At 70.6% G+C, this 56197-nt stretch carries 51 protein-coding genes; 27 read left to right on the forward strand and 24 right to left on the reverse strand.

Annotated elements, in window-relative coordinates:
• Window positions 1-137: quinol:electron acceptor oxidoreductase subunit ActD (locus MOX02_RS32030; RefSeq protein WP_244948430.1), on the reverse strand; the 137-nt coding region annotated here is incomplete at its 3' end.
• Between the two features lie 1076 nt (window positions 138-1213).
• Between MOX02_RS32030 and MOX02_RS05100 the strand changes: the two genes are divergently transcribed.
• From MOX02_RS05100 to MOX02_RS05110, 3 genes are all read left to right on the forward strand, one after another.
• Complete coding sequence (locus MOX02_RS05100; RefSeq protein ID WP_147024727.1) at window positions 1214-3784, forward strand: ABC transporter ATP-binding protein/permease; 2571 nt, start codon at window positions 1214-1216, stop codon at window positions 3782-3784.
• 153 nt (window positions 3785-3937) lie between these two features.
• Window positions 3938-5161, forward strand: a complete 1224-nt coding sequence (locus tag MOX02_RS05105; protein ID WP_147024728.1) for a L,D-transpeptidase family protein — start codon at window positions 3938-3940, stop codon at window positions 5159-5161.
• 206 nt (window positions 5162-5367) lie between these two features.
• A complete protein-coding gene (locus tag MOX02_RS05110) occupies window positions 5368-6270 on the forward strand; it encodes an MBL fold metallo-hydrolase (RefSeq protein ID WP_147024783.1) in 903 nt (300 codons plus the stop codon).
• A gap of 19 nt (window positions 6271-6289) precedes the next feature.
• Here MOX02_RS05110 and MOX02_RS05115 read toward each other — a convergent pair whose 3' ends face one another.
• From MOX02_RS05115 to MOX02_RS05130, 4 genes are all read right to left on the reverse strand, one after another.
• Window positions 6290-7768, reverse strand: a complete 1479-nt coding sequence (locus MOX02_RS05115; RefSeq protein WP_147024729.1) for an amino acid permease — start codon at window positions 7766-7768, stop codon at window positions 6290-6292.
• 139 nt (window positions 7769-7907) lie between these two features.
• Window positions 7908-8618: a TenA family protein gene (locus MOX02_RS05120; protein WP_147024730.1), complete on the reverse strand. Its 711-nt coding sequence runs from the start codon at window positions 8616-8618 to the stop codon at window positions 7908-7910.
• Between the two features lie 10 nt (window positions 8619-8628).
• Window positions 8629-9303, reverse strand: a complete 675-nt coding sequence (locus MOX02_RS05125; RefSeq protein WP_147024731.1) for a response regulator transcription factor — start codon at window positions 9301-9303, stop codon at window positions 8629-8631.
• Window positions 9300-10742 (reverse strand): ATP-binding protein, encoded by a 1443-nt coding sequence (locus tag MOX02_RS05130; protein WP_373866716.1) that lies wholly within the window; start codon window positions 10740-10742, stop codon window positions 9300-9302. The genes MOX02_RS05125 and MOX02_RS05130 overlap by 4 nt, the downstream gene beginning before the upstream one ends.
• A gap of 153 nt (window positions 10743-10895) precedes the next feature.
• On the opposite strand from MOX02_RS05130, the gene MOX02_RS05135 reads away from it, so the two are divergent.
• The 6 genes from MOX02_RS05135 (at window position 10896) to MOX02_RS05160 (ending at window position 15849) form a co-directional block, all read left to right on the forward strand.
• Window positions 10896-11861 (forward strand): DUF6925 family protein, encoded by a 966-nt coding sequence (locus MOX02_RS05135; RefSeq protein ID WP_174804880.1) that lies wholly within the window; start codon window positions 10896-10898, stop codon window positions 11859-11861.
• 223 nt (window positions 11862-12084) lie between these two features.
• A complete protein-coding gene (locus MOX02_RS05140) occupies window positions 12085-12990 on the forward strand; it encodes a hypothetical protein (RefSeq protein WP_147024732.1) in 906 nt (301 codons plus the stop codon).
• A gap of 219 nt (window positions 12991-13209) precedes the next feature.
• The gene (locus MOX02_RS05145) at window positions 13210-14094 is read left to right on the forward strand and encodes a class I SAM-dependent methyltransferase (RefSeq protein WP_147024733.1); all 885 of its coding nucleotides are present in this window, start codon (window positions 13210-13212) and stop codon (window positions 14092-14094) included.
• Between the two features lie 164 nt (window positions 14095-14258).
• Window positions 14259-14468, forward strand: coding sequence for a hypothetical protein (locus tag MOX02_RS05150; protein ID WP_373866717.1), 210 nt, complete (start codon window positions 14259-14261; stop codon window positions 14466-14468).
• A 255-nt stretch (window positions 14469-14723) separates the two neighbouring features.
• Window positions 14724-15398 carry a hypothetical protein gene (locus MOX02_RS32035; RefSeq protein ID WP_238179420.1) on the forward strand — a complete coding sequence of 225 codons (675 nt, stop codon included), beginning with the start codon at window positions 14724-14726 and terminating at the stop codon, window positions 15396-15398.
• A 196-nt stretch (window positions 15399-15594) separates the two neighbouring features.
• Window positions 15595-15849: a hypothetical protein gene (locus tag MOX02_RS05160; RefSeq protein WP_147024735.1), complete on the forward strand. Its 255-nt coding sequence runs from the start codon at window positions 15595-15597 to the stop codon at window positions 15847-15849.
• A 187-nt stretch (window positions 15850-16036) separates the two neighbouring features.
• Here the strand turns inward: MOX02_RS05160 and MOX02_RS05165 are convergent, their stop codons facing one another.
• A complete protein-coding gene (locus MOX02_RS05165; RefSeq protein WP_147024736.1) occupies window positions 16037-17605 on the reverse strand; it encodes an amidase family protein in 1569 nt (522 codons plus the stop codon).
• A 208-nt stretch (window positions 17606-17813) separates the two neighbouring features.
• On the opposite strand from MOX02_RS05165, the gene MOX02_RS05170 reads away from it, so the two are divergent.
• The 4 genes from MOX02_RS05170 to MOX02_RS05185 are packed head-to-tail and all read left to right on the forward strand — an operon-like array spanning window position 17814 to window position 21526.
• Window positions 17814-18305 (forward strand): MarR family winged helix-turn-helix transcriptional regulator, encoded by a 492-nt coding sequence (locus MOX02_RS05170; RefSeq protein WP_147024737.1) that lies wholly within the window; start codon window positions 17814-17816, stop codon window positions 18303-18305.
• Complete coding sequence (locus MOX02_RS05175; protein ID WP_147024738.1) at window positions 18302-20347, forward strand: FUSC family protein; 2046 nt, start codon at window positions 18302-18304, stop codon at window positions 20345-20347. The genes MOX02_RS05170 and MOX02_RS05175 overlap by 4 nt, the downstream gene beginning before the upstream one ends.
• Window positions 20344-20553 carry a DUF1656 domain-containing protein gene (locus tag MOX02_RS05180; RefSeq protein WP_147024739.1) on the forward strand — a complete coding sequence of 70 codons (210 nt, stop codon included), beginning with the start codon at window positions 20344-20346 and terminating at the stop codon, window positions 20551-20553. The genes MOX02_RS05175 and MOX02_RS05180 overlap by 4 nt, the downstream gene beginning before the upstream one ends.
• Window positions 20554-20584: 31 nt before the next feature.
• Entirely contained in the window at window positions 20585-21526 is a 942-nt protein-coding gene (locus MOX02_RS05185) for an efflux RND transporter periplasmic adaptor subunit (protein ID WP_147024740.1), read from the forward strand.
• A gap of 216 nt (window positions 21527-21742) precedes the next feature.
• Here MOX02_RS05185 and MOX02_RS05190 read toward each other — a convergent pair whose 3' ends face one another.
• On the reverse strand, window positions 21743-22267 hold the full coding sequence (locus MOX02_RS05190; RefSeq protein WP_147024741.1) for a YciE/YciF ferroxidase family protein: 525 nt from the start codon (window positions 22265-22267) through the stop codon (window positions 21743-21745).
• Window positions 22268-22540: 273 nt separating this feature from the next.
• On the opposite strand from MOX02_RS05190, the gene MOX02_RS05195 reads away from it, so the two are divergent.
• A complete protein-coding gene (locus MOX02_RS05195) occupies window positions 22541-22735 on the forward strand; it encodes a hypothetical protein (RefSeq protein ID WP_147024742.1) in 195 nt (64 codons plus the stop codon).
• Window positions 22736-22790: 55 nt separating this feature from the next.
• Window positions 22791-25523: an ATP-binding protein gene (locus tag MOX02_RS05200; protein ID WP_238179422.1), complete on the forward strand. Its 2733-nt coding sequence runs from the start codon at window positions 22791-22793 to the stop codon at window positions 25521-25523.
• A gap of 27 nt (window positions 25524-25550) precedes the next feature.
• Here MOX02_RS05200 and MOX02_RS05205 read toward each other — a convergent pair whose 3' ends face one another.
• Window positions 25551-26255, reverse strand: a complete 705-nt coding sequence (locus MOX02_RS05205) for a TadE/TadG family type IV pilus assembly protein (protein ID WP_238179424.1) — start codon at window positions 26253-26255, stop codon at window positions 25551-25553.
• A 366-nt stretch (window positions 26256-26621) separates the two neighbouring features.
• On the opposite strand from MOX02_RS05205, the gene MOX02_RS05210 reads away from it, so the two are divergent.
• The 4 genes from MOX02_RS05210 (at window position 26622) to MOX02_RS05225 (ending at window position 30821) form a co-directional block, all read left to right on the forward strand.
• Window positions 26622-27668 carry an HD domain-containing phosphohydrolase gene (locus MOX02_RS05210; RefSeq protein WP_147024744.1) on the forward strand — a complete coding sequence of 349 codons (1047 nt, stop codon included), beginning with the start codon at window positions 26622-26624 and terminating at the stop codon, window positions 27666-27668.
• Between the two features lie 256 nt (window positions 27669-27924).
• A complete protein-coding gene (locus MOX02_RS05215) occupies window positions 27925-29238 on the forward strand; it encodes a Tad domain-containing protein (RefSeq protein WP_373866719.1) in 1314 nt (437 codons plus the stop codon).
• A gap of 9 nt (window positions 29239-29247) precedes the next feature.
• Window positions 29248-29835 carry a TadE/TadG family type IV pilus assembly protein gene (locus MOX02_RS05220; protein WP_147024745.1) on the forward strand — a complete coding sequence of 196 codons (588 nt, stop codon included), beginning with the start codon at window positions 29248-29250 and terminating at the stop codon, window positions 29833-29835.
• A gap of 113 nt (window positions 29836-29948) precedes the next feature.
• Window positions 29949-30821 (forward strand): alpha/beta fold hydrolase, encoded by an 873-nt coding sequence (locus MOX02_RS05225; RefSeq protein WP_147024746.1) that lies wholly within the window; start codon window positions 29949-29951, stop codon window positions 30819-30821.
• A 6-nt stretch (window positions 30822-30827) separates the two neighbouring features.
• Here MOX02_RS05225 and MOX02_RS05230 read toward each other — a convergent pair whose 3' ends face one another.
• The 6 genes from MOX02_RS05230 to MOX02_RS05255 form a co-directional block, all read right to left on the reverse strand.
• The gene (locus MOX02_RS05230) at window positions 30828-31127 is read right to left on the reverse strand and encodes a hypothetical protein (RefSeq protein ID WP_147024747.1); all 300 of its coding nucleotides are present in this window, start codon (window positions 31125-31127) and stop codon (window positions 30828-30830) included.
• Window positions 31128-31221: 94 nt separating this feature from the next.
• Complete coding sequence (cyoD, locus tag MOX02_RS05235; protein WP_147024748.1) at window positions 31222-31662, reverse strand: cytochrome o ubiquinol oxidase subunit IV; 441 nt, start codon at window positions 31660-31662, stop codon at window positions 31222-31224.
• On the reverse strand, window positions 31659-32285 hold the full coding sequence (gene cyoC / locus MOX02_RS05240) for a cytochrome o ubiquinol oxidase subunit III (protein WP_147024749.1): 627 nt from the start codon (window positions 32283-32285) through the stop codon (window positions 31659-31661). The genes cyoD and cyoC overlap by 4 nt, the downstream gene beginning before the upstream one ends.
• Before the next feature lie 4 nt (window positions 32286-32289).
• A complete protein-coding gene (cyoB, locus tag MOX02_RS05245) occupies window positions 32290-34293 on the reverse strand; it encodes a cytochrome o ubiquinol oxidase subunit I (protein ID WP_147024750.1) in 2004 nt (667 codons plus the stop codon).
• A 17-nt stretch (window positions 34294-34310) separates the two neighbouring features.
• Window positions 34311-35441, reverse strand: coding sequence for a ubiquinol oxidase subunit II (gene cyoA / locus MOX02_RS05250; protein WP_147024787.1), 1131 nt, complete (start codon window positions 35439-35441; stop codon window positions 34311-34313).
• A gap of 188 nt (window positions 35442-35629) precedes the next feature.
• The gene (locus tag MOX02_RS05255; protein ID WP_147024751.1) at window positions 35630-36973 is read right to left on the reverse strand and encodes an MFS transporter; all 1344 of its coding nucleotides are present in this window, start codon (window positions 36971-36973) and stop codon (window positions 35630-35632) included.
• A gap of 553 nt (window positions 36974-37526) precedes the next feature.
• Here MOX02_RS05255 and MOX02_RS05260 point away from each other — a divergent pair.
• A complete protein-coding gene (locus MOX02_RS05260) occupies window positions 37527-39119 on the forward strand; it encodes an ABC-F family ATP-binding cassette domain-containing protein (RefSeq protein ID WP_147024752.1) in 1593 nt (530 codons plus the stop codon).
• A 55-nt stretch (window positions 39120-39174) separates the two neighbouring features.
• Here MOX02_RS05260 and MOX02_RS05265 read toward each other — a convergent pair whose 3' ends face one another.
• Window positions 39175-39927, reverse strand: a complete 753-nt coding sequence (locus tag MOX02_RS05265) for a GntR family transcriptional regulator (RefSeq protein WP_147024753.1) — start codon at window positions 39925-39927, stop codon at window positions 39175-39177.
• A gap of 167 nt (window positions 39928-40094) precedes the next feature.
• Between MOX02_RS05265 and MOX02_RS05270 the strand changes: the two genes are divergently transcribed.
• From MOX02_RS05270 to panB, 6 genes are all read left to right on the forward strand, one after another.
• Entirely contained in the window at window positions 40095-41510 is a 1416-nt protein-coding gene (locus MOX02_RS05270; protein ID WP_147024754.1) for an MFS transporter, read from the forward strand.
• A gap of 117 nt (window positions 41511-41627) precedes the next feature.
• Window positions 41628-42419, forward strand: a complete 792-nt coding sequence (locus MOX02_RS05275; RefSeq protein WP_147024755.1) for a sterol desaturase family protein — start codon at window positions 41628-41630, stop codon at window positions 42417-42419.
• A gap of 62 nt (window positions 42420-42481) precedes the next feature.
• Window positions 42482-42871 (forward strand): hypothetical protein, encoded by a 390-nt coding sequence (locus MOX02_RS05280; RefSeq protein ID WP_147024756.1) that lies wholly within the window; start codon window positions 42482-42484, stop codon window positions 42869-42871.
• 27 nt (window positions 42872-42898) lie between these two features.
• On the forward strand, window positions 42899-43117 hold the full coding sequence (locus MOX02_RS05285; protein WP_147024757.1) for a hypothetical protein: 219 nt from the start codon (window positions 42899-42901) through the stop codon (window positions 43115-43117).
• Entirely contained in the window at window positions 43114-43410 is a 297-nt protein-coding gene (locus MOX02_RS05290; RefSeq protein ID WP_147024758.1) for a DUF6166 domain-containing protein, read from the forward strand. Before MOX02_RS05285 ends, MOX02_RS05290 begins: the two co-directional genes overlap by 4 nt.
• A 32-nt stretch (window positions 43411-43442) precedes the next feature.
• Complete coding sequence (panB, locus tag MOX02_RS05295) at window positions 43443-44342, forward strand: 3-methyl-2-oxobutanoate hydroxymethyltransferase (RefSeq protein ID WP_147024759.1); 900 nt, start codon at window positions 43443-43445, stop codon at window positions 44340-44342.
• A gap of 44 nt (window positions 44343-44386) precedes the next feature.
• Here panB and MOX02_RS05300 read toward each other — a convergent pair whose 3' ends face one another.
• On the reverse strand, window positions 44387-44875 hold the full coding sequence (locus MOX02_RS05300; protein ID WP_147024760.1) for an Lrp/AsnC family transcriptional regulator: 489 nt from the start codon (window positions 44873-44875) through the stop codon (window positions 44387-44389).
• Between the two features lie 74 nt (window positions 44876-44949).
• Here MOX02_RS05300 and MOX02_RS05305 point away from each other — a divergent pair, with 74 nt between their 5' ends.
• Window positions 44950-45939 carry a DMT family transporter gene (locus MOX02_RS05305; RefSeq protein WP_147024761.1) on the forward strand — a complete coding sequence of 330 codons (990 nt, stop codon included), beginning with the start codon at window positions 44950-44952 and terminating at the stop codon, window positions 45937-45939.
• A 63-nt stretch (window positions 45940-46002) separates the two neighbouring features.
• Here MOX02_RS05305 and MOX02_RS05310 read toward each other — a convergent pair whose 3' ends face one another.
• From MOX02_RS05310 to MOX02_RS05345, 8 genes are all read right to left on the reverse strand, one after another.
• On the reverse strand, window positions 46003-47619 hold the full coding sequence (locus MOX02_RS05310) for an FAD-dependent oxidoreductase (RefSeq protein WP_147024762.1): 1617 nt from the start codon (window positions 47617-47619) through the stop codon (window positions 46003-46005).
• A 140-nt stretch (window positions 47620-47759) separates the two neighbouring features.
• Entirely contained in the window at window positions 47760-48164 is a 405-nt protein-coding gene (locus MOX02_RS05315; protein ID WP_147024788.1) for a DUF302 domain-containing protein, read from the reverse strand.
• A 192-nt stretch (window positions 48165-48356) separates the two neighbouring features.
• Window positions 48357-48809 (reverse strand): hypothetical protein, encoded by a 453-nt coding sequence (locus MOX02_RS05320; protein WP_147024763.1) that lies wholly within the window; start codon window positions 48807-48809, stop codon window positions 48357-48359.
• 120 nt (window positions 48810-48929) lie between these two features.
• A complete protein-coding gene (locus MOX02_RS05325) occupies window positions 48930-50288 on the reverse strand; it encodes an HlyD family type I secretion periplasmic adaptor subunit (protein ID WP_373866718.1) in 1359 nt (452 codons plus the stop codon).
• Window positions 50289-50372: 84 nt separating this feature from the next.
• Window positions 50373-51362 (reverse strand): M23 family metallopeptidase, encoded by a 990-nt coding sequence (locus tag MOX02_RS05330; protein ID WP_147024764.1) that lies wholly within the window; start codon window positions 51360-51362, stop codon window positions 50373-50375.
• Window positions 51363-51451: 89 nt separating this feature from the next.
• Window positions 51452-51667: a hypothetical protein gene (locus tag MOX02_RS05335; protein WP_147024765.1), complete on the reverse strand. Its 216-nt coding sequence runs from the start codon at window positions 51665-51667 to the stop codon at window positions 51452-51454.
• Between the two features lie 229 nt (window positions 51668-51896).
• Window positions 51897-53660 (reverse strand): type I secretion system permease/ATPase, encoded by a 1764-nt coding sequence (locus MOX02_RS05340; RefSeq protein WP_147024766.1) that lies wholly within the window; start codon window positions 53658-53660, stop codon window positions 51897-51899.
• A gap of 421 nt (window positions 53661-54081) precedes the next feature.
• Window positions 54082-55014 carry a calcium-binding protein gene (locus MOX02_RS05345; RefSeq protein ID WP_147024767.1) on the reverse strand — a complete coding sequence of 311 codons (933 nt, stop codon included), beginning with the start codon at window positions 55012-55014 and terminating at the stop codon, window positions 54082-54084.
• Window positions 55015-56197 lie beyond the last annotated feature (1183 nt).

The following is a 56197-nucleotide window of genomic DNA, read 5'->3' on the forward strand; positions in this document are numbered from 1 at the left end:
GGGCGCCCGCCGATGAGGACGGTGTAGTCGAAGGCCGTGGCGTAGATGCACAGGGCCAGGAACCCGCCGACGCCCAGCAGCGCGCCGAGGATCGCGTAGGGCCGGATCGTGCGGTTGGCGATGCGCAGCGCCCGCACCGTCTCTGGAATGGGGATCGGCCCGTGCGCGGGGCTTCGGCGATTCCTGCAGCCAGCCGAGATCGGCGTGCGTGCCGTCCCCGATCGTGGGGTGCGGGCGGAACACGGCCTCGATGCCGTGATCGCCGACCATCACAGGTGCGGGTGCGGGGTGTTTCGCGGCCGCCGACGCGCTCTCGGGAGGCAGCGCGGTGTCGGCGAGGAACCCCGCCCGGAGGGCGTCCGCGAAGCGCTCCTCGAAGGCGGAAGGCTCCTCGCCCTCGCCGCGCCAGTGGTCGCGCAGCAGGCTCCGACCGTCGCCCGGATCGCCCCGTTCGTGTGCTCCGACTATCTCGGTCGCGGTGCGACCATCGTAGAGCGGCGCGATCACGGGCTGGATCAGCCCGACCGTCTGGTCGCGGGAGCGGGCGTCGCTCCAGGATTCGAGCGGGTGGGCCAGCGGCAGGTGCCAGTCGGCGTAGACGCCGGTCATGTTCCAGACCTGATCGGACGTGCGGAGGTACTTCTCCGGGTTGCGGTGGCAATCGAGGCAGAAGCGCATCTCGAACGCGTTCGCCCGGTAGGTCATCTGCATGGCGGTGATCTCGCCGTGGCAGGTCGAGCAGCCGATCCGCTTCGTCACCTGGACCGCGTGATTGTAACAGACGTATTGCGGCAGGCGGTTCAGCCGCACAGCGCACGATGCCGGCCGCCAGGATCGGCAGGCCCGCGATGCAGGCGATGCCGGTCAACAGGGCGAGGCGGTAGAGAGCGTCGGTGCCAGGCGAGAAGAGCTGGCTCATCGCCCGGCGATCCCGGCCGGCGGAACGCGAGATGGGTCGGCGTAGGAGGCGTACCGCTAGCCGTGTCCGTCCGCTGGAACGAGGGAACCCGAACGAGGCATCGCCTCACGCGTCTCAGTGGCAGGAACCGTGCCGCTGGGTGGAGACGGCGCAGGCGCGGCACGATCAACGGCGCGGGGCGCTCGCGCTCACCTGACGGGATCGTGACCGTCTCTCGGGTGCGCGGCCGCGCTTTGCGAGCGGGCGGGCGCACCGTAAGACCGCCCTGGACCCGAGCTCGAGCCCCGGACGGCGATGGAACGCGATCCGATCCTCTTCGCGTGGCGCGCGGCGCCGCGCCGCCACGCCGCCGCGGTCGGGCTTGCGCTCGGCATCGGCGGGCCGCTGGCGGCGCTCGCCCTGCTCTGCCTGCGCGATCTCGTCGATACGCTCGGCCGCGACACGGCGTCGACGCTCCCTTACCTCCGCCTGAGGCTGCCGGGCGTCGATGGCGGCCTTGTGCTGGCGGAGGGCTGGCCGCTGACGCCGGTGGGGCTCGAACTCGCCGCCTTCCTCACGCTGGCCGGCACCGCACTGGCGCTCGCCGGGCTCGGCTGGATCATCGCTCGGCTGTGCTTCTCCGCCGAGGCGCGGGCCGCCTGGCAGCTTCGCCGCGCGGCGACCGACGCCATCCTGCACGCGCCGCTCGGCGCCCGCGACGAGGCGCGCGGCCTCGCGCATCTCGTCGGGGCGCTGCTCGGCCGGATCGACGGGCTTCTCGCGGTCGGGGTCCTGGTCCCGGCGCTGACCGCCGGTGCGGTCGTGATGTCGGCGCTCGCAGCACTCCTCGCGGCGCCCCGCCTCCTGCCGGTGGCGGTCGTCGGTCTCCTCGCCTCCGGCCTCGCCGGCGCCCTGATCCTGCGCACCGGCCGGGCCCGGGCCGAGCTGAGGCGCAGCGTCAGCGGCCTCGCCGAGCGTGCGCTCGTGGATCTCGTGCGGCGCCTGCCGGCGGTCCGCTCCCACGGCGCCGCCGCGCAGGAGCGCGTGCGCCTGCGGGCGAAGGCGCTCGCCAGCCGCGGCGCCCTCGGGCGAGCCGAGGCGCGCCTCGCCTACGCGCGGGCCCCGGCCGTCGCGCTCGCCGTTCTGCTGCCGGCACTCGCTCTCGGCGCGGCACTCTGGCGGGGCGCAGCGACCCCGGGGGCGCCGCCCGCGGACGTCGTCACCGCCGGCTCACTCGCGGCGGCGGGCGGCGCCTTCGCTCTCGCCGCCCTGCTCGTCGCCGTGACGCTGCGGCTCTGGGTCCTCCGGGCGGAGGTCGCGCCGTCCTTCCGCGAGATTTCCCGGGCGCTGAGCGACCTCGAGCGGCGGCGCCCGCGCGGAAGCGCGCACGCGCTCCCGGTGCCGGAGGCCGGGCCGCTGGCGCTCGCCGGCGTGAGTGCCTACGAGCCCGGCTCCGGTGAGCGCCTCGTCGGCGCCGATCTCGTCCTGCCGATGCCGGCCCACGCGGCTATCACGGGCGGGCGCGGCAGCGGCGCGCGGGTGCTCGCGGGCGTCCTCTCGGGCCAGATCGAGCCGACCTCAGGCTCGGCGACCTTCGCCGGACTCGACCTGCGCAGCTTCGATCCGGCCGAGCGCGCCCGGCGCATCGCCTACGCGGCGGGCGAGGCCATCCTGATCGAGGGGACGCTGCGCCAGAACATCCTCTACGGCGTCGATCCGGCCGCGGTGATCCAGGAACCCGTCTTCGTGGAGACGCTCCGGATCACCGGGCTCGACAGCTTCGTCTACGCGCGCGGTCTCGTCGGCCGGATCGACCCGGATGCCGACCCCGAGCTCGCCGGCGCCGTCGTCGCGGCGCGCCAGGCCGTGCGAGCGGCCCTCGCCGCCGACAATGCCGAGCGCCTCGTCGAGCCCTTCGATCCCGAGCGCTATAATCATCAGGCCACGGTCGGCGAGAACATCCTGTTCGGAGAAGCGGTCGGCACGGCCTTTGCCGCGTCCAATCTCGGGCGTCACCCCTATCTGAGGGCGGTGCTGGAAGCGGAGGACCTCACGCGTCCTCTCGTCGAGATCGGGCTGCAGGTCGCCCGCAGCACAGTCGAGATCTTCGCCGACCTGCCGAACGACCACCCGCTCTTCGACGCGTTCTCGCTGTTTCCCGCCGCCGAGCGGGCCTATTTCGAGGATCTGGTCGCCCGGCAATCCGAAGCCAGCGGCTGGCGCCGCGGGCCTGCCGGGCAGCGCGACCGGGAGCGCCTGATCGGCCTGTCCCTGCGCTACAGCGAGACGCGCCACCGCTTCGGGCTGATCGATGCGGCCTTCGAGGAACGACTCGTCGCAGCCCGCCGCTCCTTCTCGGCGATGCTGCCCATGCATCTCAAGGGACAGGTCGAGTTCTACGATCCGGCCCGCGTGAACGCGGCGGCGAGCCTGGAGGAGAACCTGCTGTTCGGCCGGATCGCCTACGGCGAGGCCGGGGCCGAGGCGCGGGTGCGCGCCGTGGTCCGGCGGGTCCTGGCCGACGAGGACCTGGAACGCTCGGTGTACCGGCTCGGGCTGGAGAGCAGCGTCGAACCGGGGCTCGTGGGTGCCGGCAGCAGCCTCGGAGAGGGTGCGATCGGCCCGCGCGAGCGCGTCGCCATCGATCTCGCCCGCTGCCTCATCCGCGACCCGGACATCCTCGTCGTCGCGATCCTCCTCGACGAGCGCAAGCCCGAGGATTTCCGCGAGCGGCTCGCCCGCCTGAGGGCGGCGCGCGCCGGCCGCGGCCTCATCGTGTGTCTGCCCGACGCGGCCGATCTCGGCGCGCTGCCGCCCTTCCACGCCGTGGCGAGCGTCGCCCGCAACACCGTCGTGGCTGCGGACGAGGAGCGGGTTCCGGCCTGAGCGGGAGCTGGCGCCGGTTTCCCTGCCGCCGCAGTCCGTTAGGACAGGGTGCCAGCCTCAACGGCGCCGCAATGCGCCGCCAGGATCCCGAATCGTGCGGGCCTCGTGCCGCACCGGCGGGCCGTCCGGCACCGTCGCATTTCCAGGCCGCCCATGCTTCCTGCCACAGCCGGACAGCTTTTCCGCGTCGTCGGCCTCCTCGCGCTCGGCGCTTGGCTGCAGCACGGCGCCGCGGAGGCGCAGAACGCCAAGGCGGAAGCGCCGATCCCGGCCGCGACGCTCGCCCTGATGGCAGCCAAGGGCAGCATGGCGTCCGCGCCCGTCCTGTTTCGCGCCTTCAAGAAGGAATCGGAGATCGAGGTCTGGAAGAAGACCGCGGGCGGCCGCTTCGTGCACATCAAGACCTTCCCGATCTGCCGCTGGTCCGGCCAGCTCGGCCCGAAGCGGAAGACCGGCGACCGGCAGACTCCGGAGGGGTTCTACACGGTGGCCAAGAGCCAGATGAACCCGAACTCGCGCTACTATCTCTCCTTCGACGTCGGCTACCCGAACGCCTTCGACAAGGCGCACGGCGGCACTGGCTCGGCCGTGATGGTCCACGGCGTCTGCTCGTCGATGGGCTGCTTCGCCATGACCGATCAGGTCGTAGGCGAGATCTACGCGATCGCCCGCGACGCGCTCGCCGGCGGTCAGGGGGCCTTCCAGTTCCAGTCCTTCCCGTTCCGCATGAGCGCTGCGAACATGGCGCGCCACCGCACGGACCCGAACATCGCCTTCTGGCGCCAGCTCAAGGAGGGCTCGGACCGCTTCGAGGCGACGGGCGAGGAATTGCAGGTGAGCGTCCAGGGTGGGCGCTACGCCTTCGCGCCTTCGAAGGATCCGGCGAAGGAGAACACGGTCGCGATCCGCCGCGCCGCGGAGGAGGCGCGGATCGCCGCTCTCGTCGAAGATGGCGCGGCCGCGGTGCGCACCACCTACTCGGACGGCGGCCAGAACCCGTTCTGGGCCGCGCTCGCCCAGAAGGGCGTCTCCCTCGGCGAAGTCAGCCGGCCGGAGGCGCTGGCCTACGCGGGGCAGGAGGTCGTCGTCATCCCCGCGCGGCGTCCGCCGCCGCCCGTCCCCGAGACGGTATGGGCCGCCTGGATCGCACCCGGGAGCGGGCTGTCCTTCGATCCGGTCTCCGCCCGCTTCGTCGCCGCATACGAGCGGATGCCGGACCGCTTCGCGCCGGCCGCGGCGAGCTACGCAGAGACGCTTCCGAGGCTGGTCCGCGTCGCTCTCGACGCCCCAGCGACCGATCGGAACGCCCTGCCGGCCGGGCTCTGGGCGCTCGCCGGCGACCCGTCCGCCCACGCGGGCCGCGTGGCGCAGCGCTGAGACGGGGTGGGGAGAACCGGAATGCATGACCCGCGGAGTGTGCGCGCACGCACATCGGTAACGCGCGCCGGTCACCACCTCACAGAGCGTGGAGAGCGCGAAGCATCTCCTGCCTGCCGGCTGAGCCGAGCAGGCGCATTGACGCCGTCGCGCCGAAAGGTTCCTGATCGCGTGGGATCAGGACAGTTGGTAAAACGACCCCGATGATGATGTCGAAACGTCCTGCCCCGGAAAGCGGCCTGTCGCTGCGTTTCTGGGGCGTCCGCGGCTCAACTCCCGTCAGCGGACCCGATTACGTCGAGTTCGGCGGCAGTACGCCGTGCCTGGAGGTCCGCTGCGGCGAGCGCCTGTTCCTGATCGATGCGGGGTCGGGCCTCTACAATTGCGGCCAGTTCCACCGGGAGACGATGCCGAAGACGGTCGACCTCCTGTTCAGCCACCTTCACCTCGATCACACCGGCGGTCTCCCCTTCTTCAAGCCCGCGGTGTTCGACCCCGAGCGGACCGTCCACACCTACTGCGGCAATCTCGACGGCGCTTCCGCAGAGGAGGCGCTCGGCCGTCTCTTCGCGCCGCCGCTCTTCCCGGTTACACTGGACGTGCTTCCCTGCACGATTCAGCACCACGGCTTCAGGGCCGGCGAGACGCTGACGTTCCCGGACGGGATGCAGGTGGACACCATCCTCCTGAACCATCCTCAGGGCTCGGTGGGCTACCGCTTCGAGCACGGCGGCAAGCGCCTCTGCGTGATCAGCGACATCGAGCACAGCGATCCCTGGCCCGACCCGAAACTCCGGGACTTCGTCGCCGACGCCGACCTGATGGTCTACGACGGCATGTTCACGGACTGCGAGTACCCGACCTGTCGCGGCTGGGGTCACTCGACCTGGCAGAAGGGTGTCGAGCTCGCCCGCGCCGCCGGCGTGAAAGCCCTCGGGATCATCCACCTCCATCCCTGCCACTCCGACGATCGCCTGAGAGCCGTCGAGGCCGAGATGCAGGCGGAGATGCCCACCGCCTTCATCGCCCGCGAGCGGCAGGTGGTGCAGGTGGGGGCGCCCGCCCGCAAGATCCGCAGCAAGGGTCTCGCGCTCGCGGCGATCGCATGAGCGCGAGAGGCGCTCCGCCTCAGCGTCTCGCCTGGCTCTCCTCGCGCCCGATGCGGCTGTTGCGGCGGCTCCAGGCGAAGTAGATCACGAGGCCGATGCCGAGCCAGACGAGGAGGCGGATCCAGGTCTCGCCGTCGAGCGACACCATCATCGCCCCGCAGCTCAGGATGCCCAGGATTGGCACCAGCGGCACCAGCGGCGTGCGGTACTCGCGCTTCGCGTCCGGCTGCGTGCGCCGCAGGATGATCACCCCGAGGCAGACGAGCACGAAGGCCAGCAGCGTGCCGATGCTCGTCATGTGCCCGAGCTGGCTGATCGGCAGAAACCCGCCGAGTGCGCCGGTGAAGACCATGAAGAACAGGTTCGAGCGGTAGGGCGTCTTCCACTGAGGGTGGATGCGGGAGAAGAGGCCCGGCAGCAGCCGGTCCTGCGACATGGTGTAGAAGACGCGGCTCTGGCCGAGCAGCAGCACGAGGATCACGGTAGAGAAGCCGGCGATGATGCCGAGGGTCACGAGGTTCTTGAGCCAGGGGAACGGCGTCTGCGCGATGGCCGTGTTCACCGGAGCCGCGTCGCCCCGCATCGCATCGTAGTGGACGAGGCCCGTCAGCACGCCCGCGAACAGGATGTAGATGACCGTGCAGATCGCGAGCGAGCCGAGAATGCCGATCATCATGTTCCGCTGCGGGTTCTTGGCCTCCTGGGCGGCCGTGGAGACGGCGTCGAAGCCGATATAGGCGAAGAACACGACGCCGGCCGCGCGCATGATGCCGCTCCAGCCGTACTCGCCGAAGGTGCCGGTGTTCTCGGGGATGAACGGCACGTAGTTGGCGGGCTTGATGTAGAACAGGCCGACGCCGATCACCGCCGCCACCACGGCGAGCTTGATCATCACCACCGCCGCGTTCACCCGCGCCGACTCCCGGATTCCGACCATCAGCAGGTAGGAGCAGGCGCAGATGATGACGATCGCCGGCAGGTTGACGAGGCCATGCGCCGTGGTCCCGTCGGCGAGCTGGTAGGTCTCGAAGGGCGAGTGGACGAGGTTGCCGGGCAGGTCGATGCCGAACTCGTGCAGGAAGCGCACGACGTATTTCGACCAGCTCACGGAGACGGTCGCGGCTCCCACCGCATACTCGAGCACGAGATCCCAGCCGATGATCCAGGCGACGAACTCGCCCATCGTGGCGTAGGCGTAAGTGTAGGCCGAGCCTGCGACGGGGATCATCCCGGCAAGCTCGCTGTAGCACATGCCGGCGAAGGCGCAGCCGATCGCCGCGATGGCGAAGGAGATCACCACCGCCGGCCCCGCATGCTCGGCCGCCGCGATGCCGGTCAGCGAGAACAGGCCCGCCCCGATCACCGCGCCGATCCCGAGCCCGATCAGGCTCCAGGGTCCGAGGGTGCGCTGCAGCTTGTGCTCGCCGGCCTCCGCGTCCGCGTTGAGGCGCTCCAGGGATTTCGTCCGCAGGAGGTCGCTCGTCAGGCCCGCCGTCATCGCTGTCAGCTCCTTGCTGGAAGAAGGGCGCAAGCCCCCGTGCCGTCGTGCGGCAGCCCCCGTCAAGCTAGCAGAGCGCGGCCGACCGACCAGCCTGCGGACGGGTGAACGCGAGGAATTCGTGCCTGGCCGGCAAGGATCAGACGGGCCAGACCGCCTCGCGATAGGCGCCGTCCCAGAACATCCACTCGAGGCGGGTCGCGTGCGCGAAGGCCCGGTGCATGCGCGCCAGCAGCGCGGGCGCCGCGAAGGCGGCGGCCTCGTCCGTCGCCGCGATCATCTCCGCGACGGCGCGGGCGAAGTCCTCGCCCGCGTAGGTGTCGATCCAGGCCTGGTACGGGTTGCCGGTTGCCGCCCGCGCGTGGATGTCGCGCCCGACCTCGGCGTAGATCCAGAAGCAGGGCAGGAGCGCCGCGAGCACCACCTCGTAGGGCTCGGCGTAGGCCGTCGCCAAGAGGTAGCTCACGTAGTGATCGCAGGCGGGCGATAGCGGCGTGGCGGCAAAGGTCGCGGCGTCGATCCCGTAGGCGCGGAAGAAGCCGCCGTGCAGCGCCCGCTCGACCACGATGGCGGTCTCGGCCGCGCGCGCGAACTGCACCATCCTGTCCGGGTCGGGAGCCTTCGCGGCGGCGATGCTGAGCGCGCGCCCGAAGCCGATGAGGTAGTGCGCGTCCTGCACCATGTAGTGCCGGAAGCGCTCCGGGCCGAGGCTTCCGGCGGCGAGCTCGGCGTTAAACGGCATGGCGCGGATCACCTCGTAGAGATCCGCGTTCCGGGCCCAGGCCTGCGTCGAGAAGTGCGCCGCCTCGTCTCGATCCACGCTCGGTCCTCCGGACTCGCCCGTCAGCATCGAACGGTGGTCATCCCTGCCGCTGTGCCTGCGTCACCGCCACGTGGATGAGCTCCGCCAGCGTGCGGACGCCCAGCTTCTGGCGCATCTGCGAGCAGGCGTTGGTGATGGTCTTGTAGCTGACGGACAGATCCGTCGCGATGGCGCCGTAGGACTTGCCTTGGGCGAGCCGGGCCAGGATCTGCTGCTCGCGCGGCGTGAGCTGGGATTCAGGCGTCCGCCGCGCGTCGGTGCGCAGCATCGCGACCTCGGTGGCGAGGCGGCGGTCGAGGTAGACCTCGCCGACGCGAACCCGCTCGAAGGCGTCGTAGAGCTCGGCCGAGGCGTGGTCCTTCAGCACGTAGCCGAGGGCGCCGGCCTCGAGGGCGCGCGCGACGATCACCGGATCGTTGTGCATGCTGAAGACGAGGATGCGCGTTTTCGGCTCGACCGCCTTCATGCGGCGGATGAGACCGAGCCCGGCGAGGCCGCTTCCCTGGAAGGTCAGGTCGCAGATCACGACGGGCGGGCGCAGGCGGTGAAACAGGCGGTAACCCGCCACGACGCTGGTCGCCTCCGCCACGGTCTCGATGCCGGCGTCCTCCAGAACCCGGCGGCACCCCTGCAGGACGATCGGGTGGTCGTCGATCACCAGGACCGGAAGGCGGGTGGTGACGGCGGTGGTGTTGGACGAGATCGCGTTCATGGCGGCACGCTGGCCCCTGCTTCTTCACCCCGCTCGGCGTCCGCGGGGATGGTGATCCGGACAACAGTGCCCGGTGCGGCGTTGTCAAGTTCGAAAGTCCCGCCGAGCGCCTCGACGCGCTCGCGCATCCCCGACAGTCCGAGCCCGACCCGATGGTCCGGCTGCAGGCCGAGCCCATCATCGGTCACGTGCACCACGATCATCTGGTCGTGCGTCTCGCGCGCGATCGCGGTGACCTGCGCCGCCTGTCCGTGGCGGACGGCGTTCGTCATGCTCTCCTGAATGCAGCGGAAGAGGGTGAGGTCGACGAGATCGCCGTAGCCGCGCGCAAGATCCTCGAACTGCCCGGCGAAGGTCGTCGCGGGATGGCGGCGCGCGAAATCGCGGACGAGGAGGTTCAGGCATTCGGCGAGCGGGACCTCGCCGAGGGCGTGGGGCCGCAACCTGTTGAGAAGGTCGCGATTCAGGGTCTGAACCTGCCCGACGATCATGCTGATGTCGGCAGCGCGCGCGGCGAGCTTGTCGCGGTCGGGCGTCGCCTGACCCTGCGCGATGCGGCCGACCGAGGCCGCGTTGGCTTCGAGCGCGAACAGGCAGGGCCCGAACTCGTCGTGGAGTTCGAGCGCGGTGCGGCGACGCTCGTCGTCCTGCGCAGTCAGAAGCTGGCGGTTGAGGCGCCCGTTGGCGGCGCGCACCTCGGTCAGCGCCTCGGCGACGCCGTTGAAGCGCTCGGCGATGATGGCGAGCTCGCGGGAATCCGGCGGCTCGAGGCGGGCCGTGTAGTCGTGGTGCTCGAGTTGCGTCAGGCCGTCCGCGAGGTTCCCGAGCGGCGCCAGCACCCGTCCCAGCGCGAGGTAGAGGGCGATGAGCATCGCGGCGTTGATGCAGAAGGTCGAGACGGAGAGCGCCACGGCGTAGCCCCAGACCTCGTCGATCTCGTCGAGCGGCTCGGTCACGATCCGGGCCGTGCCGATCTGCCGCCCGGCGGCGACGATTGGCAGCACGTGCTCCTGGATCGGCGGCGCGATCATCCGGGAGAACCATGTGGGAGCCACGTGCTTGTCCGAGCGGAGCCGCGTGAGCGCGACGCCGACTTTGCGGCCCGTCTCGTCGAACAGGGAGACCCGGACGTGCCGTAGTGCCTGAAAGCGCAGATCGAGGGTCTGGAGGAGCCTGTCCGCCGGTGTATCCTCTGCGAGTCGGATCGTGTCGGCCACCAGGAGCTCGACCGTGGCGAGCGAGGCGCGCGTCTCCACAGTCACGGCCGAGCGGGCGTTCAGCACGATCACCCCGCACGAGACGACCGCAGCGATGACGTCGATCATCAGGACGACGGCGATGAGCCGGGCGCGCGTCGGCAGTCCTGCCCAGAAGGCGAGGCGATGCGGTCGGGAAGAGGATATCGTCGGAGCCGTGCCGGCGGTGTCGGTCATCGTCATGGAGCAGGGCGCCTGCGCCCAGACCTTCAGAATCGCAAACGGTGCCGCCGAAGTCCACGCGCCTGGAGCAGGGGTCCACAGCCGGTGCCGCGCCGCTCGCGCTTGTGAAACACGCCGTGCGCGGCTAGCTCGGAGCGTGTTGGACGCAGCGTCATGCACGGGACGAACGCGATCGCCGATCTCCTGCGCGCCGGTCTTGCGGATGCGGACACGGCCTGGAGCCTCGGCACGTTCGGAGCGGCGGCGGTGTTCCGGCGCTCAAGGGACGAGAGCGCCACTCCTCTCGAGGACGGGCGCCTCGGCGTCGTGACGCCGCGGGGCGGCGTCGGCCTGAAGCTGCCCGATGCGACCACAGCTTTCGCCTACGAGACCGCGCTCGGCGAGAACTGGAGCCACGCCGTCGCACTCTGCCTCCCGTGCGGTTTCGAGAATGGCGAGATCCGTCCGGCCGTGACAGAGCTGGGACCCGACGATGAAGCGCTCCGTTCGACGGACCGGGACGGGATCCTGTTCGACCTCGGCTTCGGTCTCAGATCCTGCGCGCCGTGCCTGCGGACGCGCGACCCCGGTGCGCTCGCGACCCTGCGCGGAGCGTGCGGCACTCCCGGCCTCGATCCGCAGGATCCCCGCCTCGCGGCGATCCCGCCCGGCGCGCTCACCCTGGTCTTCACCGGACCGCTTGGCCGGATCGAGGTTGCGGGCGATGCGGGCGCCGGCGGGCCGCGGGCTCACGTGGTGGCGAGCGTCCTGCGGCTCGGCCGCAGCCACGCGGCGACGGCGCCGATCCCGGCCGGGTTCGTCCCGCACGCCTACATGCAGCCTCCGCATCCCTGCAAGGACGCGGCGAACGCGCCGACCGAATTCGACGTCGCCCGCCACGACGCCTTCCAGACGCTGCTGGCGCGCTGGGGAGACCCTGAACTCTTCGCCCTCAAGAAGCACTGCCTCGGGCGTGGCGAGCGGCCGCACCGGATGCCGGATCGATGGACGCGCAGCGTCGAGAAGGTCGCCCGCCTGCAGTCCGACAAGCTGCGAGCGAGTTTTCCACAGCCTTCAGGTCTCGCCGAGGATCACGACGGAGCACTTCCAGTCGTGTCCGGAAACGAAGCCTTAAGTTGATCACGGTTAATCCGGGGCTTCGAACACTCGTCATCGCGATGACTGAGGAAGCGCGGGCGGACATCTTTGCGCCGTATTGTCCCGCTCATCTCGTCCACCAAGGCTGTTACCGCGTGCTGTTCGACCTGCGCCGGAGAAGCCGACGGCGCGGCAGCGCGCCGGGATCGGTCAGGGGGAGCGCCGGTCCATAACCGTGCGTCGCGTTAGGAAGAGACCCCGCCCGATGATGAACGTCTCAATCGATCCGTCGGAAGCCCGGACCGCAGCAGTCTCGGGCGATGCAGAGCCGAGTCGGCAGGCGGCGACCACGTCGCGCCCCGCGCTCGGCGGCAAGCTGCGCATCGTCCTGCTCGGCGGTCTGGCGCTCGGCGGCGTTGCCGCCTTCTCGTCCGCCTCCATGTCGTTCCTCGGCGGTCTCGCCGGTCCGCCGCCGAAGCCGATCGCGATCAACCGCTCGGCGGCCGATTGGCCCGACCTGCGCGACGGCGTGCCGGCCCTCGCTACCGGAAGCGTCGCCCGTGAAGCCGCCGTCGTGACACAACCTGCGGAAACCCCGGCCTTGCCCCTGCCGGAGCCCGTCGCGCCGTTGCGGGCGGCGCTCGACGCGCAGGCGCAACCCTCCGAAATCGCAGCGCCGGCGCCGCAACCCGTTCCTGCCCGGCCGGCCGCCGAGAAGGTCCCGGCCAAGCGCGCGCCGATGATCGAGAACGTCGCGACGGTCGCGCCGGCCCGCGAGGCCGTGGTGGTGAGCGCGGTCAAGACCGCCCACGCGCTGAGCCCCGCCCGGTCTCAGACCGTGAAGGCCCGCACCGCTGACGTCGCGTTCGCGGCACTGCCGCCCGAGCCGGCGAAGGAGACCGCGAAGGAAGCGGCCAAGGAAGCTTTCAAGGACGCGCCGAAGGAGGCCGCGAAGCCGCGGTCGAAGACCGCCGCAGCCAAGCCCCCCGCCGCGAGGAAGACCGAAGTGGCCTCGGCCGAGCCGGCGCCCACGGCGGCAGCCGCCGACGAACCCGAGACGACCGAGGTGTTCGGCCTCAAGGTGCCCTCGCTCGCCCCGGCGGGCCGCAAGCTCCGCGAGAGTGTCGAGGCCCTCGGCGAGGCCGTGAAGGGGCTGCCGGAGAAGTTCTGAGGCGAGGAGCCGCGTCCCGGACGCCCGGAGCGCGGCGCCTGCGGGCGGAGGGTGGTGCGTTCCGCCGGCAAGGTTGCGACCGCACGGGGCTCGGCGCACGCTTCGGGTCTCTGACGTGGCCGGATATCATGGTGCTTCGGACGGCGGACCGGATGTCGCGAACGCGACCCGGTCGAGGGGCGGTCGCCGGCTCCGAACCTGACCTGTCAGGAGGCGGCCATGACCAGCACTACGGCTCCGACACCTCAACCCGCGTCCACACAGCCGGCCGGCAGCGCCGGCGGCCCGCAGAGTTCGACCGTCCCGCAGCCGGATTTCAAGGCGATCAAGGAGCGCCAGCGTGCGACCTGGTCGTCGGGCGACTACGCGGTCGTCGGCACGACCCTGCAGATCGTCGGCGAGCGCCTGTGCGAGGCCGTCGATCTGCGGTTCGACGAGAGGGTGCTCGACGTGGCGGCCGGCAACGGCAACGCCTCCCTGGCGGCCGCCCGCCGCGGAGCCGACGTGACGGCGACCGATTATGTCGGCGCGCTGCTGGAGCGGGCCGGGGAGCGCGCGGCCGCGGACCGTCTCAGCATTCGACTGCAGGAAGCCGACGCGGAGGCCCTGCCGTTCGAGGACGGCAGCTTCGACGTCGTCCTGTCGACCTTCGGCGTGATGTTCACGCCGAATCAGGAGGCCGCCGCGCGAGAGATGCTGCGCGTCTGCCGCACCGGCGGGCGGATCGGGTTGGCCAACTGGACGCCCGACGGCTTCATCGGCCAGCTCTTCCGGCTGATCGGCCGCCATGTGCCGCCGCCGCCGGGTCTGCGCTCGCCCGCGCTGTGGGGCACGCCGGAGCGGCTCGACGAGCTGTTCGCGGGCCACGAAGTCGCCGCGACATCGCAAGTATTCAGCTTCCGCTATAGGTCGCCGGAGCACTGGCTCGACGTCTTCCGGACCTTCTACGGCCCCACGAACCGGGCATTCGCGGCGCTCGATGGCGAGCGGCAGGCAAGTCTCGAGGCGGACATCCTCGATCTGCTGACGCGAAGCAACCGCGGCGGGAGCGAGACGCTGATCGTCCCGAGCGCGTACTTGGAAGTGGTCGTGACGAAGCGCTGATCCCGGCAGGGGGACGGATTCGCCCTCGCGCGAGCAGCCTTCGGCGTGCAGGTGCGGGATGCACCGGATGATCCGCTCGCCGCAATCGAACCTGTGCGCGAGCCGGCCGTTGGCATGGGATGCCGCGCAGCGCCATCGTCTGGAAACAGGATCGCATCGCCGACGTGCCCCTCCGTCGCTTCGTCGGGTGCGTCGGCCCGATCGAGGTGGGCTCCGTCGAGTATGACGGCACCCACCAACTCTGGACGTGGTGGAGCCCGCTCAACGACGAGGCCTGGGGCCATGCGGCGAGCGAAGTCGGGGCGAAGCAGGGCTTCGAGGTCTGGCTCCGAGGTTGGCTGGAGCATTTCCGGCCCCTTCTCGAAGCCGGATGACGCCCTCCCTGATCCGCGTGGCGGCAGTGGGCGCGGCTCCGCTGGCCGCCTCTCGTTGCGTAATCGGAACGTCATCGTCCGCGTCCCGGCAGCCTGCTGCGTGTAATTGCCAGCCTTTCCACTGTCGGTCGGCTTCGGCACCGAGCGTTGCCGTGCGCGCGGTCAGAAGACACCATGTGACGGCGCGTCCAAGGACGATGGATCGTCCTTCGTCGCGCGAAACCCTCCCGTCCGATACGCTGGTGCGGGTCGAAGATGGCAGCGTTGATCTCGCCGGACAGGCTCGCGTCCCGCCCCGTCGACGGGCGCGGCTTTCCCGTTCCCTGGTTCGTCGCCTGGGTGGACGGCACGCCGGATTTCCGCTGCGTCGCTCCCGGCAAGCTGGAGGAGGCGGTCCGACGCTCCCTCTGCTGGGTCTGCGGACGGCCGCTCGGCCGCTTCAAGACCTTCGTCACCGGCCCCCTCTGCGCGGTGAACGGCGTCTCGGCGGAGCCGCCCTCGCACCGGGACTGCGCCGAGCATTCGGCTCGGGCCTGCCCGTTCCTGTCGAGGCCGAGAATGCGGCGAAACGACAAGGATTTACCCGACGAAGCGCCCCATCCGGCCGGGCGGATGATCGACCGCAATCCGGGCGTCGCGCTGCTCTGGACAACGCGGAGCTACCGGGTCTTGCCGGTGGCGGGCGGGGCGCTGTTTAGCGTCGGGCCACCCGTTTCGGTGCAGTGGTTCGCCGAGGGGCGGGAGGCGCGGCGGGCGGAGGTCGTCGCGTCCCTGGAGAGCGGCCTGCCGCTCCTGAGGTCGGAGGCGGAGAAGGACGGGCCGGAAGCCCTGGCGGTGCTCGACCGGCTGTACCGGCAGGCCATGCGATGGGTGCCGACCGAGGCGGAATCCGGGGGCCGTAGCGCCGCGGGCGAGGGCCTCGGCCGGTGATGCGCGAGATGCTTCGGCGATCTTCGAGGTGCCAAAACCACCGTGATGGTCGACGATCACGGACGAGGTCCGGCAAGAGGTCCCGCCGCGCCGACCGTACGGTCCGAACCTGCCTCCCGCCTTCTCGCGGCCATAAAGGCCAAGCTCACTGCGGGCTGTCGCAGAGTAGCTACGTTCGAGTACCTCGGAGCTGCTGATGACCCTTGTTCGCGCACTCGCACCGAGCGCCCTTCTGCTGTGCCTGCTCCTGGCCGCGGCGAACCTGCTCGTCGACGGACCTTTGCTCGCAGCCTTCGAAGGCACCCCGAGGCCACTGGCAGCCCCGGTCTGCCAGCCCGCGGCCCGGATCGCCGACGCCGACGCGTCGGGCTGGATCGACCCGCCGCTGCGCCTGTCCGCGGAGCGGCGGCGGGAGGCGGCGGCGACCGCCGAGGAGCCGGCCGAGGAGTGACGGCGAAAGCTCCTCGCTTTCAGGTTGTGCAGCCGGCAGGCCGCGTCGCGCGGCGTGCCGGCCCGGTCCGAGGGAGCGGCCCCGGCCTCTCGGGGTCGGGATCGCTGGCCTCGGCTCATACCCGCCGGACGGGCGCGTCCGATGCGGCCGGCCTCATCGCGCGGATGACCTCATCGCGCGGATGACCTCATCGCGCGGATGAGCCGAGCGGCGGCGCGCTCGCCGGCGGCCGGCGCAGCTTCGTCGCCTGCTCGAACGCGTAGGCGAGGCCGAGAAGCCGCCCCTCGCTCCAGGGCCGGCCGAGGAGGTCGAGGCCGATCGGCACGCCGAGCGGCGCCGTCTCGCTCGGCGCCGAGAAGCCGGCCGGCACGTCGATGGCCGGAAATCCCGTGAGCCCCGCCACGATCCCGCTGCGATCGGCCTGGTTCAGCTCGCCGATCGGCACCACCAGCCGCTTCTGCAGCGGGTAGACCAGCGCGTCGAGGCGCTCGGCCTCGAACACCGAGGCGACATGCGCCTTGAAGGCGGCGATCCGCGCGAGCCGCGCCTTGTATTCCGGCTCGGCCATGCCGTCCTGGCGCGCCTCGGCGCCGGTGAGGAACGTCTCCAGCGCCGCCTTGTGGAACTGCCCCGAGGCGATGATGCCGGCGAGATCCTTGTGCGGGGCGTTCGGGATCGTGGCGAGGTACGGGTTGAACAGCGCCTTGAACTCGTAGGTCTGCACGTCGTTCTCGGCGTTGAGCCGGTTCGCCTCGAAGGCCGGATCCTCGATCGGCACCAGGGTGGCGCCGGCCTTCTCGAGGACGTCGAGGGCCTGCTCCATGACGCGGTTCACCTCGGCGTGCTCGGGCTTCGTGCCGAACAGCGGCCTGACCACGCCGAGGCGCGCGCCTCTGAGCGCGTCGGGCTTCAGGGAGGCCGCGTAATCCTCGGGCGGCCGGCCCGCCGCGGCCGCCGTGAGCGGGTCGTCGGGATCCGGGCCGGCCATGGCCTGCAGAAGGGCGGCCGCGTCGGAGACCGTCCGGGCGATGGGGCCGATGGCGTCCTGCGTCTTCGACACCGGCATGATGCCGCTCAGGCTGATCAGGCCCTGCGTCGGGCGCAGGCCCACGAGGTTGTTGGCCGAGGCGGGCGACCGGATGGAGTTGACGGTGTCGGTGCCCGTGCCGGCGAGCGCGAGGTTCGCCGCGACGGCAGCCCCGGTGCCGCCGCTCGAACCGCCCGGCGTGCGGGTCAGGTCGTAGGGGTTGCGCACCTGCCCGCCGAGCGAGCTGACCGAGACGCCGCCCTGCGCGAATTCCTGCAGGTTCGCCTTGGCGAGGACGATGGCGCCGGCCTCGCGCAGCTTCGCGACCGCGAACGCGTCCTTCGCCGGCTGCGCGCCCGCGAGCGAGGCGGAGCCGCCGGTCGTGGGAAGCTCGGCGGTGTCGTAATTGTCCTTGAGGACCAGCGGCACGCAGGCGAGCGGCTGCGCGGCGAGGCGCCCGCGGTCACGGTCGAACGCCTCGGCCTGACGGAGCGCCTGCGGGTTCACCGCGCGGATCGCCGCCAGCCTCGGCCCGGCCTGATCGTAGGCCGCGATCCGGTCGAGATAGGTCTGCACGAGGTCGCGGCAGCTGATCCGCCCCGCGGCGAGAGCCTCGCGGACGCCCGCGATCGTCGCCTCCTCGACCGGGAAGCGCTCCTGAGCCCGAGCGGGAGGGCCGAGGGCCGCGATCGCGACAAATGCACTCAGAGTGGTGATATGCCTGAACATGAATCCTGCCGGTCGAACTAAGGGCGCCCACCTCAGGCATAGGGCGGGCCAAGTCGCCGGACAGGGCGGGCGGCAGGGTCGCGGCGTCGGCACGATCGCGCCCGGCCCGAGGAAATCCGATCCGCGAGATCGGTTGCTTTATAATAGATAGGATACTATCTGATTGGACCGGGACGGCCCGAAGTCCCGGCTACCGTGGGTGTACCGGATGCCGGACGACCATGCGCTCCTGCTGCGCGACTGCACCCAGGCCCTCCTCCTGGCCGGCCGGCAGTGGCGCCGCGTCGCCGATGCGGCGGCGCAGGCGCACGGGATCTCCGACGCGACCGCGCTTCCCCTGGTGATGATCGGGCGCATGGCGGGCGAGCCGCGCCAGAACGCGCTGGCCGAGGCGATCGGCATCGAGGGCCCGTCCCTCGTGCGCCTCCTCGACCAGCTCTGCGCCGCCGGACTGGTCGTCCGCAAGGAGGACCCGACCGACCGGCGCGCCAAGGTCTTGAGCCTGACGCCCGCGGGCGAGGGGATGGTCGCGAGGATGGAATCCGAGCTCGATCGGCTGCGGGAGGCGGTGTTCGCCACCCTCAGCCCCACCGACATCGCGGCGAGCCTTCGGGTCTTCCGGGCCGTCATCGATTTCGGCCGCGCCGCCGCCGTCGCGCCGCGGACCGCCGGGCGGGCAGCGGTGGAGCCTGAGGCATGACCCTTCCGGGCTGGCGCGACTGGGCCTTCGCCGTCAAGACCTACGCGGCCGCGATGCTGGCCCTGTTCCTCGCCATGTGGATCGACCTTCCGCGACCCTACTGGGCGCTCGGCACGGTCTACATCACGAGCCAGGTTCTCGCCGGGGCGACGCGCTCGAAGGCGCTGTACCGCGTGCTCGGCACGCTGCTCGGCGCCGTCGTGTCCGTCGTCCTGGTGCCGAACCTCGCCGACGCGCCGGAACTCCTGACGCTCGCCATCGCGCTCTGGGTCGGCCTCTGCCTGTACGTGTCGCTCCTCGACCGGACGCCGCGCAGCTACCTGATGATGCTCGGCGGCTACACGGCCGCGCTGATCGGGTTCCCGGCGGTCGGGCAGCCGGGCCAGATGTTCGACACGGCGGTGGCCCGCGCGGAGGAGATCACGCTGGGGATTCTCTGCGCCGCGCTCCTGTCCTCGCTGGTGCTGCCGCAATCGGTAGCGCCCGTGATCGCGGCCCGGCTGGAGGCTTGGCTCGGCGACGCGCGCGGCTGGGTGGTGGACGTCCTCGGGCGGGCCCGCGCGGCCCGGGACACGCAGGCCAAGAGGCTGCGCCTCGCCTCCGACGCCGTCGCGTTCGACGCGCTCGCGACGCCGCTGCGGTACGACATGACGGGGGCGGAGCGCTCGGCCGAGGCGATGGCGACGCTGCGCCAGCACATGCTCATGTTCCTGCCCATCGTCTCGGCGATCGCGGACCGGATTGAGACGCTGGAGCGGGCCGGCGCGCTGCCGCGCCGCGTGCGCAGCCTCCTCGACGAGATGGCCGCCTGGCTTGCCGCCGGCACGACCGATCCGGAAACGGCGGCGCGCCTGCGCGCCGAGGCGGACGCGGCGGACCCGGTGCTGCAGGCCCGCCCGGCCTGGACGGACCTCGTCCTCGCGAGCCTCATGGCGCGCCTGCGCGACTTCATCGACCTGCGGCAGGACACGCGCCTGCTGCAGCGGCACATCGCCGAGGGCAGGCCGCTGACCCACGACCTCGCCTTCCGCTACACGGCCGCCGCCCGCACGATCCGCCATCGCGACCACGGCATGGCCCTCCTGTCGGCGATCGGCGTGTTCCTCTCCATCGTGCTCACCTGCACGATCTGGATCGCGACCGGGTGGCCGGACGGCGCCGGCGCGCCGATGATGGCGGCGGTGGGCTGCTGCTTCTTCGCCGCGCAGGACGACCCCGCGCCGCTCATCGTCGGCTTCGCGAACTCGGCGCTCGTCGGGGCGGTCGGCGCCGGCATCTACCTGTTCGGGGTGCTGCCGCTGGCCACGAACTTCGAGATGCTGGCCCTCGCCCTGGCGCCGGGCCTGCTCGCCTGCGGCGTGTTCATGACCCGGCCCCGGACCGCGCCGCTCGCGCTCGGCGCGGCGGTCAACGGCTCGGCGATGATCGCGCTGGAGGGCAGCTACACCGGCGACTTCGCCGCCTTCACCAACACCGCCGTCGCGGTCGTGGCCGGGATGTGGGTGGCGGCGGCGGTGACCCGGCTCGTGCGCTCGGTCGGGGCCGGCGTGACGGCCGGGCGCCTGCGCCGGGTCAACCGCCGGAGCCTCGCCCGAGCCGCCGAGCGCCGGGGTGCGCAGAACGGGCTGGAACTCGCCGCCATCATGCTCGACCGGGTGGGGCTGATCGCCCCGAGGCTCGCCGCCCTGCCGCCGGAGGACGCCGCGTGGACGGCGGACCTCCTCGCCGAGGTCCGGGTCGGGATCAACCTCGTCGAGCTGCGGCGCGACCGGCGCCGGCTCGCGCCGGAGGCGCGCGACGCGGTGGAGCGGCTCCTCGCCGAGCTGGCGCGGCACTTCCGCAACCGCGCGGCGGCGGCGCCCGACGGCCTCCTCGCGACCCTCGACGCGGCCATCGGCGCCGCCGGGCAGGACCCGGAACCGCCGGCGCACCGCGCCGCGCTCCTCGGCCTCACCGGCATCCGCCGGGGCCTCTTCCCCGAGGCGCCTCCCTATCCGGCCGCGGCGGACGCGCGCGCACCTACGGCAGGTTTGGCGGCATGAGCGGCGAACTCGACATCTACGGCGTCTTCGTCCCGAGCCTCGCGGCCGCGATGCTCGGCGCCTTCCTCCTGTGCCTGATGGCGCGCCGCGTCCTCGCCTGGGCCGGCGTCTACCGACTGGTCTGGCACCGGCCGCTGTTCGACCTCGCCCTCTACGTCGTGCTGCTGGGATGCATCGTCTCGGCCGCGATACCCCTGACGTCGTGAACGCTCCCGCACTCCATCGTCGGCCTCATCCATGACACGGCTCATCGCCCTCTCGTTCCGATTGACGGTCACGCTCGCGATGGTGGCGCTCGCCGCGGTCGTCGGGCTCGCTCTGTGGGACTACTACATGGAGGCGCCCTGGACCCGGGACGGGCGGGTGCGGGCGGACGTCGTCGCCGTGGCGCCGGACGTCTCGGGCCTCGTCACGCAGGTGCTCGTCGCCGACAACCAGGCGGTGCGGCAGGGCGACGTGCTGTTCCGGATCGACCCGGAGCGCTTCACGCTGGCGCTCCGCCAGGCCGAGGCGATCGTCGAGGGCCGGAAGGCCGCCGCCGAGCAGGCCGCGGCCGACTACGCCCGCTACAGCAAGCTGAGCGACGCGGCCGTCTCCCAGCAGAAGGTCGAGGCGGCCCGCGCCGCGGACCTGGAGGCGAAGGCCGCCTACGACCAGGCGCTCGCCGACCGCGACCTCGCCAAGCTCAATCTCGAACGCTCCGCCGTGCGCGCCTCCGTCAACGGGCGCATCACCAACATGGAGCTCCGGCCCGGCGCCTACGTGACCACGGGGCGGGGCGTGATGGCGCTCATCGACGGCGACACCCTGCGGGTCGAAGGGTATTTCGAGGAGACCAAGCTGGCGCGCATCCATGTCGGCGACCGGGCGCGGGTCCGGCTGATGGGCGAGCCGACCCCGCTCTCCGGCCATGTCGAGAGCGTCGCGGGCGGCGTCGAGGATCGGGAGCGCTCGGCGGGCTCGAACCTGCTCGCGAACGTCAACCCGACCTTCGCCTGGGTGCGGCTGGCCCAGCGCATCCCCGTCCGGATCCGGCTCGACGCGGTGCCCCCGGACGTGAGGCTCGTCGTCGGCCGCACCGCCACGGTGTCGGTCGACGAAGCGGACGAGGCCGGGCGGCCCGGCCTGCTCGGGTCCTGGCGCCGGATCGCGGGCGCTGCCGCGCCGGGCGGGCGCTGAGCGAGCCCCTTTTCCGCCCGTCATCGTGAGGCGCCGCAGCGCCGGGACGAGGCCCGCGACGGCGTCCGGCGTGAACAGGAACTCCGACCCGTCCGGCAGAAGCAGGCCGTCGGATCGGAGTGCTCCGGTATCGGAACGATCGCGAGGCGCGGCCGCGGGCTTCGCGCCCGCGGAAGCGCGTGCCCGCCTCAGGCCGACCTGCTCAGGCCGACTTGCTCAGGCCGATTTGCGGCCCGATCCGCCCTCGGCGGCGGCGCCCTCGACGTTGATGCGCTCGGCGATCTGCGTGAGGAGCTGGTCGGTCTTCTTCTCCTCCTGCAGGGTCTCGTCGAGGAGCTTGGCGGCGTCGCCGTAGCCGAGCTGGGCCGCCCAGGTCTTCAGCGTGCCGTAGCGGGCGATCTCGTAGTGCTCCACCGCCTGGGCGCAGGCCGCCAGCACGGCGTCGGCCGCCGGGCTGTCGCCGAAATCCTCCAGATCCTCCTCCATCTCGGCCGTCAGCCCCTGCATCGCCTCGCAGGTCTTGGCGCGGGCGGACTTGCCGATGATCTCGAACACCTGCTGCAGGCGCTCGACCTGGTTGGCGCTCTCCTCGGCGTGGGTCTCGAACGCCTGGCGCAGCTCCTCGTGATCGGCCGCCTTGGCGGACTTCTTCAGCGCACGCACGGACTGTTTCTCCGCGTAATAAACGTCCTTGAGCGTCTCGTAGAAAGCATCGTGCAAGGTTTTATCTTTGGTGGCCATGTCGTCGCGCCTTCCGGATCAGAAATGAACGGGCGTCCGGGAGTGGTCTCACCGGCATCCCTTGCCGTGAGAACGTGGCAGCAGGCTCGCGGCTCCACTCAGAAACCTGTGCGCGGCTCGAAATTTTCCGGGAACTTTATCCGGTGGTCCGCCACGGTACGCCGCGCATCCGCGCGGGCGCCGACGCGTCGTCTCGCCGCCCGACCGGTCGTCGGAGCCGCGGAACGGCACATCGCGGGTGCGGTTGGACAGATGTGCAGACGGGAGGCGTGGATGCTCGAGATCATGCGGACGGCCCCACTGATGTTCGCCCTCGGCCTGAGCGCGGTCTACGCACAGAATCCGGCGCCCGGTGCGCCGACGACCGCCCAGGACGACAGCGGCATCGGCCCCTGGCCGTGGGTGATCATGGTGGTCCTGCTGATGGCGGCCCTCATCTGGAACTACCAGCGGCGCCGGGGCCGCTGAGGCGGCGCGCGGACGGGCCGGCCGATAAGACCCTGCAAACGCCTCGCGTGCGATCGTGCCCGCCGATCCCGTCGGTTGGCAGACCATGGCCCGCGCGCAGTCCTCCACCTCTCTCGCGAAGCGCCTCGGGCGCGCCGTTCTCAGCGCCGTTCTGATCGCGCTCTTCGTCGGGACGGGCCTCGGCGTCGTGAGCGAGGTCAACCGCTACGCGACCGACAAGCGCGAGGCGCTGCGCACCGTGGCGAGCGTCTTCGCGAGCGCCACCGCCAAGGCGCTCGCGGCGGGCGACGTCGAGGCCGCCGAGAGCGCCCTGCGGGCCATCGCCGCGCAGCGCGACTTCACCTACGTCGCGCTGGCGCGCCGGGACGGGTCGCTGTTCGCCGAGCAGGGGCTCGGCCTGCGCCTGAGCGACGACCTCGATCTCGGCGGGGAGGACGGGCTCTCGCCGCTCGATCTCGCCCGGACCCGCTCCGTCCGCCTCAGCGTGCCGGTGGTCGACGGGGGCCGGGAGGTCGGCACGGTCACGGTGGTGGCCGAGACCGCGGACCTCGCCGGGCGCGTGCTCGCGGTGCTCCGGAACGCGGCGTTGGCGGCCGCCCTGGCCCTCGCCATCGGCCTCATCGTGGCCTGGCGCCTTCAGCGGACCCTGACCGACCCGCTGCGCGCGCTCGCCGAGACCATGAACGCCGTGCGCGAGGGGCACGACTACACGAAGCGCGCCGCCGTCTCGACGAACGACGAGGTCGGCGCCCTGGCGGCGACCTTCAACGGGCTGCTGACCGCGATCCGGGACCGCGACAGCGCGCTCGCGCAACACCGCGCGAGCCTCGAGCAGCAGGTCAGCGACCGGACGGTCGACCTGCGGGAGGCCAAGGAGATGGCCGAGGCGGCCAACGCCGCGAAATCGACCTTCCTCGCCACCATGAGCCACGAGATCCGCACGCCGATGAACGGCATGCTGGTGATGGCCGAGCTCCTGGCCGCCGCCGCCGACCTGCCGGCCCGGCAGCGCCGCTACGCCGAGGTGATCGCGCGCTCCGGCCAGAGCCTGCTCGCCATCATCAACGACATCCTGGACTTCGCGAAGGTCGAGGCCGGCAAGCTCGAACTGGAGCGGATCCCGGTCTCCCCGGCGGAGCTCGTCGACACGGTCGTCACCCTGTTCGGCGAGCGCGCCCGCGCGAAGGGCCTCGACATCGCCGCGCACGTCGCGCCGGGCGTGCCGGCCACCTTCGCGGGCGATCCCGTCCGCCTCGGTCAGGTTCTCGGCAACTTCGTCAACAACGCCCTCAAGTTCACCGAGACAGGTCACGTCCTGATCCGGGTCGCGGCGCTCGACGGGGACCGCGTCGAGATCGGGGTCAGCGACACCGGCATCGGCATCCCGGCCGACAAGCTGCCGACGATCTTCTCGGCCTTCTCCCAGGCCGACCAGTCAACCACGCGCCGCTTCGGCGGGACGGGGCTCGGGCTCTCGATCGCGCAGTCGCTGGTGGAGGCGATGGGCGGCGAGATCGGCGTTTCGAGCACGGTCGGCGCGGGCTCGACCTTCTGGATCCGCCTGCCGGTCGAGGCGCTCTCCGCCGCGGCGCCGGTGCGGCGGCTCCCGGCGGTGTCGCCTGTCGTCCGCTGCGAGGGTCTCGGCTCCGCGACGGAGGCTGCCGTGCGCGAAGCTCTCGTCGAGGCCGGCTTCGCGCCCGGCGCGGGCGGCGGCCCGGCCCACCTGATCGCCACCGCCACGTCCCTGTCGGGGCTCGGGCGCCGGCCGGAGGGGGCGGGCCGCGTCCTCGCCCTGGCGCCGATGGGCGACCCGACCGGCGCGCAGGTGCTCAAGCTCGGCCTCGCCGACGAGGTCCTGCGCTGGCCCCTCGTCCAGGCCGAGTGGGGCGCGGCGCTCGCCGCGCTCGCCGAGGACCGTCCCTTCACGAGCGTCGAGCCCCGCGCCCGGCCGGAGCCGGCGCTGCCGCGCTTCGAGGGGCTCAGCGTCCTCGTGGCGGACGACAACGTGGTCAACCGCGAGGTGGCGGCCGAGGCCCTGCACCGGTGCGGCGTCACCGCGATCCGCATGGCCGAGGACGGGCGGCAGGCGCTGGACCTCGCCCGCGGCGGCGGCTTCGACCTCATCCTCATGGACGGCAGCATGCCCGTTCTCGACGGGTTCGACGCGTCCCGCGCGATCCGGGCCGGCGAGGCCGAGGCCGGCACGCGTCGGGTGCCGATCTTCGCGCTCACCGCGCACGTCATCGGCACGGCGGCCGACGCATGGCGGGAGGCCGGCATGGACGGCGTGCTGGTGAAACCCTTCACGCTCGCCGACCTCGCCCGGGTCCTCGCCTCCGTCGCGCCGTCGGCGGCCGAGCGCGCCGAGCCGGAGGCGGCCTCCGCCGAACAGCCCCCTTCGCCGCGCGACGAGCCCGCCGAGGCGCCCCTCCTCGACCTCCACACGCTGGCGAGCCTGTCCGAGATGGCCGAGGCGAGCGGGCCCGTCTTCGTCGAGCGCCTGCTGCGCCTGTTCCGGGAGCACGCGCCGACGGCTCTCGACGCGCTGCAGGCTGCGGTCGCGGCCGGGGACGTCGCCGCCGTCGCGAGCGCGGCCCACAACCTGAAGTCGATGAGCGCGAATATCGGCGCCGCCGCCCTCGCGCAGAACCTCGCGCAGGTGGAGCGGGCCGCCCGCGTCGACGGAACGTGCTGCGAGCACGCGCTCCTGCCGACGCTGCGGTCCTTGTGCGAGGAGACCTGCGCCGCGCTGGAGGGCCACTTCGCGCAGCAGCGGCGTGCGGCCTGACGGGGCCGGCGCCCGCAATCCGAGGGGTCAGGCCGGTTCCTCGGCCGGGCAGGGCTGCCCGCCGGGCAGGACGACCTCGTCCCGGCCGTTGACGCTCTTACCTTCGCGCACCGGCCACACGGTCGTGTAGGAGAAATCCCACCCGTTCAGCACGGGCACGTACCGGAAGATCGCGTGGTACCGCATTCTCACCTCGGCCATGACGAAGCGCGCGCCGCTGAGCCTCATCCCCATCGGCGCCGGGCCGATCGTCGCCGAGACCTTCCGGGGCACGTCCTTCTGCGCGGCGCTGGAGCAGACCTTGGCGACGTACGCGTCCCGCACCCGGTAGACGCCGGCCGAGGTCAGCACGATCCGCGCGTCGCCGACATCGAAGGGCGTCGCGACGGCCTGGGCGGCTGCGTAGACCTCGTCGAGGCTCTGGAAGTCGTTGCGCGAGATCAGGTCCGCCATCGTGCTGGCGCCATGCGCGAGGCGCCGGCCCGTGGAGAAGGCGCGCGGGACATCGACGGTGGCGCTGAAGAGGAGGAGCAGGACGGGCGCGATCAGCGCGAACTCGACCGCGGTGACGCCGCCGCGGGCCGGCCCGAACCGGCGCAGCAGAAGGCGGAGGGATGGTGCGGCGGCGCCGGGCCGGCCCCGCGCGGCCTCGCGCGGATCTTCGCGGGTCAGGGCCGGGCCGCAGCCTGCGCCGGCTCCCGGCGCGGCTCGCGCCGGAGGGCTTTCACCCACGAATGGACGGATCGACGGAGGCATCGAAGGGGCTCGACCAGCACACGCACCCGTTCCTGATGCGCCCGCAAGTGCCAATGCCCGGTAAAGCGATTCCCGCCGGATTGGCTTGTCAACCGATTTGCCTGGCGCCGCCCCTCGAAAGCGGCGGCGCCGGACAGGTTCGGGGCCGAACCATGAATGCAAGTTAAAGTTATGCTCTCGGCCGATGCTTCGCGTGGTTTCGCTTGCGCGAGCAAGCAGTCATTCACAGGCGCGAGGAAGCAAGATGAGGCCGCGAATGCTTGCTCGAACGATTTGGCAACTCTTTTCGCCGTAGGACTGTGTCGGGTAGGGAGGCGACCGGGCTCGGGCAGGGGATTTTCGATGCGTGTGGTCGTCCTCGACGACGCAGAACTGAACAACCTCCTGATGATGGAGGCCCTGCGCCCTATTCTAGGTTGCGAGGCGCGGGATTTCACGCGCCCGGCCGAGGCGCTGGCCTACGCCCAGGCGCACGCGGACGATCTCGGCGCCATCCTCACCGACTACGACATGCCCGGCATGAACGGCGTCGCCTTCATCACGGCGATCCGCTCGGTGCCGGCGCTGGCCACCGTGCCGATCGTGATGGTGACGAGCATCGAGGAGCGGCGCCTGCGCCGCGAGGCCCTGGAGGCCGGGGCCACCGACTTCCTGAACAAGCCCTGCGACCCGATCGAGATCCGCGCCCGCGTCGCCAACCTCCTGGCGCTGAGCCGGGCCTACCGGCAGCAGCGGGACCACGCCGCCCTCCTGGAGCGCGAGGTCGCGGCCGCCGTCGCGACCGTGGAGGCGCGCGAGCGCGAGATCATCACCCTGCTGATGCGGGCGGCCGAGCACCGCGACACCGACACCGGCAACCACATCGCCCGCGTCGCGGCCTTCGTGGACCTGACCGCGCAGGCCCTGGGCTTCACGGCCGAGGAGTGCCGCCAGATCAGCCTCGCCTCGACGATGCACGACGTCGGCAAGATCGCCGTGCCGGATGCCATCCTGCTCAAGCCCGGCCCCCTGACCGGGGAGGAGCGCGCCGTGATGGAGCGCCACGCCGAGCGCGGCCAGCGCATCCTGGAGAGCAGCACCTCGCCGATCGTCCGGCTCGCCGCCGAGATCGCGGGCACCCACCACGAGCGCTGGGACGGCAGCGGATACCCGAGCGGCATCAAGGGCGAGGCGATCCCGCTCTCGGGCCGGATCGTCGCGGTAGCCGATGTCTTCGACGCTCTCACGACCGAGCGCCCCTACAAGGCCGCCTGGACGCCGGAGAAAGCCCGCGTCTTCCTCCTCGACAATGCAGGCACCCATTTCGACCCGCGAGTCGTTGCGGCATTCCTGAGCCGCTGGCCAGATATCGTCGCGCAGGTTGCGTCTGCAACGAGCAAAGCGGCCTGATCTTGCACCTTTTAGTAAGTATACGTGTGATGTCCGGTGCAGTGATCCTTAACCCGCGCGCCCGTATCGTCGGGGAGATGGTGCAGGATACTGGTTCGGCGACCGATCGATCATGATGCCGCGCGGCAGGACACAGGGACGGCACGGCTGGAGAGGTGCGGCAGGGCGCGCGCTCGGTGCCGGCGCGCGATTCCGGAGCGAGAGCCGGGGCGCCGTGGCCGTCATCTTCGGCCTGAGCGCCACGGTCCTGCTCGGCATGGCGGGGGGTGCCGCCGACTACGCCCGCCTCGTCCAGCGCCGCGGCCAGCTGCAGGCGGCGGTCGATGCCGGGGCGCTCGCCGGCGGCAACGCGCTGAAGCTCGCCGCGTCGAGCCGCGCCAGCATCGTCGGCCTGACCGAGCAGGTCATCCGCGACGCGGCCAAGGCGCCGGCGGACCAGTCGCTCAGGCTGACCGTCACGGTCCCGGACGACAAGACCAGCGTCTACGCCCGCGCCGAGCAGACGATCCGGCTCACCTTCGGCTCCCTCGTCGGCCTCGGCACGACGCAGGTCTCCGCCCAGGCCCGCGCCAACGTCGTCGGGCGGATGCGCCTCTGCATGCTGGCGCTCGACCCGTCCGCCCCCGGCGCGTTCCTGCTCGAGAAGAACGCGGCGGTGACGGCCTCGGGCTGCTCGCTCTACTCCAACTCGAAGAGCGCCAACGGCATGGTCGGGAAGGATTCGGCCATGGCGCGGGCCGAGACCATCTGCTCGGCCGGAGGCTTCAACGGCGCGCGGGCGAACTTCGCGCCGTCTCCGCAGACCGACTGCCCGGTGATCGAGGATCCCCTGAAGGACAGGGCGCCCCCTCCGGTCGGCGATTGCGCCACGCTTCCCGCCTCGGCCGCCAAGAACGGCAAGCCCAAGGCCAACGAGAACAGGGTCGAGACGACGCTGACCCTGGAGCCCGGCACCTATTGCGGCGGCCTGAAGATCACCGGCTCGGCCGTCGTGACGCTCAGGGCCGGCGTCTACGTGATGAAGGACGGGCCGCTGATCGTCGAGCAGAACGCCTCGCTCTCGGGCACCGACGTGTCGTTCTACTTCACGGGCAACAAGGGCGGCCTCCTGTTCGACAAGAAGACCACCGTCAGCCTCACGGCGCCGACCACCGGCGTCATGGCGGGCCTCCTGATGACCGAGGATCGCGCGGTCTCCGCCCCGGTCGATCCCGTGGTCGACGTGGTCAACGGCGTGGTCGGCGCCCTGACGGCGCCGCTTCTCGGGCAGCCGGACGCGCTCACGTTGACGCCGCCGCCGCTCGGCCAGACGAAGCCGATGCGGACCTACCGGATCATCAGCGACAACACGCGCACGATGCTGGGCACGATCTACCTCCCGGCCGGCCGCCTCGTGATCGACGCGAAGAAGCCCGTCGCGGACCAGTCGGCCTACACCGTCATCGTCGCGCAGCAGGTCAATCTCTACGAGGGCCCGAACCTCTACCTCAACGCCAATTACGACCTGACCAGCGTTCCCGTGCCGAAGGGCGTCGGCCCGCTCTCGGGCAAGCTGATGCTGACGCAGTAGGCCGCCGGAATGCGAAGCCGCCTTCCCCCTCTCGCCCGAGCAGCGCGCGCCGTCGCGCGGCGGTCGCGGCTGGCGCGGGATTGCCGGGGTGCCACGGCCGTCGAGTTCGCCCTCGTGGCGCTGCCCTTCCTCTCGCTCCTCTGCGTCATCGTCGAGGCGGGTTTCGTGTTCCTCTCGCAGCAGACGCTGGACATCGCGGTCGACCGCGCCTCGCGCCTGCTGCGCACGGGGGAGTTCCAGCAGAACGCGGACGGCACGGAGCCCACGGGCCGGTTGCGCCGGCTCATGTGCGGCAACCGGATCGTGTTCTTCCGCTGCGACGACGTGCGCCTCGACGTGACCCGCGCCGACCGCTTCAGCGCGAGCCAGGTCCCGCCGGCCTTCGACAGCACGCGGAAGGACTTCGTCGTCAGCTTCGGGACGCGCTTCGACTGCCCGGAGGGCAACGACGTCGTCGCGGTGCGCGCGGCGGTGCCGGTGCTGCGCCCCTTCAGCTTCCTGACGATCGACGGGCAGGCGATGTCGGGGGGGCGCCAGTTGCTGACCTCGACGTCGATCTTCCGCACCGAGCCCTATCAGGCGCGCTCCTGCTCCTGAGGCGCCTCGCGCCTCGCGCCTCGGCCGGGCAGGGGCCGCGGACCGCGCCGGCCCGGCGTTTCCCCCGGCGAGGCCCGGCATGCGAGGATCGGACGATTCGGGAGGATCGTGCGATGCACCCTGTCGCCTACCGGACCGTCAGCGTCGGCGGTCTCTCGGTCTTCTACCGGGAGGCGGGCCCGCGCGACGCGCCGACACTGCTGCTCCTGCACGGCTTCCCCTCCTCCTCGCGCATGTACGAGCCGCTGCTCGCGCGGATGGCGGCCTCGCACCGCCTCGTCGCGCCCGACTACATCGGGTTCGGCCACAGCGACGCGCCCGAACCCGCCGCCTTCGCCTACACGTTCGACCATCTGGCCGAGATCGTCGACGGCTTCACCGCCGCGCTCGGGCTCGACCGCTACAGCCTCTACCTGCAGGATTACGGCGGGCCGGTGGGCTTCCGGCTCGCACTCGCCCACCCGGAGCGCGTCGCGGCGATCATCGTCCAGAACGCCGTCGCCCACGAGGAGGGTCTCGGCCCGCTCTGGGACAGGAGGCGCGCCTTCTGGGCCGACCGGGCGGCCCACGAGGCGGCCCTGCGCGAGAACTTCCTGTCGCTCGCGGCGACCCGGCAGCGGCACCTGGGGCACGACCCGGACCCGGGCGCCTACGATCCCGACCTCTGGACGGACGAGTTCGCCTTTCTGAGCCGCCCCGGCCAGGACGACATCCAGACCGACCTCTTCTACGATTACCGAACGAACGTCGCGCGCTACCCGGACTGGCAGGCCTGGCTGCGCCGCCACCGGCCGCCACTCCTCGTCCTCTGGGGACGCTACGACCCCTCCTTCCAGACCGCCGCGGCCGACGCCTACCGGCGCGACGTGCCGGACGCGGAGGTCCACATCCTCGACGCCGGCCACTTCGCCCTGGACACGCGGGCGGACGCGATCGCGCGGCTTGCCGGGGAATTCCTGGACCGGCGGGCCGGCCGGGGAGAGTGAGGCGGGCTACGGGCTCGCGCGCGGGGCCGGCGCGGGCTCGCAGCGGTAGGCCCGCCGGTCTTCCGCCGTCACGAGCGCGACGCGCCCGCCCGACGCCCTGCAATGCGCGCCGATGCGCTGGAGGGCCCAGTGTTCCGCCAGGGCGAGGCTCAGGGGCATGCACGTCAGCGCGATCAGGAACCACGCCGTCAGGCCGACGATCCACCAGTTGACCCGCGGCAGGTCGGGGCGCCCCGGGCCCGGCCATTCCCGCGGCAGCGGGGCGAGGAAGGCGAGGGTTAGACCGAGGCTCTGCGCCAGACCCATCGACGGCCTCATGACGGAATGCGTTGCGCGACGACTCGTAGGGCGGCACCTGTCGGATCGGGATCGGTTCTCGTGGGGCCGGGCTCGTGCCCCGTCAGGGTCTCTGCAAGGCTTCGTGGGGCGACATCGGCATCATGTTCTGGTCCATGTGGTACATGACCCAGATCGAGCCGACGAGCGTGATCACGACGAGCGTCAGGGTGAAGACGAGGGCCAGGAAGGTCCAGCCGCCCTCGGACTTCGTGTTCATGTGCAGGAAGTAGATCATGTGCACGACGATCTGCACCGCCGCCAGGCCCATGATGACGATGCTGGTCAGGAACGTGTCCTTGAGGACATCGGCCATCACCAGCCAGAACGGGATCGCCGTCAGGACGACCGACAGCACGAAGCCGGTCATGTAGCTCCGGAACGAGCCGTGCGCCCCGCGCTGGTGGTGCGCGCCGTGCCCTTGACCGTGCCCTTGAGCGTGCCCTTGCCCCGCCCCGTCGTCCTGCGTCTTCCGGACGAGGCCGGCCCCTGTCACCGCGCTCATCGCATCGATCCCATCAGGTAGACGAAGGTGAAGACGCCGATCCAGACCACGTCGAGGAAGTGCCAGAACATCGACAGGCACATCAGCCGGCGCTGGTTCTCGATGACGAGGCCGCGCTGGCGCACCTGCACCATCAGGACGACGAGCCAGATGGTGCCGAAGGTGACGTGCAGGCCGTGCGTGCCGACGAGGGCGAAGAAGGCGGAGAGGAAGCCGCTGCGCTGGGGCGTGGCGCCCTCGTGGATCAGGTGGGCGAACTCGTAGAGCTCGATGCCGAGGAAGCCGAGCCCGAACAGCCCGGTCACCGCGAGCCACATCAGGGTGGTGTCGACGCGGTCCTTCTCCATCTCCAGCATGGCGAAGCCGTAGGTGATGGAGGAGAGGAGCAGGAGGCCGGTGTTGACCGCCACGAGCCGCAGGTCGAACAGGTCGGCCCCCGACGGGCCGGCCGCGTAGTTGCGGCCGAGCACGCCGTAGGTGGCGAACAGGATCGCGAAGATGAGGCAGTCGCTCATCAGGTAGAGCCAGAACCCGATCAGCGTGCCCCCGTCGCCGTGGGCATGCGCCTCAAGCTCGTAGAAGACCGGGGCCGTGGCGCCGGGCGGGGCGGTCACCTCATGCATCGGATCAGGCCCCCGCCACGAGCTGTGTCGTTCTCTGGCCTTCGAGGCGAACGACGTCCTCGGCCGGGATGTAGTAGTCCCGGTTGTAGTTGAAGGTGTGGATGATGGCCGCCGCGATCAGCCCCACGAAGGACAGGGCGGCCAGCCACCAGATGTACCAGACCATCGCGAAGCCGAGCACGGTGCTGAGCCCGGCGAGGACCACGCCCGCGCCGGTGTTCCGCGGCATGTGGATCGGCTGGAAGCCGTCGAGCGGCCGGTCGTGGCCGCGCCGCTTCATGTCCCACCACGCGTCGATCTCGTGGATCACGGGCGTGAAGGCGAAGTTGTAGGGCGGCGGCGGCGAGGAGGTGGACCATTCCAGCGTCCGCCCGCCCCAGGGATCGCCCGTCAGGTCGCGCAGCTGCTCGCGCCTGACGTAGCTGACGACGAGCTGGATCACGAAGGCCGCGATCCCCGCCATGATGATGAAGGCGCCGATCGCCGCCACCGTCAGGTAGGGCTGCAGCGACACGTCCTCGAAGTGCTGGGTGCGCCGGGTCACGCCCATCAGGCCGAGGGCGTAGATCGGCGTGAACACGACCCAGAAGCCGACGAGCCAGCACCAGAACGAGACCTTCCCCCAGAACGGGTCGAGCTTGTAGCCGAACGCCTTCGGGTACCAGTAATTGACCCCCGCCAGCAGGCCGAACACCACGCCGCCGATGATGACGTTGTGGAAGTGCGCCACGAGGAAGAGGCTGTTGTGCAGGACGAAGTCGGCGGGCGGCACCGCGAGCAGGACGCCGGTCAACCCGCCGAGCACGAAGGTCGGGATGAAGCCCAGCACCCAGATCATGGGCGTCTCGAGCCGGATGCGCCCGCGGTACATCGTGAACAGCCAGTTGAACACCTTGGCCCCGGTCGGGATCGAGATGATCATCGTCGTGATGCCGAAGAAGGCGTTCACGTTGGCGCCCGCGCCCATCGTGAAGAAGTGGTGCAGCCAGACGAGCCAGGACAGGAGCGCGATGACGGCCGTGGCGTAGACCATCGAGGTGTAGCCGAACAGGCGCTTGCCGCAGAACGTGGACACGACCTCCGAGTAGATGCCGAAGGCGGGCAGGACGAGGACGTAGACCTCCGGATGACCCCAGATCCAGATGAGGTTCATGTACAGCATCGAGTTGCCGCCGAAGTCGTTCGTGAAGAAGTGCGTCCCCACGTAACGGTCGAGCGTCAGCATCGCCAGGGTGGCGGTCAGGACCGGGAAGATGGTGATGATGAGCGCGTTGCTGCACAGCGTCGTCCAGCAGAAGATCGGCATCTTCATCAGGCTCATGCCCGGCGCGCGCATCTTGATGATGGTCGCGATGAGGTTGATGCCCGACAGCGTGGTCCCCACGCCCGCCACCTGCAGGCCCCAGATGTAGTAGTCCACGCCGACGCCGGGACTGTAGGCCGCTCCCGACAGGGGCGGGTAGGCGAGCCAGCCCGTGCGGGCGAACTCGCCCACGAACAGGGACACCATGGTGAGGGCGGCGCCGCCCGCCGTCATCCAGAAGCTGAAGTTGTTGAGGAACGGGAAGGCGACGTCGCGGGCGCCGATCTGCAGCGGCATGATGTAGTTCATCATGCCGGTCACGAACGGCATCGCCATGAAGAAGATCATGATCGTGCCGTGCGCGGTGAAGATCTGGTCGTAGTGGTGGGGCGGCAGGTAGCCCTCCGAGGCGCCGACGGAGAGCGCCTTCTGCGTGATCATCATGATCGCGTCGGCGAAACCCCGCAGCAGCATCACGATGGCCAGCACCACGTACATGATGCCGATCTTCTTGTGGTCGACGCTCGTGAACCATTCCCGCCAGAGGTAGCCCCACTGCCCGTACCAGGTGACCGCGCCCACCAGCGCCAGGCCGCCGAGGGCGACCATGGCGAAGGTCACGAGCAGGATGGGCTCGTGGTAGGGGATGGCTTCGAGCGTCAGCCGTCCGAAGATGAGCTTCTGAAGGTCCAGGTTCGAGAACATGGGCGTGCTCGCTCGGATCAGTGCCGGTGAGGTGCGGTCGGCGCGTTGTTGAGCTGGGCGGGCGCCGGCGCCCGGTCGGCCCCCGGCACGGCGTTGCCCTGGCCCTGGTCGGGCGTGGTCTTCGGCTCGTTGATGCCGCCGCTGCTCTTGTCCTGGTCGCGGGGCATCATGCCCTCGGGCTGCTCGCTGCTGCGCGGCGCGCGCCCCGAGGCCGGGAAGGTGGCGCCCGGCGCCTCGTGGCCGGACCAGGCGCGGCGGTTGTCGTAGTCGAGCCGCTCCCGGTTGGCCTCGCTCTCCTTGCCGGCGCCGCCCGACTTGTCGATGTGGTGCATCTCGCCGACGCACATCGCGTTCGGCGCGACGCACATGCCCAGGATGGCGGCGTAGAGGCCGTCCTCGACCGTGCCGAAATACTGAACCGGCACCGCTTCGCTCGGCTTCTCCAGCGCCTGGTAGGCGTCGCGGTCGAGCGGCGTGGCGGACGCCTTCGCCTTGGCCACCCACGCGTCGAAGCCCTCGCGGGACAGGCTCCGGAACCCGAACGTCATGCGGGAGAAGCCCGAGCCGCTGTAATGCGCCGACTGGCCCCGGAACTCGCCCTCGTGGTTCATGACGGCGTGGAGCGGCGTCTGCATGCCCGGCATGGCGTAGATCATGCCCGCGAGCGCCGGGACGTAGAACGTGTTCCAGACGGACGAGGAGGTGATCTTGAAGGTGATCGGCACGTTCGCCGGCGCCGCCATCTCGTTCAGGCTGGCGATGCCGTGCTCGGGGTAGATGAACAGCCACTTCCAATCGAGCGCGACGACCTCCACGGTCAGGGGCTTCACCTCGGGCGGCACGGGCTTGTTGGGGGCGAGCCGCGTGAGCGGCTTGAAGGGGTCGAGCGTGTGCGTGCTGACCCAGGTCATGGCGCCGAGCGCGAGGATGATGAGCAGCGGCACCGTCCAGATCACGACCTCGAGCTGGGTCGAGTGGTGCCAGTCGGGATCGTAGGTCGCTTCCGTGTTCGAGGCCCGGTAGCGCCACGCGAACAGGAAGGTGAGCACGATCACCGGCAGGATCACGAGCAGCATCAGCGCGGTCGACGCGATGATGAGGTTGCGCTGCTGCACCGCGACGTCGCCCGCCGGGTTCATCACGATCATGTTGCAGCCGCCGAGCAGCGTCAGGGCCGCGAGCGCCGTCGAGCCGCCGAGAATCCTGTTCGTCCAGCGTCCTCGGGAGCGGCGGGGGACAGGCGTTTCGGCGGCCACGGCGGTCACTCCAGGGTCCCTCGCCGCCGCGGGCGGCGGGACGGGCGCGAGGGGGAGGGGAGCCGGCACGTCCGCACGGGTCAGACCTGCCGGACTTCCGAGCGCGAGATGCTGAGCGTCAGCAGCGTGGTGACCGCTCCCGACAGGAGATAGAGGCCGACGCAGGCGAGCCCGTACTGGGCCGAGAGGTAGAGGACGATCAGCGGCGCGAAGCCCGCGCCGAGGAGCCATGCGAGATCGTTGGTGAGCGCGGCGCCGGTGTAGCGGTAGCGCTGCTCCAGGCGGGACGTCACCGCGCCGGAGGACTGCCCGTAGGACAGGCCGAGCAGCGCGAAGCCGGCATTCACGTAGATCGTCTGGCCGATCGCGTTCTCCTCGAAGAGGAGGGGCGCGATGATGCTGCCGAGGGCGAAGACCGCGATCAGGCCGGCCGAGATCAGGAGCAGCATGCGCCGCCCGATCTGGTCGGCGATCAGGCCCGAGGCGAGGATGGCGCCCGCACAGATGAAGGCGCCCGAGCACTGCACCATCAGGAACTCGCCCGCCGAGCGGTGCGTGAACAGCGTGATCCAGCTGATCGGGAACACGGTGACGAGGTGGAACAGCGCGAAGCTCGCCAGGGGGATGAGCGCGCCGACGAGGAGATCGCGCGCGTGGTCCCGGATCAGCGGGAGGATCGGCGAGGGCTCGAGCCGCCTGAGTTCGAGGAGCCGCGCGAACTCGTCCGTCGCCACGAGGCGCAGCCGGGCGAACAGGGCCACGACGTTGATGGCGAAGGCGCAGAAGAACGGGTAGCGCCAGCCCCAGTCGAGGAAGTCGGCCTCCGGCAGGTTGAGCAGGAAGAACGAGAACAGGGTGCCGGCCACGATGAAGCCGAACGGCGCGCCGAGTTGCGGCAGGGCGGCGTAGAAGCCGCGCCGCTCGATCGGCGCGTTGAGCGCGAGCAGCGAGGCGAGCCCGTCCCAGGCGCCCCCGAGGGCGAGGCCCTGGCCGATCCGCAGGATGCCGAGGAGGTACAGGGACCAGGCGCCGATCTGCGCGTATCCGGGCAGGAACGAGATCGCCATGGTGGAGAAGCCGAGCAGGAACAGCGCGACGGTGAGCTTGACGCCGCGGCCGTGGCGGCGGTCCACGGCCGTGAAGATGACCGAGCCGACCGGCCGGGCGACGAAGGCCAGCGCGAAGATGGCGAAGGAGTAGAGCGTCGCCGTCACGGGATCGGCGAAGGGGAAGAACACCCTCGGGAAGACCACCACGGAGGCGATGGCGAAGACGAAGAAGTCGAAGTATTCCGCCGCCCGGCCGATGATGACGCCGATCGCGATCTCGCTCGGCGCGACCTTGTGATCCGTGGACGCCAGGCGGGCGTCGCGCTCGAGCGGCGTGGAGGACGGAGTGGGCCCTTGAACCTGATCCATCGCCATTCGGGTGGACACCTCGAGCGAGAACAGTCGGCGACGCCGATGAGAGGCCATCTCCCCGACCGAAGCAAGCAGGAAAATCGCCCCGTCCGAAGGGTGCGGCGACAGCGGACGGCCACGCTCGCGCGCCGCCGCGGCGCGGCGTTGCTCCGGATCCCGGCGCTGCCGGGATGATCGGAATCGAGATCCGCTCGCCGATCCTCGGAACGGCAACAAGTCTCGGGCAAGTCGCGTCTCGAGCAGATCCCGGCCCTGTGTTGCGGATGCACGGGACGGGTTCGCATCACCCCCGCCGCGGCTACCGGGCCGCGCGGCACCGGAGCGGACGGGCCTCGAAATCTTCCAACGGTCCGCCGCCCCGGCGCGCGCCGGTCCTCGTCGCCGTCTCCGGAAGCCCGCAGCGGCCGTTCCCTGCGGCGACGCCCGCGCCAGGGTCGACCGTCTTGCGCCCTGCCGGCAATCCGTCTAGCAGGCAGCGTCCAACCGGAGTGCGCCCGCGCCATGTGATTCCTGCCCGAACCCGCTTCTCTGCCAAGCTTGTTTCGGGATCAGATCCATGTCCGCGTTCATCACGCTCTCCCGCCTGTCCTGGGCAACACCGGACGGCCGACCGCTCTTCTCCGACATCGATCTCGCCCTCGGCCCCGAGCGCACTGGGCTCGTTGGGCGCAACGGTGTCGGGAAATCCACGCTCCTGCGCCTGATCGCGGGCGATCTCCAGCCGGGCAGCGGCTCGGTCTCGGTGCGCGGCCGCCTGGGCGTGATGCGCCAGACCGTCCGCGCGGACGCGTCCGAGCACGTCGCCGACCTGTTCGGCGCCCGGGACGGTCTCGCCCTCCTGCGGCGCGCCGGGCTGGGCGAGGCGAGCGCCGCCGAACTGGCCCAGGCTGACTGGACGCTGGAAACGCGGATCGAGGCCGCGCTCGCCGGCCTCGGTCTCGGGATCCCATCCGACACGCCGCTTTCCGGACTGTCGGGCGGGCAGCGCACCCGCGCCGCGCTCGCCGCTCTGGTCTTCGCCCGGCCGGACTTCCTGCTCCTCGACGAGCCCACGAACGACCTCGACCGGGAGGGACGGGACGCGGTCGCGGCGCTGCTGGCCGGTTGGCGCGGCGGTGCGCTCGTCGTCAGCCACGATCGCGCGCTCCTCGAAGCGATGGAAGCGATCGTGGAACTCACCGCGGCGGGCGTCGGCCGCTACGGCGGAGGCTGGAGCGCCTACCGGGCGCGGAGGGAGCTGGATCTCGCGGCCGCCGAGCACGACCTCGTCCATGCGGAGAAGGAGGTTGCCGCGGCCGCCCGCGCGGCACAGCAGGCGGCCGAGCGGAAGGCCCGCAAGGACAGCGCCGGCGCGCGCGAGGCCGCCCGAGGCGACGCGCCCCGCATTCTGCTCGGTGCCCGCAGGAACCGCAGCGAGGCGACCGGCGGCGTCCAGGCCCGCCTCGCCGAGCGCCGACGGACCGAGGCCGGCACCGCCGCCGCGGCCGCCCGCGAGCGCATCGAGGCGCTGCGGCAGCTTCGGGTGGCGCTGGCGCCAACGCGCTTGGCGGCGAACCGGCGGGTCGTGACCGCGACCCGGGTCACGGCGGGTTACGCTTCCGACGCGCCCGTGCTGCGCGACCTGTCGCTGGAGATCGTCGGGCCGGAGCGCGTGGCGGTCGTCGGGCCGAACGGCGCGGGCAAGTCGACGCTGCTGCGCCTTCTCACAGGGGCGCTGCGCCCCTCCGCGGGCGAAGTCGGCCTGCACGTCCCGTTCGCGCTGCTGGACCAGCGGGTGAGCCTGCTCGATCCTGGCGCGACGATCCGGGACAATTTCCGTCGACTCAACCCGGGCGAGGACGAGAACGCCTGCCGGGCCGCGCTCGCCCGGTTCCAGTTCCGGACGGACGCCGCGCTGCAGCCGGTCCGGTGCCTGAGCGGGGGCCAGATGCTGCGCGCCGGCCTCGCCTGCGTGCTCGGCGGCCGGACCCCGCCATCCCTGCTGATGCTGGACGAGCCGACGAACCATCTCGACATCGACTCGATCGAGGCCGTCGAGGGCGGGCTCGCCGCCTACGACGGCGCGCTCCTCGTTGTCAGTCACGACGAGCGCTTCCTCGAAGCTATCGGTATCGAGCGGCACCTCGCGCTGGCCGAGGCGCGGGGCTGAGAGAACCTCACGGCGGCATCTCGCGGACCCGCCTCCCGCAGTCGGACCGCGGATCTCAGGTGTCGAGCGTCCTGCGGGCGAAGCTCTCGATGTAGTCGATCAGCCGGTCCGAGGCGGCCCCGGCCGCCTGCGCGTCGCGCTTGGCGACGGCCTCGCACACGTCGGCGTGCAGGTTCGCGGTCAGGGGCAGGTCCGCGGCCTGCTTGTAGTGCTGGTACCAGAAGCGGCGCGACAGGCCGGCCATGTTGGCGAGCGAGCGCACGGCGAACTCGTTGCGCGAGGCCGCCGCGATCAGTCCGTTGAACTGGTTGTCCAGGCGCATGAACGCGAGGTCGTCCGAGGCCGCGGCCGCCTCGCGCATGTCCTGGGCGAGGCCGGCGAAGACGTCGCGCTCCTCCTGCGTCGCCCGCTCGGCGGCGAGCCGCGCGATCAGCCGCTCCAGCACGCGCCGCGTCTCGAGCAGGCGCAGCTGGGTGCGGACGTTGATCTCCGAGACGAGGATGCCGCGCCGCGGCATCACCACGACGAGCCCGTCGCGGGCGAGGCGCTGCAGGGCCTCGCGGATCGGCGTGCGCCCGATGCCGAGGCGCTGAACGAGATTCTGCTCGCCGAGCACCATCCCGGGCGGCAGGACGAGCGTCGTGATCAGTTCCTCGAGCTGCTGGTACGCCTTCTCGGTGAGGGTGAGGTCCGGCAGGTCGTCCTGACCGGATGACGGGTCCTGCGCCTCCCGACCGGCCTTGCGGGCTCGCTTGCGCCCACGCTCCGGAGCCGAAACGCCCGCGGTCTTTCCGGTCACGAAGTTCATCGTCAGCCCACACCGTGCCTGCCGGCACCTGGATACCATGCCGAGCGCCCGGACACATCGTGCGCGAGGCATCGGTCCTCAATCTGCGTACGTCTGATATATCTTGCGCATCTCAGACATATCCGGCATGCTTCTCACGCATACAACACAATCCGGGAGGCGGGCCGATGGTCGGGCAGATCGCGATTCCAACGGGCGGCGTGCTGCCGGACCAAGCTGTCGGGACGGCGACGGCGCGTGCGTCGAACGGCATGATCGCGGCGCGGCTCGAGCGCCTGCCGATGACGCAGTTCCAGCGCAACATCTTCCTGATCATCGCGACCGCCTGGTTCTTCGACTCGATCGATCTCGGCTCGCTCACCTTCCTCCTCGGCTCGATCAAGACGGAGTTCGGGCTGACGACGGCCCAGGCCGGGCTGCTTTCCAGCATGAGCTTCGTCGGCATGTTCCTGGGCGCCGGCATCTCCGGCATGCTGGCGGACCGGTTCGGCCGGAAGGTCGTCTTCCAGGTCAGCATGATCTTCTGGGGGGTCGGCAGCGTCTGGTGCGCCTACGCGCCCGACGCGACCACGCTGGGCTACGCCCGCCTGCTCCTCGGCTTCGGCATGGGCATGGAGTTCCCGGTGGCGCTCGCCATCGTCTCGGAGTTCCTGCCGACCGCCAACCGCGGGCGCTACCTCGCCATCATGGAGGGCTTCTGGCCGCTCGGCTTCATCGCGGCGGGCTGCCTCAGCTACGTGCTGCTGAGCTACTTCGACTGGCGCGCCGTCTTCCTCGCGCAGGCGGTGCCGGCGCTGTTCCTGTTCGCGATCCGGTTCTTCGTTCCCGAATCCCCCCGCTGGCTGGCCGACCGCGGACGCTACGAGGAGGCGGACCGCGTCATGGGCGGCATCGAGGCGAAGGTGAGCGAGCGGCTGAACGGCCGGCCGCTGCCCGAGCCGCAGCCGCTGCCGGAGCAGGCCCGGGGCGAGCGCCGCTTCTCGTTCCTCGAACTGTGGAGCCCCGGCTACGCGAGCCGGACCGTGATGATCTGGCTGACCTGGTTCTTCGCGCTGCTCGGCTTCTACGGCCTGACCACGTGGCTCGGCGCGCTCCTGCAAGAGGCCGGCTACAGCGTCACCAAGTCGGTCGTCTACACCATCCTGATCTCGCTCGCGGGCGTGCCGGGCTTCATCACCTCGGCCATCCTCGTCGAGCGCTGGGGCCGCAAGCCCACCGCCGTCCTGATGCTGATCGGCAGCGCCGTCGCGGCCTACCTCTACGGCCACTCGCCGAGCTTCACCTGGCTGATCGCGTTCGGCCTGATGATGCAGTTCTTCCTGTTCGGGATGTGGTCGGTGCTCTACGCCTACACGCCGGAACTCTACCCGACGCGCGCCCGCGCCACCGGCGCCGGCTGCGCCTCGGCGGTCGGGCGCGTCGGGTCGCTCATCGGGCCCTACGTCATCGGCATCATCCTCCCGACGCTGGGGCACGGCGGCGTCTTCGCGCTCGGCGCCGGCTCCTTCGTGGTCGCCGCCCTGAGCGTGGCGATCCTCGGCATCGAGACGAAGGGGCAGTCCCTGGAGGCGATCTCCCGCTGACCGGACGGTCCGGGCACGGCGACGTGCCCGGACCGCTCCCCGACAGGGGCCGCCGTCCCGCTTGCAATCTGATATATCAGTGGTATCCTAACTGGATCCGAGAGCGGAGGAGATGCCATGGAACTCGCGGTCACGAACATGAGCGAGCGCCAGCGCGCCTACCGGGCGAACTACCGGCAGCGTGTCGCGGGCTGGTACAACGGCGTCCTGCACATCGCGATCATCTACACGATCGGCCTCACCGCCCTGTACATCTACGTCTCGAACATCCATTCGCCGAGCTGGGCCGAGCTCGCCACGGTTCCGGTCGTGTTCCTGTTCTGCAATTTCTTCGAGTGGTGGCTGCACCGCTACGTGATGCACCGTCCCTCGCAGAACCCGATCGCGCGGGCGGTCTACAACCGGCACACGCTGCAGCATCATCAGTTCTTCACCGACCATGAGATGCGGTTCGCCGATCACCGGGACTACCGGGTGACGTTCTTCCCGCCCTACGCGCTCGCCACCTTCACGCTGATGTCGATCCCGGGCGCCATCGTCCTCGGCAACGTGTTCACGCCGAACGTCGGCTGGCTGTTCATCGGGACCACGACGAGCGTCTACCTGATCTACGAGTTCATGCACTTCTGCTGCCACGTCGAGGACAACTGGTTCGTCCGCAACATGCCGTTCATCAACACGAACCGGCGGCACCACACCGCCCATCACGACCAGTCGATCATGATGGAGCGCAACATGAACCTCACCTTCCCGATCATGGACTGGCTGTTCGGCACCTCGGACCTCAACCGGGGCCTGATCGGCACGCTCTTCAACGGGTACGACACGCGCTTCGTGAAGACGGACATGCGCAAGACCTCCCGCACGCCGGGAGCGCCGGAGCCCGGCGCCGTGCAGGCGGCCGAGTAGGCCCGCCGCCGACGCGATCGGGCGGCGCGGCGGCGCCGCCGGCAATTTCCGGGAGGAACATCATGGACATGATCGAACCGAACGTGGCGGCCCTGCTCTGGTTCGCGCTCTTCTCCGGCGTGGCGAGCATCGGCTTCTACGTGCTGACGGGCGTGTTCCCGCTGGAGACCCGCCCCGACCTGCGGAGCCGTCCCCTGGGCCTCGTCCTGATCGCGGCGAACGTGCTGCTCCTCGTCGCCCTCGTCGGCGGCAGCATGGCCTACGGCGCGGCGAACCTGCGCTGGACGAGCCTCGTCATCGTGGCCGGGCTCGCGGTCCTGTTCGCGCCGGGCCTGTTCAACGTCTGGCCCCAGAGCTGGCGGGACGGGGTCGCCGGCCTCGCCATCGTGCTCACCGGCTTCTCCGTGTCGCTGAGCCTGCTCCAGCACGTCGGCGCCGTCTTCAGCCTCTGACACCACGCGACGCCCGGGAGGGATTCGATGCCGTTTCCGATCAAGTTCGGCCTGTCGGTCGCGGTCGCGCTGGCCGCGCTCGCCGGCTGGTTCTACATGGGCCATCTCGGCCAGACCGGCCCGCAATGGGCCGTGGCCTTCCTCGGCCCCTTCATGGTGGTCAGCCTCTGGATCTTCCCGGAGGTCATGCGCACCCGCTCCGACGGCCGCACGCCGCGCCACCAGCTCAAGGGGGCGCGCCCGTGAGCAAGCTCTACGCGGGCGACCGCACCATCGACGGCATCGTCGTCACCGTCGACGGCGAGCCGCTCGACGCGCGCACCGGCAGCAGGTGCTACTCGCGCAACGGCTTCGAGTGGAGTTACGAGGGCCCCGAGCCCTCGCAGCTCGCCTACGCCCTGCTCGTCGACCATCTCGGCGACGCCGCGCGGGCGGAGCGGCTCCAGCCGGCCTTCATGCGCAGCGTCGTGGCCAATTTCCAGAACGAGTGGGAGATGACCTCGGCCGACATCGACCGGGTCCTCCAGCGCCTGGCCTGAGGCCGCCGGCACGAGAACAGCGAGGGGCGGAGATGCGTGCGGATACCGGATCCGGCGCCGGCACGGCCGGGCAGCGGGTCGAGAAGCGGACCATCCTCGACATCCGCGCGGCGAAGCGGACGGGCGAGAAGATCGTCTACATGTCCGTTCCGGACTACACCTCGGCCCGCTGGGCGGAGATGGCCGGCGTCGACGTCGCGGTCGTCGGGGACAGCCTCGCGATGGTCGCTCATGGGCATGCCAGCACCATCCCGGCGACCATGGACATGATGATCCTGCACGCTGAGGCCGTGCGGCGCGGGGCGCCGAACACGTTCGTGCTCGGCTGCATGCCCTATCAGAGCTACAGCACCGTCGACCGCGCCCTCACGAATGCCGCCCGGTTCATGCAGGAGGCCCTCTGCGACGCGGTGAAGCCGCAGGGCGGCAGGAGCCAGGCGCACATCCTGAAGGCGCTCGTCGACGCGGGCATCCCCACGGCCTCGCATATCGGCCTGACGCCGCACACCATCGCGACCTTCGGCGGCTTCAAGATCCAGGGCCGCACCGCCGAGGCCGCCATGAAGATCCTCGAGGATGCGCTCGCCATCGAGGATGCCGGCTGCTTCATGCTGGAATTCGAGGCGGTCCCGGCGCCGATCGCGACCCTGATCTCGCAGCAGCTCACGATTCCCACCATCGGCATCGGGGCGGGTCCGGGTTGCGACGGCCAGATCCTGCTGGCCTACGACCTGCTCGGCGTGTTCACGGATTTCAAGCCGAAATTCACGAAGCGCTACGCCAACCTCACCGACGTGGCGGTCGCCGGCATCCGCCGGTACGTCGAGGAGGTGAAGGCCGCGGCCTTCCCGGACGACGACCATTCGTATCGCGTCGATCCGGGCGAGTACGAGAGGTTCCTGTCCCTGGTGGAGCGACGGAAGCAGATCTGAGGCGGGCCCGCTCGGCACACGCTCCGGCTGACGGAGCCGCGGCCTCAATCCACGACGAGGGCCGTGTCGGCCTTCACCCGGTCGAGCGCGACGTTGGTCCGGTAGTAGGCGACGAGGTCGTTCTCGGCGAACAGACGGCGGGTCAGCGCCTCGTAGCTGCGCATGTCGCGGCAGATGATGACCATCACGAAGCTGATGCCGCCCGTGACGTAGTAGCATTGCTGTACCTCGGGCGTGGCGCGAAACAGCGCCTTCGCCGCGTCGACGGTCGCGGCGCGCTCGTCGCGCAGGCTCACCTCCACCAGGGCGGTGATGGCGAGCGAGAGCGCCTCCGGCTCCACGACGGCGACGTTCCGGGCGATGACGCCGCTCCGCTCCAGTGCCGTGATCCGCCGCTGCACGGCCGCGGGCGACAGGTTCACCGCCTCGGCGATGACGCGCTGCGGCGTCTTGTTGTCCTTCTGGACGATGCGGAGGATCGCCAGGTCGAACGCGTCGAGCGCTCGCGGGGGAATGTTGCGCAGGCTGGCCATCCGGCGAGTGGATGTCTCGTTTCGCCCGCCGATCAAGAGCCCTCGGCTCGCCGGACCGGTGATATCCCTCACTCATGCGGACGACGACGAACATCGCCACGGCCGGCAACGCGACGCTGGCCGGAATCCTGTGCGGCCTGGGTGCCGGAGCCCTGTGGGGGCTCGTCTTCCTTGCGCCGGAACTGGTGCGCGGCTTCCAGCCGCTGGAGATCGCGGTCGGGCGCTACCTGGCCTTCGGCCTCATCTCCGCCGCCCTGATCGCGCCGCGGCTGCGCCGGCTCCTGCCCCGGATCGGCCGGCGGGAGTGGCTCGACCTCGCCTGGCTCTCGCTGGCGGGCAACACGATCTACTACATCCTTCTCTCCCTGGCGGTGCAGGCCGGCGGCATCGCCCTGACGGCTCTGGTCATCGGCTTCCTGCCGGTGGCGGTCACGCTCATCGGCAGCCGGGATCGCGACGCGGTGCCGCTGCGCAGGCTCGCGCCCTCGCTCCTGCTCTGCGTCGGGGGCGCCCTCTGCATCGGCTGGCAGGCGGTCGCCGCGCCGGCCTCCGGCTCGCTGGCGGCGCAGGTCACGGGGCTCGCCTGCGCGCTGGGCGCGCTCGTCTCCTGGACCTGCTACGCGGTGGGCAACAGCCGCTGCCTCGGCCGCCTCGGCGACGTCTCCGTGCACGACTGGAACCTGCTGACCGGCCTCGTCACCGGTGCCCAGGCGGTGGTGCTCCTCCCGCTCGCGCTTCTATCCGCGACGGGGCAGCACGGCGGCGCCGATTGGGCGTGGTTCGCCGGCGTCTCGGTCGGGGTGGCGGTGCTCGCCTCGCTCTCCGGCAACGCGCTCTGGAACCGGATGAGCCGGCTGCTTCCTCTGACGCTGGTCGGGCAGATGATCCTGTTCGAGACCCTGTTCGCGCTGCTCTACGGCTTCGCGTGGGAGCGGCGCCTGCCGCAGCCGCTCGAGGTGGCGGCCTTCGTCCTCGTGGCGCTGAGCGTGGTCACCTGCATCGCCGCGCACCGGAGGCGGCCGCGATCCTCGGAGCGCGAGGCCGCGGCGGCGGTGCCGGTCTGACCGGAGTTCCGGCCGTACGAGCCTCGCTTCACGAGCCGGCGCGGGCCGTCCCGCGACTTGCTCTCAGCTCCGCACGTGCTCCCACACCTTGGAAATGACGACCGAGCCCTCGCCCACCGAGGCCGCGACGCGCTTGACGGAGCCGGCGCGCACGTCGCCGACCGCGAAGATGCCGGGATGCGACGTGGCGTAGGGCGAGCTCGCGCCGATCGCCACCCCGGTGCGCACGAAGCCGTGCTCGTCCAGTTCGACGAGGCCCGAGAGCCAGCCGGTATTCGGGGCGGCTCCCACCATGATGAACACGGCGCAGGTCGGGATCGTGCGTGTCGATCCGTCGGCGACAGTGCGGATCGTCACCGCTTCGAGGCGGTCATCGCCGTGCAGGGCGCTGACCTCGGCGCCGTACTCGATCGTGATCGCCGGATCGGCGTCGAGCCGGCTCGACAGGTAGTTCGACATCGAGGTGGCGAGCGACTGCCCGCGCACCAGAAGCCGGACGTGCCGTGCGGTGCGGCTCAGATACATCGCCGCCTGACCCGCCGAGTTGGCGCCGCCGATCACGACGGCCTCGGCGTTCTTGCAGTAGCGCGCCTCGATCTCCGTCGCCGCGTAGTAGACGCCCGCTCCCTCGAAGTCCTCGAGGCGCGCGATCGGCAGCCGGCGGTACTGGACGCCGGTCGCGACGACGACGGCCTGTCCGCGAACGCGCTGGCCGTTCTCGAAGGTGGCGCAGAACGCGCCCTCTTCGAGGCGCTCCAGCTTCGCCACCCGCCGCGGCATCGCGAACCGCGTGCCGAACTTCATCGCCTGGACCTCGCCGCGCCAGACGAGATCCGCACCGGAAATGCCCGTCGGGAAGCCCATGTAGTTCTCGATCCGGCTCGACGTGCCGGCCTGGCCGCCGATCGCGACGTCCTCGACCACGAGCGCGCGCAGGCCCTCCGCGCCCGCGTACACGCCCGCCGACACGCCGGAGGGGCCGCCGCCCACGATGAGCACGTCGAAGGCTTCGTCGTCGATGAGGTTGTAGTTCAGGCCCAGCAGCTGCGCGACCTTGTCGGGCGTCGGGTCCGTCACGACGATGTCGCGCCCGAAGATCACGGCCGGACGGTCGGCCGAGATCGCGCAGCTTCGCGCGACATCCGCCGCCTCCGGGCTGCCCAGCGCGTAGGACCGGTAGGGCAGGCGGTTGCGGCTCGCGAACTCCGCGACCCGCCGAACGGCCCGGTCGTCGTCCTCGCCGATCAGCACCAGCGTGCCGTCGTGCGAGTCGAGCTGACGCCGCCGCCGGGCGGCCAGGACCGTGATGACGATGTCCGACATCTCGGGGATCTCGGACATCAGCCGCAGCATCTCCGGGCGCGGCACCTCGATGACGCTGGTCTCCTCGACCGCCCGCATGGGCATCGACCAGTTGCCGCCGTTCAGGAACGAGATCTCCCCCATGAACTGCGTCGGTCCGAGGGTCGAGGGAAGGTGGCGCTCGTCCGTGAACGGGTTCACCACCTCGATCTCGCCCCGCACGACGTAGACGAAGCGGTCGGCCGGCTCGCCTGCACGGGCGAGGAAGGCCCCGGCCGCGTAGCGGCGCTCGATTCCCGCGGCCCGGAGCGCGGCGACGTGCGACGCCGCGAGCGGTACGCGCTGCATCTCGCGCAGATCCCGGCCGATCGATTCCATGTCGCGCCCTCGTCACCCTGTGGCTGGTGCGGCGCAGCATCGACCGCCCGGCTTCGCCAGACAAGTCGCCCGACCCTGCAGCGCGGCGGTGCCGGGCACGCCCGATGCGATGGGCTCGATGCGGGAGCGTGGTAGGCTGATCAAGGCGACGTCGTCGCCGTCCTCGCGATCTCGCGCAGCAGGCCGGACATCGCTCCCACGGCGGCGTCGGCGGAAGCACCGAGGCCGTGGCGGCGGGCGATATAGGCCGGGTCGTTGTACGACAGGAAGGTCGCGCCGGCCTCGTCCTGCCAGACCAGGGCCTTCAGGGGCAGGTCGATGCCGGCGGTCTGCGCCGACTGCATGAGCGGCGTGCCACCCTTGGCCGCGCCGAAGATCAACAGGTCCGTCGGCCGCAGCGGCAAGCCCGCGGCGGCGGCACCGGCGGCGTGGTCGACATGGGCGAAGACGGTCATGCCCCTGGTCTTCACCTCGGCCTCGAGCCGTCCCATGGTTTCCGCCGGCCCGAAGGCACTTTTCAGGGTGATCAGTCCGTCCTCGGCCATCGCGCCCGCTCCCGACAGGTATGCCATCGCGGCCAGCCCGACGACCGCGCGCCACATCGAACCGACCATCGCTCCGCCTCCTGAACGGCCAACCCGACCGAACCGCAGGTCCGGGTCACGGCTTCCGGCGGAAAGCTGCCGGTCTGCATCCAGCATCGAAGCCACGGAAGCGAGCATCTGCCAAGCTCGACCTCAGGCAGCGACGGCTTCGCAACCGGCTCTGCGCTCGCGCAGCAATCGGCTCACGAGCGTCGTCATCACGGCTGCCAAGCCTTCCCGAAGCCGGCTTTCCGGCAGGCACTCCGCCTCGGCCAGCACGAAGCTGATGCTGGGGCTGCCGCCGCTCTCGCGCCCGAACTCGTCCCGAACGCGGAAGGCCGTGAAGCAGCCGTCGCCCGACTGAAACCGCTCCTCCAGGCGCATGTGCCGGTCGTAGCCCGGCGCATCGATCAACGCCTGCCGAGCGAAATCGAACACGTCCAGGGCCGAGACGAGGTGCGGACGCACCGGCCGTTCCAGCATGGCTTCGATGATGGCGAACGGGTCCATGATGCTGCTCCGAGCCCTGGCGTCACGTCCCGCGACGACCTGAAGGCTGACGGCATTCTGAGCGGAAGGGCCGACGACGACCGTGATGGTGGTCACTCAGATGGCCGCCCTCGATGAAGATCGGCAAAGGCCGCCGCCGGCCTGGAACCGTGCCGGCGCTCCCCGGTGCGGCGAGGAGCCGGATCAAGCCGCCCGCTGCCGGCGGAGCGGCCCACCTCACTTCTCGCGCCACGCCTTGCCGATCTGCTCCATGAGCGGCTTCGTCAGGTAGGAGAGCACCGTGCGGTCGCCGGTCTTGAGGAAGGCGTCGACCGGCATACCCGGCACGAGGCGGATGTCGCCCAGGCGCTTGCGCTCGGCCTCGGACACCCGGATGCGCGCCTTGTAGAAGCTCTGGCCCGTCTTCTGGTCCTGCGTCACGTCCGCGGACACGCGGTCGACCGTGCCGTTGATCTCGGGCGTCGTGCGCTGGCTCAGGGCCGAGAAGCGCAGGATCGCCGCCTGATCGATGTGAACGTGATCGATGTCCTTGGGCTGGAGCCGCACCTCGATGGCAAGCTCGTCGGCCTCCGGCACGATCAGCATCGCCGGCTCGCTCGGTGTCACGAGGCCGCCCACCGTGTGCACCGTCATCTGGTGGACGATGCCGTCCTGGGGTGCCCGCAGGTCGGTGCGGCGCAACTGGTCGAGGGCGGCCGTCTGCTTCTCCTCGTACTCCTGCCACTTGCTGCGGATCTCGGCGAGGTCCTTGCTGACCTCGTTGCGCATGTCCTCGTCGATCTGGATGATCTGGAGGTGGACCTCGTTGATCTTGCCCTTGGCCTGCGCCAGCGAGGCCAGGAGCTTGCCCCGGTCGCCGTCGAGGCGCGCCGCCTCGCGCTCCAGGTTCGTCAGGCGGGAGATCTGGACGAGGTTCTTCTCCCAGAGCTCGCGGATGCCCTGGAGCTCACGGCTGACCGCCGCGGTCTCCCGCGTCTTCGCGGCCATCTGCTCAGTGGTGCCGGCAATCTCCTGCTCGAGCTGCGTGATGCGCTCGCGCAGCTGCGACTTCTGGACGTTGCGGGTCTTCGCGCGGGCCAGGAACAGGCGCGTCTCGCTGTCGATCAGGCGGGCCACAGCCTCGTCCGAGGCGGCCCGGGCCTGGAAGTCGGACGGGAAGCTCAGGGCCATGTCGCCGTCGCGCTCGGCCTCCTCGCGGGTCCGCTTGGCGATCAGGGCGTCGAGGGCGCGCAGCACGATGTCGAGGCTCGCCCGCGGCTGCGTCTCGTCGAGCCGGACCAGAATGTCGCCGGCCTTGACGCGGTCGCCCTCGCGCACCCGCAGCTCGCCGACGATGCCGCCGACCGGGTGTTGCACCTTCTTGACGTCGCTCTCGACGACGAGCTGACCCGAGGACATGACGGCGCCGCCGATCTCGGTGAACGTCGCCCACCCGCCGATGCCGCCGACCAGCACGGCGACGATGAGGGCGGTCCAGCGCACCTGGCGCCCGATCGCCGCGTGGACCGCATCCTTCCGGATGGCCTGGGCGGTGGCGGAAGAGCGGACGGAGTTCATCGGAAGGGCGGTCGGCATCACGCGGGTCTCCTGTTCTCGGGCGTGATGCGACTGTTAGACGGGCTGCCGGCGCGATCCGTGACCCGGATCACACTCGGGCGGCTACGGGCCCGGAAGGCGCAGAGAGAAGCTGTGCTCGGCAGCGCTCCCGTCGGCCCGCACGAGGCTGAAGGTCGCCACGTAGGTTCCGCTCGGCCAGCCCTCGGCCGGACGCTTCCTGCCCACGAACATCAGTGCCTGCGCGCGCGGCTTGGTCAGCGGCGGCTGCCGGCTTGTCGAGAGGATGCGTCCGTCCGGCGTTCTGAGGATGAGGCTCTGCACATCGCCGGCATCGAGCCCGATCACCCGTACCCAGGCGACGAGGGCGTCCCCCTGCGCGCTGGCCCCGCCGGTGGCCTCGGCCTCCACGGCGGCCATGCTCACGGGTCCGCCGGAGAAGCCGGCGTTGAGCACGGTCCCGGCCGGGTAGGCGAGCCCATCTCGGATGCCCTCGTCCCAGAGGCTGCCCTCCGGTCGGCTTGCCCCTGCGACATCCGGCGCGAAGGGATCGACGGTCCGGCCGGCACGGCGGACCGTGAAGTGCAGGTGCGGAAACTCGCTCGCGCCCGAGAGCCCGACCTGGCCGAGCTCCTGGCCGGCGGCGACGGCCTCGCCCGGCCGGACCTTGAGGCTTCCCTTGGCGAGATGGCAGTACTGGGTCTCGTAGCCGTCCGCATGGGCCACGACGAGACCGTTGCCGCACTCGACGCCCTCGACCGTCTCGATCCCGGCCTCGCGCACCGAGACATCCGGTGCGTCGTCGCGGGTGCGCAGCACGCGCCCGGCCGCCGCGGCCCGCACGCGCCCGAGGGGGCCGGCCGCCGCGACGCGCGACGTCAGGCGCAGATCGGTTCCATCGTGCCGATCGTAGGTGCGGGGACCGCCCGCGTAGTCGCGCGCGTCCGGGCCCGGATCGTGATCGACATGGTGCTGAACGAAGCAGTTTCGGCCCGGCTCGCAGGCGAGCGGCAACTGCAGTCGGAACGCCTCCGCCTGTGCCCCGGGCGAGCCCAGGGCTGTGCCCAGAGCGACGAGAAGGATGCGGGCGCGCATGGATCGGGACCTCGTCTGCGGATCGTCGGGTTCGTCGGTTCGGAGCGCCTCCGGGTCGGTCCCCGTGCGGCGTGCCGGTCCGCGCTCGCTCAGTGCAGTTGCGAGCGGATCCAGTTCGGCGGCAGCAGCTCGCCCTCGTCCGTGACGATCCAGGGCTGGCTTCCGGGAACCGCGAGGGTGTCCGCCGCCGCCGCGATCGCCTCGCGCAAGCTCGCGAACTGCTCCGGCTCGGCCGGGAAGAACTGCTCCGGGCCCGCGTGCCAGATCTTGAGGGAGGCGGGGCGGCTGAAGGCTTCGGTTTCCATGGCGGTGGTTCCTTGCTCGGGATTGCCGATCCGATCGGCTCGTCTCAGATCCCGAGTGTCCCACCGGACCGGGACGGCGACTGTGATGCGGATCACCGAAGCGCCGGGCGCGGATCGGGCGGCGGCCCTTCCGCGGCCGAGAGGCCCGGCGCACGACGGCACCGGGCCTCCGGAAGACGGTCGGGACGCGCGCGGCGAGGAAGGGCACCTGCCCGGACTCAGGAGACCTTCACGCGCTCTGCGCGATCGGCAGCGGGACCGGGGCGTTCGCAGGGCGAGGGGGACGGGACGTCGCCGGTGCGGCGCCGGGTGCGCCCGCACCCTGCGGCCGCCGCAGGACCTCGTCCTTGGGGCCGAAGGCCCGGACCTGCCCGCCCTCCATCTTCAGCACCAGATCGACGCCGGCCAGGGCGCTCATCCGATGCGCCACGATGACCACCACGCCGCCGCGCGCCCGGATGCCGAGGATCGCCCGCGTCAGGGCCGTGTCGCCCTCGCTGTCGAGATTGGCGTTCGGCTCGTCGAGCACGACGAGGAAGGGCTCGCCGTAGAGGGCGCGGGCCAGCCCGACCCGCTGCCGCTGCCCGCCCGAGAGTCCGGTGCCGCCCTCGCCGAGCTCGGTGTCGTAGCCCTCCGGCAGGCGCTGGATGAGCTCGTGGATCCCCGCGGCCCTGGCGGCCGCCTCGACGAGCTCCGGCGTCGCGTCCGCGGCGAAGCGTGAGATGTTCTGCGCGATCGTGCCGGCGAACAGGGTCACGTCCTGCGGCAGGTAGCCGATGTGGCGGCCGAGATCCTCCTGCGACCACTGCTCGATCGAGGTCCCGTCGAGCTGAACGGCTCCGCGCAGCACCGGCCACACGCCGATCAGGCCGCGGATCAGCGTCGACTTGCCCGATCCGCTCGGGCCGATCACGGCGACGGCCTGTCCGGCCTTCAGGCCGAAGCTGGCATTGCGCACCGTCAGGCGCTGGCTGCCGCGCGGGGCGATGCTGATGCCATTCACCTTGAGAAAGCGGCAGGGCGCGGGCAGGCTGGACTTGCGGGGTGCGGCGGCGCCGTGGGCGGCGAGCGCGGTGAGGCGCTTCCAGGATTGCTGCGTCGCCACCACCGCCTTCCAGTTCGCGATCGTCGAGTCGAGCGGCGCCAGGGCCCGGCCGAGGAGCAGGGAGGAGGCGAGCAGGATGCCGGTGCTGCCGTCGCCGTTGATGACGAGCAGGGCGCTGACCGCGAGGACGCCCGATTGCAGGGCCATGCGCGACATCTTGGAGACGGCCCCCATGGCGCCGGACACGTCCGAGACGCGCTGCTGGGCCATGAGGTAGCCCTGGTTGGCCTCGTTCCAGCGGGCGGCGAAGTGCGTCTGCATGCCCATGGCGAGGATGACGTCGGCGTTGCGGCAGCCGGCATCCGTGACGACGCTGCGGCGCGCGGCGTGCTCGCTCACGACCTTGAGCGGCTTGCGGGTGAGCCGGTCGGCCAGCACCGTGACCCCGAGAAGGAACAGGGCGCCGGCAACCGCGGTCAGCCCGATCAGGGGATGGAAGAGGAAGCAGAGCGCGAAGTAGAGGGGCATCCAGGGCAGGTCGCAGAGGGCGACGGGCGCGCCGCTCGAGAGGAAGCCGCGCAGCTGGTCGAGGTCCTGCATCGGCAGGTAGGTACCGCCCGGCGCGGCACCCTCCCGGGGACCCTGCACCATGGTCGTGAAGACGTGCGGGCTGAGGCCGTCGTCGAGGGCGGCGGCGATGCGGGTCAGCATGCGGGCGCGCATCGTCTCGAGGACGCCCTGGAAGGCGTAGAGCATCAGGGCGAGCACGACGAGGCCGACGAGGGAGGGGACGGAACGGCTCGGGATGACGTTGTCGTAGACGACCAGCATGAACAGCGAGCCGGTGAGGTAGAGCGTGTTCACGAGGCCGCTGGTGACCAGCAGGCTGATGAAGCCGGAGCGGCAGTGGGTGAGCACGGATCCGACATCTTGAGACTTCGTCGTCATGGCAGATCTCCGTGCTGAGCGATGTGGGCTGGGGCATCCCGACCGGGCATCAGGATTTGTATCGGGCCTGCCCCGGCGTTCCGTGACGGGGGTCACACTCCGAAGGCCGAGCCGGCCTGGCCCGCACGCAGGAGGGAAGCGCCCCCCTTCGTCACCGGAGCGCCAGGACGGTCGATCATGGCTGGGAGCGATCAGCGCCGATCCTGCGGCGTGACCGTGATCACACGCGACACGCGCTGCCGCCTCGATCGGCGGAAGCTGGTGCAGCAGGCGCGAGCCGAGAGAGGGGCGATGAGGATTCGGCACGCCTCTTCGTGCGTCGATGGATCCGGGCTGCAGGATCTGCGGACGACAGAAAATCCCGCCGACCTGAGGCCGGCGGGACTGTTGTGCGCGTCTGCCGATGACCGGCTGCGGCCTCTCAGTAGAACGAGACGTCGCCGTGCGGGTCGCCGCCCTTGACCACGATGTCGTGGTAGCCGGCATCGGTGGTGGAGTTGTAGGTCACGACGAAGTCGCCGCCCTTCTGCCAGATGCTGTACTGCCCCTCGCCCGGCGTGGCGGTGTCGCCGGCGTAGCTGTAGTTGCCCTTGAGCATGATCTTGTCGCCCTCGGCACCGTTGAAGTCCGTGATGGTGTCGGCCTTGCCGGCGTAGACGTCGCCGGTGTCGCCCGTCTCGAACTTGAACCAGTCGGCGCCCTGACCGCCGGTCATGGTGTCGACGCCCTTGCCGCCGTACAGGTCGTCGAAGCTGCCGCCGCCCGAGAGCGTGTCGTTGCCGTCGCCGCCGTAGAGCTGGTCGTAGCCATCCCCGCCCGACAGGTGGTCGTTGCCACCCTCGCCCTTGAGGACGTCGTTGCCCTTCTCGCCGTAGAGAGAGTCATCGCCCTCGCCGCCGTAGAGCTTGTCGGCGCCGTCGTAGCCGAGCATCGTGTCCTTGCCGGCCCCGCCGTACATGGTGTCGTCGCCGGTCCAGCCGTCGAGGTAGTCGTCGCCCTTCTCGCCGTAGAGGGTGTCGTTGCCGGCGCCGCCGTCGATGTGGTCGTTGCCGTCGTAGCCCAGGATGGTGTCGTTGCCGGCCTCGCCGTAGAGCTTGTCGTTGCCGGTCCAGCCGTCGATGTAGTCGTTGCCGTTCCCACCGTGGATGGTGTCGTTGCCGGTCCCGCCGTAGAGCTTGTCGTTGCCGTTCTCACCCTTGATGAGGTCGTTGCCGGCTCCACCGTAGAGCTTGTCGTCGCCGTTCCAGCCGAGGATGGTGTCGTTGCCACCCAGGCCGTAGCCGGTGTCGTTGCTGTTGCCCTGGCCGATGAAGTCGATGAAATCGTTGCCGGCCGTTCCGAACTTCGTGGACATGATGCTCTCCTGCGTCTTCTCAATGGATTGATGGGTCTTTGTGAAGGCCCCGATCGACGATGACGAACTTTGACGAAGAGTGTTTCGCTTTAGGCTCTCGCTGTGTTCGGGCTCGTCTCTCTGCTTGAAGCCGAGACATTGATTACGCGAAGGAGCGGGCACGATATGTGATCGGCATCACACTCGCCGGGACTGCCCGTTGCAGGCGGATATTTGCGTGCGGTGGACCCGGCACGCGTGTGCCCTCCGGCGTCGGAGACTCCCGCGCGTCGGCAATCGGCTGAGGGCAGGGGGCAGGTGCCGGTCTTCAGCCGATGAGCGGCTCCACGGGGGCCGGCTGCGATATCCTCGCTCTCGGGCATGCTCCGGCTGTCGCACGGGGCGTCGGACAGACGCTTCCCGGGTGAGCGATGAATAATGCCGTCGAGAGAAACCAGAAAACTGACATTCTCATCTCAGCATATAGTATAGACAACTCATAATTGCCTCTGTTCGAGCATTCGGATAGCGTCGGTAGCGAACAAACCGTCCCATTCTCTGCGGGAAACGGATTGGGCGGCCATTTTCTGGCGTACGGTCCCGAGACAGAGTTTCCGAAAATTCTGCTGCGAAGATATGCAGTTCCACATTCTGAAAAATGTCGAAATCGAGATATTCCGGCTTATTTTTTATCACAGTTGCTGCGCGCGACTGCTCATTGCATACATCCGATCTCGCCGAAATGCGGGGATGTCACGCCCGTCCGACTTCGAAAGAAGGGAAAGACCCGACCCCTGTTCTCGTGGCGACGCCCGCAACCGTGACTTTTGAACATCAGGTAATTAATGTTCTTTACAGGAAACTCGCGACGTGGTAGGTCATGTTCGGGTGCGAAGAGGGCGAACGTCTCTCGACCTGGGCAGGGAAAGATGAGGCTGTCGCTTGCTGATGAGGCGGCACGGACATCAATGATGTCGCCTCGGATTCGACGGTCGGAGGATACCCGTTTCCGCCCGTCCTGCTGATCACAGGTTGCCGATGCAGAAAAGATTGGCCAGGAAGCGAAGCTGGTGATAGTCAGCAGAAAATATTACTATACATTATTGTATTCATAAATGCCGCGGCTGATTGGAAAAATTGGACGCAGTCACATCCATATCGAACAGAAGCAAACATCGGCAGTAGAGACAAACGATCTTGCGAC

This window comes from Methylobacterium oxalidis, from assembly GCF_007992195.1.
Lineage (GTDB): Bacteria > Pseudomonadota > Alphaproteobacteria > Rhizobiales > Beijerinckiaceae > Methylobacterium > Methylobacterium oxalidis.

Coding starts and splice junctions, on each gene's coding strand:
- MOX02_RS05300 (WP_147024760.1), bottom strand. CDS start 44,875: ATGGCCAGCCTGCGCAACATTCCCCCGCGAGCGCTCGACGCGTTCGAC.
- MOX02_RS05345 (WP_147024767.1), bottom strand. CDS start 55,014: ATGTCCACGAAGTTCGGAACGGCCGGCAACGATTTCATCGACTTCATC.
- MOX02_RS05255 (WP_147024751.1), bottom strand. CDS start 36,973: ATGGCGATGGATCAGGTTCAAGGGCCCACTCCGTCCTCCACGCCGCTC.
- MOX02_RS05175 (WP_147024738.1), top strand. CDS start 18,302: ATGACCCTTCCGGGCTGGCGCGACTGGGCCTTCGCCGTCAAGACCTAC.
- MOX02_RS05315 (WP_147024788.1), bottom strand. CDS start 48,164: ATGGCCGAGGACGGACTGATCACCCTGAAAAGTGCCTTCGGGCCGGCG.
- MOX02_RS05145 (WP_147024733.1), top strand. CDS start 13,210: ATGACCAGCACTACGGCTCCGACACCTCAACCCGCGTCCACACAGCCG.
- MOX02_RS05120 (WP_147024730.1), bottom strand. CDS start 8,618: ATGCTGACGGGCGAGTCCGGAGGACCGAGCGTGGATCGAGACGAGGCG.
- MOX02_RS05160 (WP_147024735.1), top strand. CDS start 15,595: ATGACCCTTGTTCGCGCACTCGCACCGAGCGCCCTTCTGCTGTGCCTG.
- MOX02_RS05265 (WP_147024753.1), bottom strand. CDS start 39,927: ATGAACTTCGTGACCGGAAAGACCGCGGGCGTTTCGGCTCCGGAGCGT.
- MOX02_RS05115 (WP_147024729.1), bottom strand. CDS start 7,768: ATGACGGCGGGCCTGACGAGCGACCTCCTGCGGACGAAATCCCTGGAG.
- MOX02_RS05280 (WP_147024756.1), top strand. CDS start 42,482: ATGGACATGATCGAACCGAACGTGGCGGCCCTGCTCTGGTTCGCGCTC.
- MOX02_RS05310 (WP_147024762.1), bottom strand. CDS start 47,619: ATGGAATCGATCGGCCGGGATCTGCGCGAGATGCAGCGCGTACCGCTC.
- MOX02_RS32035 (WP_238179420.1), top strand. CDS start 14,724: ATGGCAGCGTTGATCTCGCCGGACAGGCTCGCGTCCCGCCCCGTCGAC.
- MOX02_RS05110 (WP_147024783.1), top strand. CDS start 5,368: ATGATGTCGAAACGTCCTGCCCCGGAAAGCGGCCTGTCGCTGCGTTTC.
- cyoD (WP_147024748.1), bottom strand. CDS start 31,662: ATGAGCGCGGTGACAGGGGCCGGCCTCGTCCGGAAGACGCAGGACGAC.
- MOX02_RS05135 (WP_174804880.1), top strand. CDS start 10,896: ATGCACGGGACGAACGCGATCGCCGATCTCCTGCGCGCCGGTCTTGCG.
- cyoB (WP_147024750.1), bottom strand. CDS start 34,293: ATGTTCTCGAACCTGGACCTTCAGAAGCTCATCTTCGGACGGCTGACG.
- MOX02_RS05305 (WP_147024761.1), top strand. CDS start 44,950: ATGCGGACGACGACGAACATCGCCACGGCCGGCAACGCGACGCTGGCC.
- MOX02_RS05105 (WP_147024728.1), top strand. CDS start 3,938: ATGCTTCCTGCCACAGCCGGACAGCTTTTCCGCGTCGTCGGCCTCCTC.
- MOX02_RS05165 (WP_147024736.1), bottom strand. CDS start 17,605: ATGTTCAGGCATATCACCACTCTGAGTGCATTTGTCGCGATCGCGGCC.
- MOX02_RS05210 (WP_147024744.1), top strand. CDS start 26,622: ATGCGTGTGGTCGTCCTCGACGACGCAGAACTGAACAACCTCCTGATG.
- MOX02_RS05215 (WP_373866719.1), top strand. CDS start 27,925: ATGGCGGGGGGTGCCGCCGACTACGCCCGCCTCGTCCAGCGCCGCGGC.
- MOX02_RS05260 (WP_147024752.1), top strand. CDS start 37,527: ATGTCCGCGTTCATCACGCTCTCCCGCCTGTCCTGGGCAACACCGGAC.
- MOX02_RS05225 (WP_147024746.1), top strand. CDS start 29,949: ATGCACCCTGTCGCCTACCGGACCGTCAGCGTCGGCGGTCTCTCGGTC.
- MOX02_RS05100 (WP_147024727.1), top strand. CDS start 1,214: ATGGAACGCGATCCGATCCTCTTCGCGTGGCGCGCGGCGCCGCGCCGC.
- MOX02_RS05285 (WP_147024757.1), top strand. CDS start 42,899: ATGCCGTTTCCGATCAAGTTCGGCCTGTCGGTCGCGGTCGCGCTGGCC.
- MOX02_RS05335 (WP_147024765.1), bottom strand. CDS start 51,667: ATGGAAACCGAAGCCTTCAGCCGCCCCGCCTCCCTCAAGATCTGGCAC.
- MOX02_RS05170 (WP_147024737.1), top strand. CDS start 17,814: ATGCCGGACGACCATGCGCTCCTGCTGCGCGACTGCACCCAGGCCCTC.
- MOX02_RS05230 (WP_147024747.1), bottom strand. CDS start 31,127: ATGGGTCTGGCGCAGAGCCTCGGTCTAACCCTCGCCTTCCTCGCCCCG.
- MOX02_RS05185 (WP_147024740.1), top strand. CDS start 20,585: ATGACACGGCTCATCGCCCTCTCGTTCCGATTGACGGTCACGCTCGCG.
- MOX02_RS05180 (WP_147024739.1), top strand. CDS start 20,344: ATGAGCGGCGAACTCGACATCTACGGCGTCTTCGTCCCGAGCCTCGCG.
- cyoC (WP_147024749.1), bottom strand. CDS start 32,285: ATGCATGAGGTGACCGCCCCGCCCGGCGCCACGGCCCCGGTCTTCTAC.
- MOX02_RS05325 (WP_373866718.1), bottom strand. CDS start 50,288: ATGCCGACCGCCCTTCCGATGAACTCCGTCCGCTCTTCCGCCACCGCC.
- MOX02_RS05220 (WP_147024745.1), top strand. CDS start 29,248: ATGCGAAGCCGCCTTCCCCCTCTCGCCCGAGCAGCGCGCGCCGTCGCG.
- MOX02_RS05125 (WP_147024731.1), bottom strand. CDS start 9,303: ATGAACGCGATCTCGTCCAACACCACCGCCGTCACCACCCGCCTTCCG.
- MOX02_RS05330 (WP_147024764.1), bottom strand. CDS start 51,362: ATGCGCGCCCGCATCCTTCTCGTCGCTCTGGGCACAGCCCTGGGCTCG.
- MOX02_RS05275 (WP_147024755.1), top strand. CDS start 41,628: ATGGAACTCGCGGTCACGAACATGAGCGAGCGCCAGCGCGCCTACCGG.
- MOX02_RS05190 (WP_147024741.1), bottom strand. CDS start 22,267: ATGGCCACCAAAGATAAAACCTTGCACGATGCTTTCTACGAGACGCTC.
- MOX02_RS05340 (WP_147024766.1), bottom strand. CDS start 53,660: ATGACGACGAAGTCTCAAGATGTCGGATCCGTGCTCACCCACTGCCGC.
- cyoA (WP_147024787.1), bottom strand. CDS start 35,441: ATGATCGTGATGAACCCGGCGGGCGACGTCGCGGTGCAGCAGCGCAAC.
- panB (WP_147024759.1), top strand. CDS start 43,443: ATGCGTGCGGATACCGGATCCGGCGCCGGCACGGCCGGGCAGCGGGTC.
- MOX02_RS05130 (WP_373866716.1), bottom strand. CDS start 10,742: ATGACGATGACCGACACCGCCGGCACGGCTCCGACGATATCCTCTTCC.
- MOX02_RS05270 (WP_147024754.1), top strand. CDS start 40,095: ATGGTCGGGCAGATCGCGATTCCAACGGGCGGCGTGCTGCCGGACCAA.
- MOX02_RS05140 (WP_147024732.1), top strand. CDS start 12,085: ATGATGAACGTCTCAATCGATCCGTCGGAAGCCCGGACCGCAGCAGTC.
- MOX02_RS05195 (WP_147024742.1), top strand. CDS start 22,541: ATGCTCGAGATCATGCGGACGGCCCCACTGATGTTCGCCCTCGGCCTG.